This is a genomic window from Mesonia aestuariivivens (assembly GCF_019311235.1).
In the GTDB taxonomy this organism is placed as follows: domain Bacteria; phylum Bacteroidota; class Bacteroidia; order Flavobacteriales; family Flavobacteriaceae; genus Mesonia; species Mesonia aestuariivivens.
The window spans coordinates 230,685-288,355 of record NZ_JAHWDF010000002.1 but is presented as its reverse complement, the minus strand read 5'-3'; the positions used below and the strand labels follow the sequence as shown (position 1 = coordinate 288,355).

57 protein-coding genes (2 of these 57 cut by a window edge) are annotated in these 57,671 nt (G+C 31.6%); 24 read left to right on the top strand and 33 right to left on the bottom strand.

All coding sequences use genetic code 11. The features are described from left to right. A protein-coding gene (locus KW502_RS02990; protein ID WP_369412507.1) for an OmpA/MotB family protein crosses the window boundary here: on the bottom strand, nucleotides 1-436 show its 5' portion. The gene continues 395 nt to the left of window position 1, outside the view; 436 of the gene's 831 nt are visible here — the first part of the coding sequence; it begins with the start codon at nucleotides 434-436; its stop codon lies beyond the left edge, outside the window. A 200-nt stretch (nucleotides 437-636) separates the two neighbouring features. On the opposite strand from KW502_RS02990, the gene KW502_RS02985 reads away from it, so the two are divergent. Beyond that, a complete protein-coding gene (locus tag KW502_RS02985) occupies nucleotides 637-1,290 on the top strand; it encodes a hypothetical protein (RefSeq protein WP_219039047.1) in 654 nt (217 codons plus the stop codon). Here KW502_RS02985 and KW502_RS02980 read toward each other — a convergent pair. Further along, nucleotides 1,287-1,535 carry a hypothetical protein gene (locus KW502_RS02980; RefSeq protein ID WP_219039046.1) on the bottom strand — a complete coding sequence of 83 codons (249 nt, stop codon included), beginning with the start codon at nucleotides 1,533-1,535 and terminating at the stop codon, nucleotides 1,287-1,289. The two genes, KW502_RS02985 and KW502_RS02980, sit on opposite strands and share 4 nt — an antisense overlap. Before the next feature lie 233 nt (nucleotides 1,536-1,768). On the opposite strand from KW502_RS02980, the gene KW502_RS02975 reads away from it, so the two are divergent. After that, nucleotides 1,769-2,287 (top strand): DUF4251 domain-containing protein, encoded by a 519-nt coding sequence (locus KW502_RS02975; protein ID WP_219039045.1) that lies wholly within the window; start codon nucleotides 1,769-1,771, stop codon nucleotides 2,285-2,287. Between the two features lie 916 nt (nucleotides 2,288-3,203). Here the strand turns inward: KW502_RS02975 and KW502_RS02970 are convergent. Both KW502_RS02970 and KW502_RS02965 read right to left on the bottom strand, forming a co-directional pair. Continuing rightward, on the bottom strand, nucleotides 3,204-3,614 hold the full coding sequence (locus KW502_RS02970) for a hypothetical protein (protein WP_219039044.1): 411 nt from the start codon (nucleotides 3,612-3,614) through the stop codon (nucleotides 3,204-3,206). Then, nucleotides 3,611-3,817, bottom strand: a complete 207-nt coding sequence (locus KW502_RS02965; RefSeq protein WP_255553996.1) for a helix-turn-helix transcriptional regulator — start codon at nucleotides 3,815-3,817, stop codon at nucleotides 3,611-3,613. Before KW502_RS02965 ends, KW502_RS02970 begins: the two co-directional genes overlap by 4 nt. A 194-nt stretch (nucleotides 3,818-4,011) precedes the next feature. Here KW502_RS02965 and KW502_RS02960 point away from each other — a divergent pair, with 194 nt between their 5' ends. Beyond that, a complete protein-coding gene (locus KW502_RS02960; RefSeq protein ID WP_219039043.1) occupies nucleotides 4,012-4,209 on the top strand; it encodes a hypothetical protein in 198 nt (65 codons plus the stop codon). An 11-nt stretch (nucleotides 4,210-4,220) separates the two neighbouring features. On the opposite strand, the gene KW502_RS02955 is transcribed toward KW502_RS02960, so the two are convergent. From KW502_RS02955 to KW502_RS02945, 3 genes are read right to left on the bottom strand one after another with little or no spacing between them, the layout of a single operon-like run. Next, entirely contained in the window at nucleotides 4,221-4,994 is a 774-nt protein-coding gene (locus KW502_RS02955) for an ImmA/IrrE family metallo-endopeptidase (protein WP_219039042.1), read from the bottom strand. After that, nucleotides 4,984-5,385 carry a hypothetical protein gene (locus KW502_RS02950; protein ID WP_219039041.1) on the bottom strand — a complete coding sequence of 134 codons (402 nt, stop codon included), beginning with the start codon at nucleotides 5,383-5,385 and terminating at the stop codon, nucleotides 4,984-4,986. Before KW502_RS02950 ends, KW502_RS02955 begins: the two co-directional genes overlap by 11 nt. Continuing rightward, complete coding sequence (locus KW502_RS02945) at nucleotides 5,375-6,025, bottom strand: hypothetical protein (protein WP_219039040.1); 651 nt, start codon at nucleotides 6,023-6,025, stop codon at nucleotides 5,375-5,377. The genes KW502_RS02950 and KW502_RS02945 overlap by 11 nt, the downstream gene beginning before the upstream one ends. Nucleotides 6,026-6,157: 132 nt before the next feature. Between KW502_RS02945 and KW502_RS15350 the strand changes: the two genes are divergently transcribed. Both KW502_RS15350 and KW502_RS02940 read left to right on the top strand, forming a co-directional pair. Further along, nucleotides 6,158-6,283, top strand: coding sequence for a hypothetical protein (locus KW502_RS15350; protein WP_255553995.1), 126 nt, complete (start codon nucleotides 6,158-6,160; stop codon nucleotides 6,281-6,283). A 94-nt stretch (nucleotides 6,284-6,377) separates the two neighbouring features. Next, on the top strand, nucleotides 6,378-7,307 hold the full coding sequence (locus tag KW502_RS02940; protein ID WP_219039039.1) for a DUF8370 family protein: 930 nt from the start codon (nucleotides 6,378-6,380) through the stop codon (nucleotides 7,305-7,307). Nucleotides 7,308-7,364: 57 nt separating this feature from the next. Here KW502_RS02940 and KW502_RS02935 read toward each other — a convergent pair whose 3' ends face one another. Together KW502_RS02935 and KW502_RS02930 are read right to left on the bottom strand one after the other, a co-directional pair. Next, nucleotides 7,365-7,982: a hypothetical protein gene (locus KW502_RS02935; protein ID WP_219039038.1), complete on the bottom strand. Its 618-nt coding sequence runs from the start codon at nucleotides 7,980-7,982 to the stop codon at nucleotides 7,365-7,367. 23 nt (nucleotides 7,983-8,005) lie between these two features. After that, nucleotides 8,006-8,206, bottom strand: a complete 201-nt coding sequence (locus KW502_RS02930; protein ID WP_219039037.1) for a hypothetical protein — start codon at nucleotides 8,204-8,206, stop codon at nucleotides 8,006-8,008. Nucleotides 8,207-9,280: 1,074 nt separating this feature from the next. Here KW502_RS02930 and KW502_RS02925 point away from each other — a divergent pair. Then, complete coding sequence (locus KW502_RS02925) at nucleotides 9,281-9,895, top strand: DEAD/DEAH box helicase (RefSeq protein ID WP_219039036.1); 615 nt, start codon at nucleotides 9,281-9,283, stop codon at nucleotides 9,893-9,895. Nucleotides 9,896-9,935: 40 nt separating this feature from the next. Then, entirely contained in the window at nucleotides 9,936-10,574 is a 639-nt protein-coding gene (locus KW502_RS02920; protein WP_219039035.1) for a thiamine phosphate synthase, read from the top strand. Nucleotides 10,575-10,684: 110 nt separating this feature from the next. Here KW502_RS02920 and KW502_RS02915 read toward each other — a convergent pair whose 3' ends face one another. From KW502_RS02915 to KW502_RS02885, 7 genes are all read right to left on the bottom strand, one after another. After that, nucleotides 10,685-11,131: a KTSC domain-containing protein gene (locus tag KW502_RS02915; protein WP_219039034.1), complete on the bottom strand. Its 447-nt coding sequence runs from the start codon at nucleotides 11,129-11,131 to the stop codon at nucleotides 10,685-10,687. Between the two features lie 150 nt (nucleotides 11,132-11,281). Then, nucleotides 11,282-11,503 carry a VF530 family protein gene (locus KW502_RS02910; RefSeq protein WP_219039033.1) on the bottom strand — a complete coding sequence of 74 codons (222 nt, stop codon included), beginning with the start codon at nucleotides 11,501-11,503 and terminating at the stop codon, nucleotides 11,282-11,284. Nucleotides 11,504-11,506: 3 nt separating this feature from the next. Continuing rightward, complete coding sequence (locus KW502_RS02905; RefSeq protein ID WP_219039032.1) at nucleotides 11,507-13,054, bottom strand: SDR family NAD(P)-dependent oxidoreductase; 1,548 nt, start codon at nucleotides 13,052-13,054, stop codon at nucleotides 11,507-11,509. 272 nt (nucleotides 13,055-13,326) lie between these two features. Continuing rightward, on the bottom strand, nucleotides 13,327-14,640 hold the full coding sequence (locus KW502_RS02900) for a DEAD/DEAH box helicase (RefSeq protein WP_219039031.1): 1,314 nt from the start codon (nucleotides 14,638-14,640) through the stop codon (nucleotides 13,327-13,329). A gap of 5 nt (nucleotides 14,641-14,645) precedes the next feature. Continuing rightward, nucleotides 14,646-15,983 (bottom strand): DEAD/DEAH box helicase, encoded by a 1,338-nt coding sequence (locus KW502_RS02895; protein ID WP_219039030.1) that lies wholly within the window; start codon nucleotides 15,981-15,983, stop codon nucleotides 14,646-14,648. Between the two features lie 847 nt (nucleotides 15,984-16,830). Continuing rightward, nucleotides 16,831-17,259 (bottom strand): type II toxin-antitoxin system VapC family toxin, encoded by a 429-nt coding sequence (locus tag KW502_RS02890; protein WP_219039029.1) that lies wholly within the window; start codon nucleotides 17,257-17,259, stop codon nucleotides 16,831-16,833. After that, nucleotides 17,259-17,513, bottom strand: a complete 255-nt coding sequence (locus KW502_RS02885; RefSeq protein WP_219039028.1) for a DUF6364 family protein — start codon at nucleotides 17,511-17,513, stop codon at nucleotides 17,259-17,261. Before KW502_RS02885 ends, KW502_RS02890 begins: the two co-directional genes overlap by 1 nt. A gap of 1,492 nt (nucleotides 17,514-19,005) precedes the next feature. On the opposite strand from KW502_RS02885, the gene KW502_RS02880 reads away from it, so the two are divergent. Continuing rightward, the gene (locus tag KW502_RS02880) at nucleotides 19,006-19,671 is read left to right on the top strand and encodes a hypothetical protein (RefSeq protein WP_219039027.1); all 666 of its coding nucleotides are present in this window, start codon (nucleotides 19,006-19,008) and stop codon (nucleotides 19,669-19,671) included. A gap of 330 nt (nucleotides 19,672-20,001) precedes the next feature. Here the strand turns inward: KW502_RS02880 and KW502_RS02875 are convergent, their stop codons facing one another. Both KW502_RS02875 and KW502_RS02870 read right to left on the bottom strand, forming a co-directional pair. Then, the gene (locus tag KW502_RS02875) at nucleotides 20,002-20,193 is read right to left on the bottom strand and encodes a cold-shock protein (RefSeq protein WP_219039026.1); all 192 of its coding nucleotides are present in this window, start codon (nucleotides 20,191-20,193) and stop codon (nucleotides 20,002-20,004) included. A 231-nt stretch (nucleotides 20,194-20,424) separates the two neighbouring features. Further along, complete coding sequence (locus KW502_RS02870; RefSeq protein ID WP_219039025.1) at nucleotides 20,425-21,780, bottom strand: DEAD/DEAH box helicase; 1,356 nt, start codon at nucleotides 21,778-21,780, stop codon at nucleotides 20,425-20,427. A 183-nt stretch (nucleotides 21,781-21,963) separates the two neighbouring features. Here KW502_RS02870 and KW502_RS02865 point away from each other — a divergent pair, with 183 nt between their 5' ends. Continuing rightward, the gene (locus KW502_RS02865) at nucleotides 21,964-22,380 is read left to right on the top strand and encodes an SRPBCC domain-containing protein (RefSeq protein WP_219039024.1); all 417 of its coding nucleotides are present in this window, start codon (nucleotides 21,964-21,966) and stop codon (nucleotides 22,378-22,380) included. 727 nt (nucleotides 22,381-23,107) lie between these two features. Here the strand turns inward: KW502_RS02865 and KW502_RS02860 are convergent. The 3 genes from KW502_RS02860 to KW502_RS02850 all read right to left on the bottom strand — a co-directional run bounded on the left by KW502_RS02860 (nucleotide 23,108) and on the right by KW502_RS02850 (nucleotide 25,778). After that, nucleotides 23,108-24,217, bottom strand: coding sequence for an alkene reductase (locus KW502_RS02860; protein WP_219039023.1), 1,110 nt, complete (start codon nucleotides 24,215-24,217; stop codon nucleotides 23,108-23,110). 75 nt (nucleotides 24,218-24,292) lie between these two features. Next, nucleotides 24,293-24,865 carry a Crp/Fnr family transcriptional regulator gene (locus KW502_RS02855; RefSeq protein WP_219039022.1) on the bottom strand — a complete coding sequence of 191 codons (573 nt, stop codon included), beginning with the start codon at nucleotides 24,863-24,865 and terminating at the stop codon, nucleotides 24,293-24,295. A 4-nt stretch (nucleotides 24,866-24,869) separates the two neighbouring features. Further along, nucleotides 24,870-25,778: an alpha/beta hydrolase gene (locus KW502_RS02850; protein ID WP_219039021.1), complete on the bottom strand. Its 909-nt coding sequence runs from the start codon at nucleotides 25,776-25,778 to the stop codon at nucleotides 24,870-24,872. A gap of 153 nt (nucleotides 25,779-25,931) precedes the next feature. Here KW502_RS02850 and KW502_RS02845 point away from each other — a divergent pair, with 153 nt between their 5' ends. The 4 genes from KW502_RS02845 to KW502_RS02830 all read left to right on the top strand — a co-directional run bounded on the left by KW502_RS02845 (nucleotide 25,932) and on the right by KW502_RS02830 (nucleotide 30,194). After that, nucleotides 25,932-26,204 carry a hypothetical protein gene (locus KW502_RS02845; protein WP_219039020.1) on the top strand — a complete coding sequence of 91 codons (273 nt, stop codon included), beginning with the start codon at nucleotides 25,932-25,934 and terminating at the stop codon, nucleotides 26,202-26,204. Between the two features lie 180 nt (nucleotides 26,205-26,384). Further along, the gene (gene recQ / locus KW502_RS02840) at nucleotides 26,385-28,496 is read left to right on the top strand and encodes a DNA helicase RecQ (RefSeq protein ID WP_219039019.1); all 2,112 of its coding nucleotides are present in this window, start codon (nucleotides 26,385-26,387) and stop codon (nucleotides 28,494-28,496) included. 246 nt (nucleotides 28,497-28,742) lie between these two features. Next, nucleotides 28,743-29,171, top strand: coding sequence for an FKBP-type peptidyl-prolyl cis-trans isomerase (locus KW502_RS02835; protein ID WP_219039018.1), 429 nt, complete (start codon nucleotides 28,743-28,745; stop codon nucleotides 29,169-29,171). Between the two features lie 156 nt (nucleotides 29,172-29,327). Continuing rightward, nucleotides 29,328-30,194: a sigma-70 family RNA polymerase sigma factor gene (locus KW502_RS02830; RefSeq protein ID WP_219039017.1), complete on the top strand. Its 867-nt coding sequence runs from the start codon at nucleotides 29,328-29,330 to the stop codon at nucleotides 30,192-30,194. Between the two features lie 46 nt (nucleotides 30,195-30,240). Here KW502_RS02830 and KW502_RS02825 read toward each other — a convergent pair whose 3' ends face one another. Both KW502_RS02825 and KW502_RS02820 read right to left on the bottom strand, forming a co-directional pair. Continuing rightward, nucleotides 30,241-31,191, bottom strand: coding sequence for an aldo/keto reductase (locus KW502_RS02825; RefSeq protein WP_219039016.1), 951 nt, complete (start codon nucleotides 31,189-31,191; stop codon nucleotides 30,241-30,243). Nucleotides 31,192-31,193: 2 nt separating this feature from the next. Continuing rightward, the gene (locus KW502_RS02820; protein ID WP_219039015.1) at nucleotides 31,194-31,919 is read right to left on the bottom strand and encodes an SDR family oxidoreductase; all 726 of its coding nucleotides are present in this window, start codon (nucleotides 31,917-31,919) and stop codon (nucleotides 31,194-31,196) included. A 179-nt stretch (nucleotides 31,920-32,098) separates the two neighbouring features. Between KW502_RS02820 and KW502_RS02815 the strand changes: the two genes are divergently transcribed. Further along, a complete protein-coding gene (locus tag KW502_RS02815; protein WP_219039014.1) occupies nucleotides 32,099-32,869 on the top strand; it encodes a DUF1206 domain-containing protein in 771 nt (256 codons plus the stop codon). Nucleotides 32,870-32,911: 42 nt separating this feature from the next. Beyond that, the gene (locus tag KW502_RS02810) at nucleotides 32,912-35,185 is read left to right on the top strand and encodes a transglycosylase domain-containing protein (RefSeq protein WP_255553991.1); all 2,274 of its coding nucleotides are present in this window, start codon (nucleotides 32,912-32,914) and stop codon (nucleotides 35,183-35,185) included. A gap of 26 nt (nucleotides 35,186-35,211) precedes the next feature. Here the strand turns inward: KW502_RS02810 and KW502_RS02805 are convergent, their stop codons facing one another. Beyond that, nucleotides 35,212-36,114, bottom strand: a complete 903-nt coding sequence (locus tag KW502_RS02805) for a hypothetical protein (protein WP_219039012.1) — start codon at nucleotides 36,112-36,114, stop codon at nucleotides 35,212-35,214. Continuing rightward, a complete protein-coding gene (locus tag KW502_RS02800) occupies nucleotides 36,098-38,344 on the bottom strand; it encodes an FUSC family protein (protein WP_219039011.1) in 2,247 nt (748 codons plus the stop codon). Before KW502_RS02800 ends, KW502_RS02805 begins: the two co-directional genes overlap by 17 nt. A gap of 144 nt (nucleotides 38,345-38,488) precedes the next feature. On the opposite strand from KW502_RS02800, the gene KW502_RS02795 reads away from it, so the two are divergent. Next, entirely contained in the window at nucleotides 38,489-39,769 is a 1,281-nt protein-coding gene (locus tag KW502_RS02795) for a mechanosensitive ion channel family protein (RefSeq protein ID WP_219039010.1), read from the top strand. Between the two features lie 71 nt (nucleotides 39,770-39,840). Beyond that, complete coding sequence (locus tag KW502_RS02790) at nucleotides 39,841-40,461, top strand: YqaA family protein (RefSeq protein WP_219039009.1); 621 nt, start codon at nucleotides 39,841-39,843, stop codon at nucleotides 40,459-40,461. A 66-nt stretch (nucleotides 40,462-40,527) separates the two neighbouring features. Here KW502_RS02790 and KW502_RS02785 read toward each other — a convergent pair whose 3' ends face one another. Then, the gene (locus tag KW502_RS02785) at nucleotides 40,528-42,030 is read right to left on the bottom strand and encodes a DEAD/DEAH box helicase (protein WP_219039008.1); all 1,503 of its coding nucleotides are present in this window, start codon (nucleotides 42,028-42,030) and stop codon (nucleotides 40,528-40,530) included. Nucleotides 42,031-42,291: 261 nt separating this feature from the next. Between KW502_RS02785 and KW502_RS02780 the strand changes: the two genes are divergently transcribed. The 3 genes from KW502_RS02780 (at nucleotide 42,292) to KW502_RS02770 (ending at nucleotide 43,616) form a co-directional block, all read left to right on the top strand. Next, complete coding sequence (locus KW502_RS02780) at nucleotides 42,292-42,660, top strand: hypothetical protein (protein WP_219039007.1); 369 nt, start codon at nucleotides 42,292-42,294, stop codon at nucleotides 42,658-42,660. A 93-nt stretch (nucleotides 42,661-42,753) separates the two neighbouring features. Beyond that, nucleotides 42,754-43,371 carry a M15 family metallopeptidase gene (locus KW502_RS02775; RefSeq protein WP_219039006.1) on the top strand — a complete coding sequence of 206 codons (618 nt, stop codon included), beginning with the start codon at nucleotides 42,754-42,756 and terminating at the stop codon, nucleotides 43,369-43,371. 86 nt (nucleotides 43,372-43,457) lie between these two features. Then, complete coding sequence (locus tag KW502_RS02770) at nucleotides 43,458-43,616, top strand: YqaE/Pmp3 family membrane protein (protein WP_219039005.1); 159 nt, start codon at nucleotides 43,458-43,460, stop codon at nucleotides 43,614-43,616. A 2-nt stretch (nucleotides 43,617-43,618) separates the two neighbouring features. Here KW502_RS02770 and galE read toward each other — a convergent pair whose 3' ends face one another. Continuing rightward, entirely contained in the window at nucleotides 43,619-44,635 is a 1,017-nt protein-coding gene (galE, locus tag KW502_RS02765) for a UDP-glucose 4-epimerase GalE (protein WP_219039004.1), read from the bottom strand. 165 nt (nucleotides 44,636-44,800) lie between these two features. Between galE and KW502_RS02760 the strand changes: the two genes are divergently transcribed. Further along, nucleotides 44,801-45,085 (top strand): DUF3817 domain-containing protein, encoded by a 285-nt coding sequence (locus tag KW502_RS02760; protein ID WP_219039003.1) that lies wholly within the window; start codon nucleotides 44,801-44,803, stop codon nucleotides 45,083-45,085. Here the strand turns inward: KW502_RS02760 and KW502_RS02755 are convergent. The 4 genes from KW502_RS02755 to KW502_RS02740 all read right to left on the bottom strand — a co-directional run bounded on the left by KW502_RS02755 (nucleotide 45,082) and on the right by KW502_RS02740 (nucleotide 48,916). Next, nucleotides 45,082-45,477, bottom strand: coding sequence for an acyl-CoA thioesterase (locus KW502_RS02755; protein WP_219039002.1), 396 nt, complete (start codon nucleotides 45,475-45,477; stop codon nucleotides 45,082-45,084). The genes KW502_RS02760 and KW502_RS02755 overlap by 4 nt on opposite strands. A gap of 63 nt (nucleotides 45,478-45,540) precedes the next feature. Continuing rightward, nucleotides 45,541-45,963 (bottom strand): NUDIX domain-containing protein, encoded by a 423-nt coding sequence (locus tag KW502_RS02750; protein ID WP_219039001.1) that lies wholly within the window; start codon nucleotides 45,961-45,963, stop codon nucleotides 45,541-45,543. Continuing rightward, nucleotides 45,960-46,835, bottom strand: coding sequence for a DUF72 domain-containing protein (locus KW502_RS02745; RefSeq protein WP_219039000.1), 876 nt, complete (start codon nucleotides 46,833-46,835; stop codon nucleotides 45,960-45,962). Before KW502_RS02745 ends, KW502_RS02750 begins: the two co-directional genes overlap by 4 nt. Before the next feature lie 23 nt (nucleotides 46,836-46,858). Beyond that, the gene (locus tag KW502_RS02740; RefSeq protein WP_219038999.1) at nucleotides 46,859-48,916 is read right to left on the bottom strand and encodes an HD family phosphohydrolase; all 2,058 of its coding nucleotides are present in this window, start codon (nucleotides 48,914-48,916) and stop codon (nucleotides 46,859-46,861) included. A gap of 116 nt (nucleotides 48,917-49,032) precedes the next feature. On the opposite strand from KW502_RS02740, the gene KW502_RS02735 reads away from it, so the two are divergent. Together KW502_RS02735 and KW502_RS02730 are read left to right on the top strand one after the other, a co-directional pair. Continuing rightward, nucleotides 49,033-50,211 (top strand): acetyl-CoA C-acyltransferase, encoded by a 1,179-nt coding sequence (locus KW502_RS02735; RefSeq protein ID WP_219038998.1) that lies wholly within the window; start codon nucleotides 49,033-49,035, stop codon nucleotides 50,209-50,211. Between the two features lie 24 nt (nucleotides 50,212-50,235). Then, complete coding sequence (locus KW502_RS02730; protein WP_219038997.1) at nucleotides 50,236-50,988, top strand: C40 family peptidase; 753 nt, start codon at nucleotides 50,236-50,238, stop codon at nucleotides 50,986-50,988. Between the two features lie 62 nt (nucleotides 50,989-51,050). On the opposite strand, the gene KW502_RS02725 is transcribed toward KW502_RS02730, so the two are convergent. After that, a complete protein-coding gene (locus tag KW502_RS02725) occupies nucleotides 51,051-52,292 on the bottom strand; it encodes a tetratricopeptide repeat protein (protein ID WP_219038996.1) in 1,242 nt (413 codons plus the stop codon). 27 nt (nucleotides 52,293-52,319) lie between these two features. After that, on the bottom strand, nucleotides 52,320-54,872 hold the full coding sequence (gyrA, locus tag KW502_RS02720; RefSeq protein ID WP_219038995.1) for a DNA gyrase subunit A: 2,553 nt from the start codon (nucleotides 54,870-54,872) through the stop codon (nucleotides 52,320-52,322). 242 nt (nucleotides 54,873-55,114) lie between these two features. Here gyrA and KW502_RS02715 point away from each other — a divergent pair, with 242 nt between their 5' ends. Next, nucleotides 55,115-57,671: the 5' portion of an ATP-dependent Clp protease ATP-binding subunit gene (locus tag KW502_RS02715; RefSeq protein ID WP_219039095.1), read on the top strand. Its footprint extends 5 nt past the window's final position; only the first 2,557 of its 2,562 coding nucleotides appear in the window; the start codon lies at nucleotides 55,115-55,117; the stop codon falls past the right edge of the window.

The following is a 57,671-nucleotide window of genomic DNA, read 5'->3' as shown; positions in this document are numbered from 1 at the left end:
CAGTTTGGTCTACGTGAATATCAATTCCCTCATCTTCTCCTTCATTTAAAGATTGCGTCAAATTGTAAGAAATAGCTACATCAATCGAATCACTTAAAGTTTCAACTCCTTTTAATTTTTCAGGATCAACTTTTGCTAAGGTCTTGCGCATAGCTTCTTTAGACTTTACCGACATTGCGGCAATATTATCGACCATTTCTAATTTTTGATCACTTTCTTCTTGTAAAGAATTTATTTTAGCATAATAATTAGAGACTTGTTCTTGAACCTTGCCATATTTTTCTTCGCAATCTTCTTTAGCCACTCTGGTTTTCATTAATTCGCTACGCGTATTGTCCAATTCGTTTTCAATTTCTGTATATTTCTTTTTAGAAACACAAGAACCTAATACAAGACTTAGCGAAACTGCTGAAATCAACATTACTTTTTTCATCATTTAAATTTTATTGAGTTTTACTGAAAACAAACTAAGAGGTTTACATTCTTAAATTTTCTTTCAGAAAACTTATAGTTTTGTTAAAAGTGACTTGTAGAAATTTTACACAACCCTATTCAAAACATATCTTTGGTAAGATTATTGATTCTAAAACATTAATATTATCTTAAATTAGTACATTCAAATTTTACCCTTTACTTATGAAAAATATCATTTTATTCATTTTTTTATTTTTAAGCTATGTAGGCTTTGCTCAATTAGATAGTCCAAACACTATATCTAACGGAAATAGCTTAAGTACCCCCAGACAATTAAATTCAAGTAGTAGAACGGCGCCTAGCTTAAGTACTAAAAATAATAGTTTTTACAGAAGACCACAGTCCGCAAGGCTAGAGGAGAAGGAAGAAAAAATGGATATTACCGAAAATGAAGGATTTATTGATCCTGAAATAGATTTTGATCCTAAGTACTTAAAGCAAGAACCTGAAAAAGAAATGGCAGACAAGTATAAGAAAAATTTATATTTAGGTGATTTTAAAACGAAAAGTGGACAAATAAAAGTGATTTGTAGGGATCATCAAGCGATTGATGGTGATATGGTTAGGGTTTATAAAGATGGAGAAGTAGTGGTTGATAAAATTAACCTAGTAGCTAAGTATACAACCGTATATTTGGACTTAAAACAAGGATTTAACAAAATAGAAGTAGAAGCTTTAAATCAGGGGCAATCTGGACCTAATACTGCAGAATTTAAAGTAATTGATGAAAGTGGGAGAATTATAACTTCTAACATTTGGAATTTAGCTACTGGTTATAAAGCTTCTTTTATCGTAGTTAAAACCGATAAAGATTAGTGTACACGAGAATCTTTATGCCACTGAAAAGAAGAATAAATTTCTGTCTTTAATACATTAAATTTTTTATCCGCTTCATGATAAAGTAGAATACTATCGCCAACTTGATAGGGGATTGTAACTTTAGAAAATGAGGTTTTAAATTTTCGTATTAAAGTATCTTCTTTATACACGAAACTATAAGTATACTGCAGTTCTTGATTTGATAGTTTAGATTTGTTTATGATTAATGCTTTTCTCTTCACTATTGTATTTTCTTTTTGGCAAGCAACAACCAATATGAAACTTAAAAGGAAAACTAAGAGCTTTAATTCATTTTTACATACAATCATTTTTATTCAAAATTTAAGACCACTAAGCCTATAAGATTGCAATTTATCTAAATTATTTTTCTTCTGTAAATTCTTATGATGTTAAGGCTTTATCAAAAGATAACAAACTTTAAATAATAGTCGTATTTTAATTAAAAATCAAGAAGATGAAAACATTTCCATCAAAGTTTACTTCATTTTTAGGTGTTATAATCTTTGTATCTCTGTTGTTAAGCTGCGCCGGGCAACAAAAAATACAGCAAGAATCACTACAAAAAAAACAACTTAACAAGTGGATGCAAGATTCTACTTTTCAAATTGAACATCGTTGGATGAATCCTTTACGTGGACAACAAATTTCTTTAATAGGAAATCCTAATTTTATTAAAATATATGGAGACCAAGTAGAAGTTTTCTTACCATATTTTGGCGTTCGCCAATTTGGTGGCGATTATGGAACCGCTAGTGGTATCGAATTTGAAGGTGTTCCAGAAAACTTAGAAATAATCAAAAATAACGAAGAAGAATATACAATAAATTTTAAAACCAGCGCAAAAACGGAACACTATCAATTTAAGATTACTATTTATCCTAATCATAATGTTCATACGCATGTAACGACTAGTCAGCGAGACAATATTTCTTACGATGGAACTATCTCTGGAACAGATGAAAAAGAAGAGTAAGAATTAAATTATTTTATAGTATTCTACTACAAAAAATTCTATTTTACATAATATAAATTATAGTACAAATATAATATTCGAGTAAAATGACGAATACAGTGTATTTAACATAATTGTAGATATAACTAACACGTCAGTGTTTTATATCGTCAACAATTATGTTACAGCCATTTTACGACCTGAATTTCTTTTATATTCGTAAGCTATAATTCCATATTATGTAAAATATCCCAGAAAGTCTTGAATACACAATAAACTGTAGTACTGGGGTCATTAAACATTAGGCTCTTGGGTTTAGTACTGAATAAGAAACATTCTGCTGTTTGTACTATAATTAGACGCTATGTAAAATTGCCGCGCCCAACCGCTTTATTGTTTTTAAAAAATTAAATGCTTTATGGCATTTATTTTTAAACTCAATTTGCCACCGCTTGGCCACACCAAAAAAAGCTAAACCTTTTGCTATTAATTATAATTCTCGTATTCAAGGAAAATCCCGTAAAATTTTTTTCTACGCCATTCTCGCAAGCTAGCCACAAGAGTATAAAATTTTTCCTGGCTCTAATCCACGCTCTAAAATTTCTATACACTTGTTCTAATTGTGCTTTTATTTAAATTTTTAAGTGTTTGCATATCTTTTTGTCTTGATACAAAAAGAAACAAAAAAATCAAGGCTGCACAAACCTTTGGAAACAATGTACGGCTCAGTCGCTATATTTTAGAAAACATCGTAACTCATTAAGATTGCTTAGAACTTGCTTTAAAATTCTTAGATTATTAAGAGTATCTATTGCTAGCCCTCTAAAATATGTACGCTCATTCACCTATTGTTTTAAACAAAGTTTTCTGAGGCCGTTTTGCCAACGCTTCATCTGGGTAAAAACGCACTGCTACTATTTTACATAATAATATATAACTAAACTTTTAGTTTATTAATCATATTGTTTAAAGCATATTTTTCAAGCTCTTCAATGGATTTGCTTGATATTTTAATCTCCCAATTAGATAAACTAGGCATTAAACTCACTTCGTTATTTATAAAGTAATTGTTAGTAGAATCTCGTAATTGCTTAGATGAAATTAAATACACAACTCTGGGTTGTTTTTCTATGATTAAAACTAAAGCGATAAATAAGTTATCGTTTAGTTCTCCTAAATCTTGCTTTGGAATTTTAACACTCTGTTTTATAGTATCTAAGTCTAGCGGTTGTAAGTATATTTGGTGTTTTCCTATTAAAAAATCAACCCCTTCCCTCCCATCGGGTTTGGCGGTTAATTCTATACTATGTTTCTTTAATTCTGATTTTAGGAACTCTAAGGCAATCATTTTGTAGGAACTAATAACTCTCTAATATCTACATCAAGTATTTCTGCAATCCTTTTTAAATCTTTTAAATGAGGTTGTGATTTATTATTGCAAATAGCGGTTACAGAAGTCGTGCTTTTTCCAAGTTCTTCCGCAAGCCATACCTGCGATTTTCCTTGAATCACCAGAACTTCTTTTATTCTATTTATCCTTTCTATTGTCATAATTATTTGATGTATTCCACCTTAAATATATAATACATACTTATCAAAACATAAGTTTAAGTTGAATTTTAGTAATCTAAACTTGTGTTTTTAAAATTTAATTTATAAGTTTGAATTAACTTTATATAAGTTAAAATTATATAAATGTAATTTTTAATTAAATTTTTGTTGTTAATAACTTTATTTCAAATTTTATGCCATATCCTAAATACACCAAAGCCGACCTTGAAAAAATCGTATATACTCAACTAGATAATTTAAACGCCATTCACGACTTGTTACGTATTATGAAACTTCAAAATGAACTTATTGAAAATGCTAATAAGAAATTAAAGGATGAAGTGATTGACTTTAAGAAGCGTGTTAATTATGGAACAGGGAAACTTGAATAATTTTAATAAAATTATTGCATCCATAAACAGCATAATAATCCGTTTGAACCTATTCTAAAATTATGTTCATACAATTCAGTTGTTAAATGATTCTCTATTTCAAAATCTTCAGGGAACCATTCAATCGCTTCTACTAATACTGGCTCTTCTTCTAAGTCTCTACCTTTAAAGAAGTCTCCTGCAACAGAACCTTCTGGAGCATTACTCCCTTTTTGCAAAAATTTTAAAGGAAAATCGTTAGATTCAGTTTTCCATTGTACAATACCATCTTCCATATAGATTATAGAAACTGAAAAATCACCTAAATCCTTATATTTTAATAAAGTAGCAGTTTGAGAAGTTCCAAAAAAATCTGCAGTTTCTCTAATTAAATCTAAAGTTAATGTTTTGCCATTAACTTTTGGCTTAAATAAATGGCTAGGCATTAATAATTCAGAAGCAAATTGATTTGCTTCAATTTCGTGTTTTCCCTTTGCATACCATTCGCTTAGTGTTTTATTAGTATCTGAAAAAAGAGGCGTTATTTTTTTATGCAAAATCAAATGGCCAATTTCGTGAGCAAGAATAAAATTTCGTTTAGACTCTAATTTGACTTTTGAATCTATTGTTATTATAGCTGAGTCTCCATTCATTAAAATCCGACCTCTTGAACCACCTAAGTCTGACTCTTTCACATCTGCATTAGAGGCATAAGCAATTTCTGTTAATGTTAAATCTCCTGGTTTTGCCCATCCTAATGAATCTAATAATTTATTTGCTTCTTTTTGAGGCTTATTAAGATTCATCATCGTCAATTTTATCTTTAATCTTAGAAATGAAGATTAAAAAATCTTGGTCTTCATTGATATCTATTTCATCTTTTTCTTCTAACTCTTTAAATTTATTAAATAGAGGTTGCAATTCTATTTTTTCTTTTGGGGTCAATAGTTCTTGTAATTTTTCAAAACCATACTCTTTAAGACGTAAAAATTCTTCTCTTAATTTTTTGTACTTATTTTGTACTAAGAGTGCTTTAGTTTTAGAACGCCTTAGCATAACATTTCTTAAATGTTTAGAAACAAAAACATCATCTTCCTCTATTTCACTTAAAAAATCTATTGGTTCTTTATGGTAATTCATTTCTAATAGTAAACCATAAAGATTATCTAACGCTTTTAATGCTTTATTAGTTTCCATTTTTCTCGATTTGTTTTCTTGTTTGCCTTAAAAATTTCTCTTTAATCTTATCTAGTTGTTTTGGTGTTACTTCCATAATTTCAGCTATTTCAGCTCTTTTATATCCTTCTTTTGTGCATTCCCAAAACGTTTTAATATCATCGTCCTTACTCTCATTTACAAATAGCTCTATTTTATTATAGTCATCTTCTATTGCAAGTAGCTCGGTTTCATCAACTTCGTCCTCAGACCGCAAGTTATAAAATGTATTTTCGATATCCTGACTTCTTATTACTGTCTTTAATGGATATTTACCTTCTTCTTCTCTTTTTTCATCATTTTCTTTAGCATTTTTATACGATTTAACTACTGTAGAAATTCTACTATCTATAATTCTTATTAACTGTTCAGTAAGGTCAAAGCTGTCTTTCCATTCCCAAAAACCATCAATTATACTAGAATAAGCATATTCTAAATAATAATCCTTAGCTGGTATTCCCAAATTTTCAACTGTATGTGCTCCATACTTTGTTTTATTCATTAGCTTGAAGAACAAATGTTTCTCACACTTTTTGATTGCAATCTTCCATTCAACATTACTGATTTTATCAAGTTTTTTTGAGTTGGATTCAAAGAATTTGCCAATATCTTCTATAATCATATTAATCGCAAATATTTTTTTTACCCCATTTTGGGGAACTTTTATTTTCTACAGTTAATAGTATTATGTAGAAGGTTAATGGTTAACAATTTACATAAATAATTAAAAAAAATTAGAAAGGAGGTGTAAAATATGGCAAAAGATTCAGAAGGTAGAAAATACAACAGAATTCCTGGTTATACTAAAAAAGTTGGAGGTAAAACAATAAAAGTTAAGCCACACGTGAGAAGTAACAGAAGTGATAGTAAAGGTAAATAATAGTAACCTTAAATATTAAAAATTAAAATCTGTCTATAGATTAATTTTTATGGACAGATTTAAAATAAGAATATAAATTTTAAAAAATTAAAAAATGATACATTTAAAAACATTTAACGAACATTTCGGTATTAAAAGTAATACCACGGAACATCTAAACATTTTAATGGAAAATGATTTAGAAGCATTTATTGACCCTTATCATATTGCTAATAATTTAGATAATATGATTGCAAAAAAGATGTATGTAAGAAGTAAATCTTTTTTAGAAACTTTGAATAGAACATTTATTATTCCTAATGATAGAAATAACGGATTGAATTTCTTATCTCATTTAGGAGAAGCTAATGAATACCATTTAGGTTACTCTTATAATATTAAAGGTAAAGGAATTGGACCAACAAAAGCTGAAATAATTTTTGATTCATTAAGAGCTAATAAATTAGTTAAAGCAGGAATTACAGTAACTAATGAAGCTCATAATGTACTACTTTTAGTAAAAGGCATTGGTCAAGATAATATGTCGGACACTTTAGCAAATGTTTGTAGAGATATTTTGGCTGAATTTACATTTCAGCAATGTTTAAAATATAGTATAGATGTCGAAGAAACCAAAATTGAATATTATGAACATTCTTCAAAAAAATGGGTTACTAAAAAAGTTATGTTACCTCATTACAAAGGAAAATGCATTATTCTAGTACCTCAGTTTTTGACAAGTGGCCAAAGAATTTATACTAATCATTATAATTGGTTTATTTCTAGCAACTATTTGTCTAAAGATATTATAGAAGGAAATATAAATACAGATGGAAATGATAGTTTTATCAACGAATTAAAAGACGGTACTAAAAAAGCTATAATAAAAAACATTAATAGCCATTACAGAAAACCAAAACATAAATTAATTGAATATGTTAAAAGTTATAGTGGTTCTTTAATTAATTTTCAGGATTATGTAAAATCTCATTATCCATCTATAGACATAGAAAAATTAATACAGCTTTACGGTAAAGCATCATAAGAAGTTCTTTCCTTGGGAAAGGGCTTCTTGTCTTTTCCAATTTAAATACCAAAAGAATTATTCAATTTTTAGTTTTTTAATTATGTTCTCAAGAGCTTTAGATTGGTTTTCAGTCAATTTTCCTCTTCTTTCGCAATTCTGCTTCAAAGAATGAACAAAGCTTGTGTCAAACCAAGTATTCTCTTCTGCCCATTTTAATACTAAATTGATTCTTGAAAAATTAGAGTTAGATTCATAACTCGTGAAATCAATTAACTTTTGATTTATTTTTTTACGTATTTCAAGTTGTTTGTAAGAAAATTTACGTTTCCTAATTGTATCTAAGTAAAATTTATATTCAAAGTTGGTTAATGCCTTTTTATTAAATAGGTACTCCAAAACTTCTGGACTCATACTTTTTGTTGGGTCTTCTTTTAATCGTTTAATTGATGTGAAAATTTTGTTTCCTTCATCTATTCCTAAAAATTTATTCACACAACAATTCCCAACCTCAGTATGTCTATTATTTATGGTGTTTTTAATGACACAGACATTTTTAATTGGATAATGTCCACAAAGACATCTCTGTAATTCATCGCTATAATATGCATATTCAAAATTCCATTCATTTTTAGCACTATGCCAATAATCTGACTCACTCAGTTTTATTATTTCCTGTGTTAATTTATAGTGCATTCAATTTATAATCGATTAGGAATTTACTCAACTAAAGTTAATGGTCTTTGTACAACAATACCCTCATAATATTCAGTATAATTACTATTATCTTGGTATGTAGTAAAAATGTTGTCAGCCATTGTATTAGCAATAGTTTCATTTTCAGCATATAAAAATGCTTGTAATAAAACAACACGTTCGTCATCAATAATTGAGACAATTTTTAGTTCATATTTATTCATTTCTTAAAAGTGTTTTTATACTTTTTAAATATACAAAATTGTAATAATTAACTTATTATGGGATTCCGTAATTAATTGGAAATTAGAGAGAATAAACCATTCCATACACATTCCCACTTCGCTCCTACCGTCGCTTCGGGCAAAGAGTATTCCATTACATTTTTTAAAGAAACTTTTAGAAAGAAAAAAATCCAAGAAAATTGGGGGTAAAGAATTTCGCTTTTTCCCAAAGCAAAGTTACATAACGCAGAACATTATAAAACAAATGTATTCTTTGTAAAAAGTAGAGAAAAACATCTTTTAATGCTGTTTTCACAAAAACAATGATTACAACTTAAGCTGCTTAGTATTATTGTTTACGACTAATCTTTAGCAAATGTCATTAGCTCATAGATCATTTATTTAAAAAAATCTTTAAATCCTTTATGACTAAGAAATTTTTTCCACTAAAATCATTTCTTATTAAAACTGATTCAGCAAGTTTTGAGTAACTAATTTCTCGAAAATTTCAAAAATGAAGCTTAAAAAGAGCTATTTTAAAACACTGTTATTTAACCGTTTAGAGGCATTTCTAAGGGTTTAAAACAGCACGTTTAAGCTGTCTCATAGTGTAAAGTCTAACTTGCGATTGAATCGCTTAAAACACTTATATTGAGATATTTACTTGTAGTAATTTTTTAAATTTATGAAGATTTTATTTTAACAAACCAAAATAAAGTGGATGATTTTAATTAAGCTATAAGCGTTTGTAATAAAATATATTCAGAGAATTTAAATTCGGGACGATACATGGCCATTCACTATATTTTAGAAAACATCGGAAAATCCATGGTATAATAGTAACTTTTAAGAATACTTATTGCTTAAGCGGTAAAATTTTGTTTTTTGATTTATAATGATATTTTTATGTCAACTTGTTATTAAAGTTCTTTAAAATCATTCCACAAGCATTACGCTTTCCTATTAATCAATTAAAACCCTTAAATAATTTCCAACATCTTTTTTAGGTATTTCTTCGTGTAATTCACCAATTCAAACAATACAAAAGATTTCAGAAATGATTACCTTTGCCAAATGCCTTTTAAAAAGTTACATCCCGAAATTAAAGAGAAACTAGCTAAGCTAGAAATTGAAACACCTACTCCACTGCAACGCAAAAGTATTCCCGTAATTAAAAGCGGAATGAATTTGTATTGCACCGCTCCTAAAGGTGCAGGAAAAACTACCACGCTTATTTTAACCACTTTACAAAAGTTAAAATGTGAAGCCGTAGGTGATGCGCCGCGAGCTATTATCTTAGTAGAAAATAAAGAGAAAGCCCTAGAGATACTAGATCAATTTTTGGTCTATACGCGTCATACTTCTTTAAGGCCTTATGTAGCCCATGAAAAAATGCATATAGATTTACAGAAATCAGAAATTTTAGAAGGAATAGATATTCTCATTTCAACACCTAAGAATCTAAATAAATTGTTTTTATTAAATGGTGTACATACCTCACAACTAAAGATATTTAGTATTGATGATGCCGATTTTTTAATTCAGCAAACAGCTTATGCCGCATTATTATCGATAACCCAAAGTGTTATCAAATGCCAGTACGTAATTTATGCTGAAGAAATGACAGCAAAGTTAGCTCGTTATGATAGTTACTTTATGGAGTATTCAAAAAAAATAAGTCTTTCTTAAGCACATTCAATTCTTGGTCACTTTTTAATTTCATTCATTTATGATCGCTAAATTACATTACTTAACTCAAGGTAACACCCCTCAAGAACATCTAGAAAACGTGCAAAAAGCGTGTACTTCTGGAGCAGAACTGGTGCTATTAAGATTAAACCATTTAAGTGAAAAAAAAGTACTAAAATATGCAGAAAAAGCTCGCGAAATTACGGCTCATTTTCAAACGCGATTAATTGTTCAAGATCACTATAAAGTTGCAAAGCAAATTAAAGCAGATGGTGTTCATTTAGAGAAAAGTATCGCTAGTACCAGTTCTGTAAGAAAACATTTACACACCTGGCAATTAATAGGCGCTACGGCTTATCACTTAGAAGATGCCGAAAGATTAATATCACAAGAATTAGACTATCTATATTTAGGACCGTTTCAAAATACAAATCCAGAAAATAACGCAGCAAGTTTAGGAATTACTGGTTTTTCATTCATACAAGAAGCGCTAACTACTGAAACACCTCTGTTGGCTTTTGGCGAAATTAGTCTTGAAGGTGTAAAAGCTATTTTAGGAACTGGAGTTTCAGGATTGGCCATTGATGATGCAATTACTGAAAACTTTAATTTAATTAGCGCTTTTCACGATTTACTACAAGCTTCTTCAACGCAAGAAAAGCGTCATACTTTTGATTAAATCTAACTAAACATTTTCAACTAAAAAACCCCTGAAAAAACTTCAAGGGTTATTATTTTTTTATTGAGTATGTTTAACTCTATGTTTAGATGAATTATCTATCTAAAAACCTATTCTTCTTCTTGAGTACGCTTAGATTTTCTATATAAATAATTTGGATAAATTGCACGTTTTGCATAACGATTTAATTTATTACTCTGCATCATTTTCACAAATACAGGTTTAGTAACCCCAAAATATTCGTAGGTAGAACCATCAAGATAACTGATCTCTAACAATAAGCCTTTATGCTGATAATCTGCAATTCCAGAATTAATCGCTGCCGTATATTCGGGTAAATTTGCTTCTTTAGTTTCTGGAGCAATACTTACTAAAAAATGATAGCCGTCAATAATTTTACGACTTTGCATTTCTGCCTCTACTTGTTTAGGGTCACCATTTTGAAATTTATCGGGATGCCATTCTTTTACCAGGTTACGGTAACTCTTTTTTAAAGCTTTGAGTTCAATTTCTTTTTCTACTTCAAACAGCTTTTTATATTCGTTAATTCGCTTCATATCTTTATTTTAAATCAAGGCGCGAAAGTAAGTGTTATTTCTATAGTAATGACAAAACTTCGGCTACAATTACATATTTATATTCAGTGTCGCTATTTAATTTTAAATCTCAATTCAAAAAATATAAACATTTCAATAATAGAAAATTAACTATCTTTTAATCGTTTTTAAATAGAGTATTTCTACTTTTGTTCTTGCCCAATCGGTTTTGCGTAAAAATTTAAGACTTGATTTTATGGTAGGATTCGACTTAAAGCAATTAATATTTACACGTTCGGCCAAACCATCCCAGCCATAATAATCTTGCAAATAGTTAAGCATATCTGCAAGTTTTACTCCATGTAGCGGGTTATTAGGTTGTGTTTCGCTCATCATTTACCAATCTATAGGTCTGTAATCTTTTAAAAATTTACCGCACCAATGTTTTCCGGTGTTAATGCCATCAAACAACGGATCCATTACTCGAGCGGCGCCATCTACAATATCTAGTGGAGGCTGAAAATCGTGCAATTCTTGCTTTCTTTTAGCCAGTTCTGCGGGATCTTCATCGGTTACCCAACCCGTATCTACGGCATTCATATAAATTCCATCTTTTGCCAAATCTCCAGCGGCAGTATGGGTTAACATATTTAACGCTGCCTTGGCCATATTGGTGTGCGGATGGCGAGATTCTTTAAAAAAACGATGAAACTTCCCTTCCATCGCGGTCACATTAATAATGTGTTTTTGACCCGTGTTTTCTTTCTTCATCAACTCCGCTAAACGATTACACAGCACAAAAGGAGCAACCGAATTTACCAGTTGAACTTCAATCATTTCAGTAGTTTCTATGGCACCCAACTTTAAACGCCAAGAGTTGGTTTTTCTTAAGTCTACTTGTTGTAAATCGGCATCTAATTCTCCTACTGGAAAAACTTCTTGTGCCACTAATGAATTATCGAAACTATAAGGGATTTGAGAAAGCTTAGCGGAAGCCCTGAGTCCAATTCCTGGTTCTGGTCCGTGCCAAGTTACTGGCATATTTTTATTAGGAGAAGCTCCTGTTGAAAAAGATTTCAATTCAGTTAAACAATCGGAGTGATCTGCTAATAAATCTTGGACGCTTTTAGGTAAATTTTCTAACGGCTGTTCTTCGTTATGCATTAAATGCGCATAAAATCCAGCAGGTCTTCTTACGGTTTGTGCCGCATTATTGATTAAGATATCTAAGCGATCATATTTTTGTTCGATATAATTACAGAAAATTTCCACGCTTGGGATATGCCTTAAATCCAATCCGTGAATATGTAACCTGTCTTTCCATTGATGGAAATCTTCTTCTTTAGAAAACCGAAGTGCAGAATCTACTGGAAAACGAGTAGTTGCTATGACTGTTGCCCCACCTCGTAATAACATTAAAGTAATGTGGTAACCAATTTTTAAACGAGAACCAGTAATCACGGCAACTTGACCATCGACATCCGCGGTCTGGAAACGTTTAGCATAGTTAAAATCACCACATTCTGTACACATCGTATCATAGAAATGATGCAATTTGGTGAATAAGGTTTTACAGACATAACAATTTCGAGGCGTTTGTAATTCAAGACTTTCCTTACTTTCTAGATCTGCAGCAGCCAATAATTTTGGAGCTATAAATACGTGCGCTTCTCTTGCGCTTCTAATCCCCGTTTCTTTACGAGCACTTTTATCGCGAGCAGCTTGTTTGCGTTTAGCAGCTTTTTTAGCATCTTTTTTTCTACGTGAAAATTCTTCTCGGCTAGGTCTAGATAATTGTCCAGCGGCTTTAATCAAAGCTGTCCTTTTTGACTTCGGAATTTCAAAAATTTGATTGGTATGAGTGTTTAGGTTTTCCAGTATCATTATGCACTGATCAATTTCTTCTTGGCTCACCACTCCTTCCACTTCCTTGTTCACTTGCATAAGTTATTTTTTGGCTGCGAATATAGTTTTATTTCTTTTCTAAATTATAAAATTTTATAGGGATAAGTTGATTCAATTTAATTCGGCTTATGAAACTATATACGACTACCTGAGTTTACAACATTGACCGGCAAATTCTTAGAATATTTAAGAATAGCCTATTCTTGTGATGACTAACGCCATAAAAACAGGCTTAATAAAATGTATATTAAGCCTGTTTTCTGTATAAATTGAATTTGAAAAAAAATAGAATTCAACCTCACATTAACTCTTTACAATACTGAAATTCTAACTTTCTTCTTCTTTAACCTAGAATTATTCAGTTTTTCTACTAAACTATCTGCAATACTTAAGGGTACAGCTACAAAAGTGCAGTCTTGTTTCAACTCGATAACCCCTAATTGGTCTTTATCAAGTCCGCCTTGTTTAAAGAATAAACCAGCAATATCACCTTTAGAAATTTTATCTTTTCTTCCGCCAGAAATGAATAAGGTTTCCCAGTATTGAGGTTTGCTCACTGCTTTTTTCGCTATGGAGATGGTTTTAGTACCTTTTATAAATTCAGGTAGCAATTCATCTTTTCCCTGTAATATGTAAGCAGTACCTTTGGCATTAACCCTAGCTGTTCTTCCATTTCGGTGAATAAATTCTTCTTCATGTCGTGGCAATTCATAATGAATAATGTACTTCATTTCTGGAATATCTATTCCTCTCGCCGCTAAATCTGTAGCTAATAATAATTGGCAAGTTCCATTTCTAAATTTAATTAAAGCACGTTCTCGATCTTTTTGTTCCATTCCGCCAGAAAAGCAAGCGTGACTTACGTTATTCCGTTCCAAAAATGAACTCACCTGAGCAATGCTGTCTTTTAGGTTACAGAAAACAATTCCAGGTTCAGCACCAATGTATTCTAATAAATTTAATAAGGTATTTAATTTACTTTTATCTGGAGAAACCACCGTTTGAAGCACCAACTTAGAAACTGTTTTTTCTTTTAGATAGTTAATGATATGAGGCTTATCTAACTGTACAAATTTAGGAATGCTTACGCCTTGAGTAGCAGAAGTTAAAATACGTTTATTTAAACTAGGTAATTGGTTGATGATTCCTTTCATTTCTTCTTCAAAACCATTTTCCAATGACTTATCGAACTCATCTAATACAAGTGTTTTAATGCTTGTTTTTGAGAAACGTTCTTTATTGAAATGATCTAAAATTCTTCCAGGCGTTCCAATTAGAATAGCAGGCTTGTGTTTTAATTCAATCTTATCTTTGCTCATAGGTCTGCCGCCATAGACCGCATTCACTTTATAACCCGATCCCATAGCGCGTAGTACTTGCTCGATTTGAATAGCCAACTCTCTAGAGGGTACAATGATTAAAGCTTGAATTTCTTCATTAGCATGAGCTAACATTTCTAAAAGCGGTAATAAAAATGCCAGCGTTTTTCCGGTTCCTGTAGGAGATAGTAAAACAATATTTTTTTTATGCTTAATAACAGAAATTGCTTCTTCCTGCATAGGATTTAAAACATGAATATTTAATTTCGCTAAAATATCTTCCTGATTTTTAATAGTAGTTGCCATAAAATTTATTGTTTTTTATCCTTGGTAGAATTATCGTTAGCAGAAATAGAAGTTTTTTGATTTAAATAATGCGCCAATGCTTTTTCGATCAACTCTTCTTTAGTCAAGTGATGAAAAATGGTTTTTACCTTCGTTTTTAATTCTTCTGAAACTTCTCGATTAGGTTTCGTTTTAAATACTTTTTTAGCCCACAAAAGCGTATTGTTATCTTCTATGCTTTGCGCATCGGCTTTTTGATATTCTTTAAATTGAATTCCTAATTCTTCTTCAAAATCGGCAATCTCGTGTACTTCTTCTTCCTGCAAAACAGTTAACGAAAACCCCTTCGCTCCTGCTCTGGCGGTTCTTCCGCTTCGGTGTACATAAGCATCAAAGGTATCGGGTAAATGGTAATTTACTACGTAAGAAATATCTTTAACATCGATCCCACGTGCTGCTAAATCTGTAGCGACTAAAATTTGGATATGCCCTTCTCTAAATTGTCCCATGATTCGATCACGAATCCCTTGGGTTAAACTTCCGTGAATAGCGCCCGAAGAAAATTTATTGATGGCTAATTTCTTCGCCAGTTTATTTACGGCCGCTTTGGTTTTACAAAAAATAATACCACGTTCTCCCTCTCTTGTATTTAAAAAGTGAAGTAAAACTTCTAGCTTCTCAATAGGTTCGACCACCACGTATTGATGATCGATACCTTGATGGCCAGTAGTTTGCATATCTGCTTCAATATGGAAAACCTTTTTACCCATATAATTTTGAACCAACTGCTTAATAGTTCCAGGCATAGTTGCTGTAAACAAAAAGGTTCTTCGTTGCTTGGGGGCAGTTTTCAAAATAAGCTCAACTTCTTCTTTCAATGCACTTAGCATTTCATCAACTTCATCTAATACTAAATATTCAAGTTTTTCTAAACTTAAAGCCCCTTTTTCGATTAAATCTAATAACCTACCTGGAGTAGCTACCAAGATTTGAGGTAAATTTTTTAATTCTTCAATTTGCGGTTTAATTGGATTTCCTCCAAATACTCCATTGATTTTAAGTTCAGGAAGTTGAGTTGCAAATGATTTTAAATTCTCATAGATTTGATTTCCTAATTCACGTGTAGGTGCCAAAACAAGCGCTTGAATATGATGTTGTTCTGGATGAACTAATTGCAATATTGGCAAACCAAAAGCAGCAGTTTTTCCGGTTCCTGTTTTTGACAAAACTACCAAGTCTTCCTTTTCTTGAAGAATAAGTGGAATTGCTTTTTGCTGAATAACGGTGGGTTGAGAAATATTTAAATTGGCTAAAGCCTGTTGAAGTTCCTCTTGAATTCCTAACGCTGAAAATGGTATTGACATGAAATATTTTTTAGCAAAGATAACCACCCCTTGCTGGAGAATACCATGCAGTGACAGGTATTTTTAGTTAAAAGTCTTCATCTGGCAATATTTATCGACTTCAACTTCAACTTCACAATCCCTCTTCTTTTCCATTGCTGAAAAGAACTTCCTGCGGTCAAACAGCTTTTGAGCTCTAACCCAACGCTGCCACCTTGATTTTTAAAGTTTTTCTCGTAGGCCGGGTTTCATGTTATTCAGCAACTCACTACTCTCCAAGTCTAGAATCTATACTCTATCGTCTAAGTTCTCTAGGCTAACTTTCAACTTCAACTTCACATCCTCTCTTCTTTTCCATTGCCGAAAAGAAGCAAAAGTCTAGGCGTGATTTTTAGATCCTTGAATGAGTACAGAAATTTTGACGCCTGCGGATGGCAAACGCTACCGCTCGTCCCATCCTCCTCTGCCCAAGCTCTAAAATTTCTTCTCATTACTACAGATCTAAAAAAAAAGCCATTTTAAGGATTCTTGATGTTCTATTTCAATCTTTCTCTATACTCATCACTCACGAACTCAAAATCTCCTCACTCCCAAAGTCTAGGGTCTATATTCTATCATCTAAGTTCTCTAGGCTAACTTCCAACTTCATTCTGTCTCTTCGAATGGTTTTAGGATAGCGAGCGCCTAGAGAGGATAAAATTGTATCGAGAAGTTTTTTAGTGAACAGTAATCAGTTTTTTCAATTTCATTCTTTATCTACACTCAACTCACAAACTCAAAAGCTCACTACTTTCCAAATGTCTAGAATCTATATTCTATCATCTAAGCTCTCTTCAAACTCCCAGCTTCCAACTACCTTCGCAGTATCTTATCGCTCACTTCCGAAATTTCCTTTTAAATAAGTTTCTGGTGTTAGCACCGCTAATTTACTTTTTTTATAGTCTTTTACGTTTCTAGTGAGGATCAGCTTTATTTGTCCATTTTCTATAGCTGAAAAGTTTTGTAATGCATCTTCAAAATCTTTAAAACCGGAATTCAGTGCCCTATAGACAACTTCTTTATCCATAGCGATGATCTCGATGATCGTTAAAAGCTGTTTGATTTTTTCAATGATTATTTCGTGCTTGGCGCTTTTTCTGAGTAAATAATAAACATTACAGATGATTACCGGTGTGGTATATGCTTTTATTTTATCAGCTTCACAGAGGTTTAAAAGTTGAGTGGCAAACTCTGCAAAAGGTTCACGATCGTAAAAGAAATCTAAAATTACGTCGGTATCAATCAGTACCTTATCCATTAAGAATATTTTTCTTCTAACCTGTTTTTAAGTTCCTTTTTGTAATCCATATCCGGTGTTGGTATTTTAAAAGAACCTTTTAAGGACTTAACCATAGGTTGAAGCTTTTTTGTTTTTTCTTTTTGCTCAGCTCCAGTTAAGATTTTTAAGTAATTTTCAACAATATCTGATAAGCTACGATTTTTATCTTTAGCATATTCTTTTGCCTTTTTGATGATTTCTTGTTCAATCGTCAATGTTAATTTAGTATTCATATCAGCATAGTTTTGAGCTTACTCAATTACAAATATAAAAAGATTTTTTTACACGTATTTATTATTTATCAAAGATACGTGAATAATCACGAACTACCCGCTCTCCAAGTCTAGGTTCTATATGCTATGATCTAAGTTCTCTAAGCTAACTCTCCACTTCCTACAATATACTCCCAACTATCTATTTCCTACAACCTACTACCTAAACTCCACACTGTCATTTCGACGCTAGGAGAAATCTTGATCAATTTCGAATTCAACTTCAGTTTTAATCCTTGTCTATAATCACTACTCATCAACTCAAAAACTCACCATTACTCCAGTCACTTCGAGGGATTTTAGCCGAGCGATAGCGAGGATAAAATTGTATCGAGAAGGAGTTGAGTTTGTGAATGGTTAGTGATGAGAGTTGAGTCTTCATTTGGCAGGAGGAAGTAAGTAGTATTTTTCGATTTCAAGTTCAGCTTCTCGTTCAACAAAAATCACTACTTAGTTATTAATCTAAATTATTGCAAATCAATATTTTAAAAATAATCATACCATAAGCTTATGGTACAAAAACCCATTTTTGGCTATCATTAAACATAAGTTTATAGTTAAATATACTTATTCCTCATTTATAATCGATCTATAAAAAGATTCCGGTGACCAATTAAGCTCAATCTCTTTAAAGTCACTTAAAATTCCTCTGTTCCATACACCTCCAAAATCACCATTTTAACCTCGGATTTCCCCTAGCAAATTCCTAGGTAGCTCGAAGCTTCTTCGAGTTTTATTCGTGTTTTCTAGGAAATACGGTACTTTACTCAAGGAAATCTCGAAGGAGTATCGAAGAAGCTATGGCTTAGCTTAAGCTTTGCATGGGTGGAAATAAGGGACTTTGTACCAGAAAAAAAGTCAGTTTCAACTGCTTGGGGAGTAAAAGGTGTGAGCAGTAGGCAGTAGTTTTCATTTTCAGCAATGTCACCCCTGAGCCTGTCGAAGGGTTATTTTCATCTCATCTCCCATCTCTCAAAACTCACCAACTGTTTGCCCAACAGACGGTATGGATGTTTTTCAATTTCAACTTTATCTAGGGCTCTTCCCTTATTTTTCATAGATGAAAAAGACGCAAAAAATCTAGGCTGACGAGAAAAGTATAAGAAAATACTACGGTACCCTCCTCCACAGATAAAAAGAACCCCCTACGGTCAAACAGCTTTTTATCTTTTTCCCTGCGCCGCTATCTTGATTTTCAATACTTTACTCGATATGTCGTTTCAATTCTATATTTTTTCAATTTCAGTTTCAACTTCAACTTCGTATTCAGCAATGTCTCACTGAGCTTGTCGAAGGGTCAATCTTACTTTGCACTCAATACTCACCTCCACCCTCTAGCTATTATCCCGTGGTTAAAAAACCATTTAAAGAGAAAATTAGAATTATTTTATCAGTTCCTCTTAAGCTTATTGGTTAACTTTGGTAGAAAAATTAACATTTCAATTTTATAACGATGCGTATTCCTCGACAACTATCTTTTCTTAACCTAACTGTATTAGTTTTGATCATAATCTCTTGTTCCAGTACTAAACAAGTAAGTAATTGGCGAAAACCAGCATCTGAAGATGTAAAATTACACAAAGTTTTAGTATTAGGAATGACAAATAATGTAACGATACGAGAACATTTTGAGCAACAACTTACTGCGACATTGCTGAAAAATGGAATTAATGCTGAAGGAAGTTTGTCTTTTTTTAAAGACGATATGAAAACTATTCCCCAAACGATGGAAGCTTGGCTCCCCTATATTAATCAATTAGAGGAACAAAAATTTGATTCGGTTTTAATTACTAAGGTTATCGGAGAAACTGGTAAAGATTCAAAATCAGCAATTATTAGGTATTACAATGAATTTTTTGGTAGTTTTAAAGAAGATGTAACTAAAAATAAAGAATTATATTCTGCAGAAGAAGGTTTTAAAGATTATACCGTACACCGAGTAGCTTCTAATTTATATTGTATTTGCGAAAAAAATGAAGAAGAAGATTTAATTTGGAAAATTAATATTGATATTAAGCAAGCTTTTGACTCTGATTACCTGGTCAGCGAAGGTTTAAAACTTTTTACTAAAGAATTTATTGAAGACTTAAAAGAAGAAGAAATTTTTGTGACTGAATAATAGTAAGCTAAACTTTTAGGTAACTATTTAAAAACACAAAAAATTCTATCACTAGCTGGTAATTTGCTTTTTATTTAGATTTTCATGTAGCGTAATAATCACGATAGTTTTATTTTCACTAATAAATATTTTAGATAAAATAATCTTCTTTTCTATATCAAACTGAACCAATATGCAGTAACTATTCTTCTTTATCTAATAATTCTTCAAAAAATAGAAAGTAATCTTTTTTTAGCCAGATAAAATTACCCATAACTCTATAAATTATAATACAAAAAGCCCACCTTAAAAAAGATGGGCTTTACTAATAAACCTTTTAACGTGTATATGTTAGATAACTTTTACGTTTACTGCGTTTAATCCTCTGTTTCCTTCTTGTAAATCAAACTCTACTTCGTCACCTTCACGAACTTCATCAATTAATCCAGAGATGTGCACAAAATGATCTTTGTCTGCACCTTCTTCAGTGATAAATCCAAAACCTTTAGTGTCATTGAAGAATTTTACTGTTCCTTTATTCATTGTAATGTAATTAAAATTGTTATTTATAATATTGTAAATATGAGACTAATTATTGGTTCTCAAGGCATTTAATTCATTTATTTTCAAATAATTACAATTCACTGATTGCTAGTTATTTATATAGATACAAATGCATTTAAAGCTGATTTTAGTAGAATTTTTTGTTTTTTTTCAACTTTAATTTGCTATAAAAAAGCAGATTAGCCTTTCTTGTACGGAAAAAGTGATCTATTATTTGTTTTTATTTCGCTTATTATAATTTTTATCTCCTCTTGTTTTTGGCTTTTTATATTTCTCTTGTATTTTTCTACGGTAAGAGCCTCCCAAATTTTCTTTTTGGTTCTTCTCTTTCTTTTCATGAAAGGCAGCGCCACCAATTTCTTCATCTTTCTTTTGCTTGGTAAAATCTTTCTCGCGATGTTGTGGTCTTTCTTCTGGAGTAAGTTCTTTAGAAATTTCAACTTCAGTTGGAAGCTCTAATTTCGTAATTTCATAATCCATCAACTCCTCAATCGCTTCTTTTGCGGGTTCTTCTTTTTCGGTATATAATAAGACAGAACTTCCTTGCTCTTCTGCACGACCAGTTCTTCCGATACGATGCATATAATTTTCAGGAAATAAAGGCGTATCAAAATTAATTACATGGGTAATTTTATATAAATCTAACCCGCGAGACATCACGTCACTGGTCACTAATATGCGAACTTCTTCTTTATTAAAGCTTTCTATAGAACGTATACGGTAATTTTGTGTTTTATTAGAGTGTATAACCGCAACTTCATTAGTGTATTTTTCTTCTAATAAGGTAAAGACTAAATCTGCACTCTTTTTATTAGGTACAAATATCAATACTTTTTGAAATAGACTTTTATCTTTTAATAGATATTGAAGCAGGTTAACCTTGGTGTAAAAATTAGGAACCGAATAACATGTTTGGTCTATATTATCTAAAGGAGTACCGCTTACCGCAACCGAAATATTCTCTGGAGTCTTAAAAAAATCATCAATAAAAAGTTTTACATCATCGGTCATGGTTGCCGAAAACATAATATTTTGTTTTTTAGGCGGAAGCACTTCTAAAATATTGGTAAGCTGAAATCTAAATCCTAAATCTAGCATCACATCTACTTCATCTATCACTAATTGTTTAATCTGTTTTAGTTGAAGCGCTCTACTTAAGGTTAAATCATATAATCTACCTGGCGTTGCTACCACTATATCACAACCTTGGGCTACTAATTGATGATGTGTATTCATATTCACTCCTCCATAAACCGCTGCCACTCTAAGGTTTAAGTACTTAGCAAATTTTGAGATCTCCTGCTCTACCTGAATTACCAATTCTCTTGTAGGCACCATTATAAGAACACGCGGATGCTTTTGTTTTGAAAATTTTAAATTTTGCAAAATAGGCAGCATATAGGCAAAAGTTTTACCTGTACCTGTTTGCGCAATACCTACCACATCTCTCCCGCTCATAATAACAGGAAAAGATTTAGACTGAATAGGTGTTGGTTTTTTAAACCCTAAATCTTCAATGGCGTATTGTAATTGTCTATTTATTTTAAAATCTTCAAATAATTCCATGTTCATTCATTTGTTGCAAAAATAGACTAATATTTTTACCAATAACAAAATCTGAAAGCTTCCTTAATAGAAAAAAAAAACGAATTTTAAATTTTTAAAGTATAGTTCTTCCAAAAATTTTAGGTAATTCATTTTTATAATTTATATTTGAAAATCAAAGCATAAAACTTTTATAAAACAATCATGGATACGATTACGGTTGAAACTTCTTTATTAACACCGGTACATCAGGTTTGGGAATCCTGGACAAACCCAAAACACATTAAACAATGGAATTTTACCTCTCCTAATTGGAAATGTTCTAAAGTTATACAACAATTAGAACCTAGTGGCGAGTTCTCATTTAAGAGGGAAGCCAAAGATGGAAGTAAAAGTTATGAATTTTCTGGAGTTTATGAAATTGTAATTCCTAAAGAGGAAATTGTTTACCTTTTAGACGACGGACGTAAAGTAAATATTCTTTTTGACGTGGAAGGTGATGAAACATACATTACTCAAACTTTTGAAGCTGACGAAGAGGCTCCATTAGAAGATCAAGAAAAAGATTGGCAAACTATTTTAGATAATTTTAAAAAACACACTGAAGCTTATTTTAAATAGTAAAATAAGTAATTAGTAATATTAACATATTCCAAGTGTTTCTTTCTAGAACATTTGATGTTTCTGCATATAAGTGCTTTATCTTTAAAGGGGTTGAGCACTTTTTTATTTTAAAAATGAGACCTGATGCTTAAATTTTAAATCATCACTTCTATCTATTGGTAAAAAATCAAAAACAGCACCTCTAAATTAATACCCAACTTATCATAGTGTTTTTTTCTGAAAATATCTGTTAGATTTTTCTTTGAGTTTATCATTAAAATTTAATCTCTAATCTCTAATAATTAATTATTGATAAATAACATAAGTTCCTTATGATTTCTGAAGGATTTTATTCCATTAAAACTTTTTTCATTTGAGACGCACAGCTATTTTTTACGCATTTAATCTAGTGTTAAATCAAAATTAACCGATTAAATGTGTTTATCAAGGATTAAATAACATAATTTTATTAATCGAATGGTTTTTTTACTTATTTTTGTTTTATAGTTATTACGAACTACTATCAAGATTAAAAATTATGAAAAGTAAATTAACCCTACAGAAACAAATCATAAACTACCTACAGTTAATTCCCGCATTAATAATTGTAGTATTATTTTTTATGCAATTATTTTTTAGATTGTTTTAAATTAATTTATAGTCTATTTTTATAACAATTTCAGTTTAACACAAAAAAAAACGAGTTATAAAACTCGCTTTTTATTCTTTCAAATTGAATTTTTAATTAAGAATCTGTTTTCTTTTTGTAATCTAGATAACCTTTTTTGCCAGGTACATAAAAAGTGTCTTGATCCCACTCACTAAGTTCAACCCCTTGAGCGAAACGCTCTACTAAATCTGGATTTGAGATATAAGGCTTTCCAAAAGCTACTAAATCTGCTAACTCATCTTCTATTACTTTATTCCCTTTTTCTTGATCAAAATTCGTATTAATCATTAAATTACCCTTATATAAAGGACGGTAATGCTTTGCGATTTCACTCACCGCATAGGGAACATCGGACACATCATTAAAAGGCTCTGATAAATGTAAGTAAGACAAGTTGTAATCATTAAGCTTTTCAACAATATAATCGAATGTAGGGATGGTTTCTTCATCCATCGTCATTCCAAAAATTCCGTGTAAAGAAGGATTTAAACGAACTCCTATTTTATTTGTGGGCACTACTTTTTTTATTTCATCTAAAACCTCAAATAAAATTTTCGCTCTATTTTCCATGCTTCCGCCATATTCATCTTCCCTTACATTTGAAGTTTTATTAAAAAACTGATGAAGAAGATAACCGTTAGAAGAATGTATTTCTACACCATCAAAACCAGCATTGATTGCATTTTTTGCTGCAATTTTATAATCTTGAATGGTACGTTTAATATCTTCTAAAGTCATCGCTTTAGGTGTCACCGTATCTTTAAAACCTTCATAAGTAAAAGATTTAGCTTCAGGATTAATAGCTGAAGGAGCTAAGGGCTTCTTTCCTTGATGAAAATCTGGGTGTGACATTCTTCCTACATGCCAAAGTTGAAGAAAAATTCTTCCATCAGCTTCGTGCACCATTTTCGTCACTTCTTTCCATCCTTCTACTTGAGCCTCGGTGTGTATTCCTGGGGTGTTGATGTAACCAACTGCTTCTTCTGAAATTTGAGAACCTTCTGCAATAATCAAACCTGCAGAAGCTCGTTGTCTGTAATATTCTCCTTGCAAATCTGCAGTAGCTACATTTCCTTCATTGTCTGCTCTACTTCTAGTCATAGGAGCCATAACAACTCTGTTAGGTAATCTTAATCCGTTTAAATCTATAGCTTTTAGTAAAGCTTGTTCTGAATTTGCACTCATTCTTTTTTCTACAAAATTAGAATAAATAGCAAAATTCGCGAATGATATACGTTAATTTAAGTCGTTAAACTATAGTTAAACTAATTCTTTTCTAATTCTGCTCAAACTCTCAGGTTGTACTCCAAGATAATTTGCTATCTGATAATTAGCCAAACGCTTTTCTATAGCAGGATAAGTTTTACAAAAATCGAGGTAGCGTTCTTTGGCAGATTTTTGTAAAGTAGAAAGTATTCTACTTCTTAAAGCCACAAAAGCTTTAGTGGTTTTTATTCTAAAAAAGCGTTCAAATTCTGGAATACGTTTGTAAAGTTCTTCCAAAACTTCTTTATTAATTGCTAATAAAGAGCAGTCTTCTAGCGCTTCTATATACAACTTAGCAGGTTCATCATTAAAGAAAGATTCAAAATCACTAATCCACCAATCTTCTACCGCAAATTGTATGATATGCTTATTGCCTAACTCATCTAAATAATAGGCCACCAAACAACCTTTAAGCACATAAAATTCTTCATTAACCAACTCTCCCGGTTTAATTAACATAGACTTTTTTGAAACTTTTTTTTCTTTTAATACACTTAAAAATTCATCTTGCTCTTTGGGTGATAAATCGATAATTTCTAATACATGTTGAAGTATAGCAGACATCATTTTTTTATTTTTGAATGTAATGATTTACTTTTAACCAATTATGTAAAGCTTTAGGCCAATTGGTATTGGTACCTTCTTTACCAAGTCCAAATCCATGACCTCCGTCTTCATAAAGATGCATTTCTGCACTAACTCCATATTTCTTTAATTGCAAATAGTAATTAATACTATTTTCTACGGGAACCGAAGTATCATTCGTAGCATGAACTAAAAATGATATAGGTGTATTTTCATCAACTTGTTTTTCATTTGAATAATAATCTACTGTATTTTGTGGAGCATTCACTCCTAATAAATTGGTTTTAGACCCTTGGTGCGTAATACCTTTTTCCATTGAAATTACCGGATAGATCAGAACTGAAAAATCTGGTTTTGCTGAATAGTTACTTTTTTCTTTATAAATCTGCTGATTGTAATGTGTCGCCAAGGTAGAAGCTAAATGTCCGCCTGCAGAAAAACCCATAACACCTACCTGATCTATTTCTACATCAAAATTTTTAGATTTAATTAGACGCAAAGCTTTTTGAGCATCTTGTAAAGGCCCCACTGCAGGGTTTTCCATACTTGCTGAAGATGGCATTCTATACTTTAGAACAAAGGCATGAATCCCCAAGGTATTTAACCACTCTGCAACTTTAAAACCTTCTTTTTCCATCGCTAAATGAGTATAACCACCCCCAGGACAGATTAATATTGCGGTTTTTGAGCTATTTCCTTTTGCGATAAAGGCAGTGAGTGTAGGGGCAGTTACTTTACTTGTGCTCCACACTTTACCATTTTCGTAGGTTACCTCTTCATCATAATTAACTTTTATAGCATTAGGCACGTTTTCCCAAATTTTGAAAGTTGAATCTTGACCGTACATATTGAATGATAGTAAGGTTAAAAGTATACCAATTGTTTTTAAATTCATCGTCAATAATTTGTAGCAAAATAAGCTTTCATTCTTTAAAATGAAATAAAATCGGCTTCAATTTAGCTAATTATAAATTCATTTAAAAAAGGTGTTAATTCACGTTAAAAATTTCGGCTATAAAAGTCAATTCATTTAACTTGAAAATAAAAAATGAAAAAGCAAGAAAATAAATATAATTCAGAAATTACCAACCAAGAAAAAGAAATGCTTAATCAAGAAAATATACATCGAACAGGTGGTGATGATGAAGACTTAACAAATAGAGAAAAAGAGTTAGACTTCACTGCGAGTGATTTAGATGTACCCGAGAGCAATCCCGCAAAAAAGAATCGTGGCTCTATTGGACTAAAAGACGAAGAAAATGATTTTTATAGCCAAGGAGGAAATAATAATGATCTGGAAGAAGATCATAGCGCAAAGTGATTTTTTCTTATGTTATGAAAAAAAATACTGAACATACTTCAGTATTTTTTTTGCTATAAATATAATAGCATTCAAAATTAAACTTATAGCTAGCATAATATATTTTTATGTAAAATGATGATTAAGTTTTTTAACTATTTTCATTTTAACTAATTTTGTTAGTTCTAATTTTTCTTGTCTATGACTAAAATAATTCAAAACGAATACCTCTTCCCTACTTTAAAAAAATATTTTGGTTACGATAAATTTAGACCCCAACAAGAAGAAATTATCACCAATGTTTTAGAGGGTAACGACACCTTAGTTATTATGCCTACTGGCGGCGGAAAATCTATCTGCTACCAACTACCTGCCTTATTACTAGATGGAATTACCTTGGTAATTTCGCCACTAATTGCTTTAATGAAAGATCAAGTAGATGGTTTAAATGCAAACGGAATTGAAGCCGATTATTTCAATAGTAGTCAAGATCAGCTTCAACAACAAGAAATTATAGATAAAGTAGTCCACAAAAAACTAAAATTACTCTATGTAGCTCCAGAAAGTCTTGCTTCATTAAATGATATTTTAAAAGAAAAATACATCAGCTGCGTAGCTATTGATGAAGCACATTGTATATCTTCTTGGGGACATGATTTTAGGCCCAGTTATCAGCAATTGGGTTTTTTAAAGCGCTCGTTACCAGAAATTCCAATTATTGCTTTAACCGCTACGGCAGATAAAGCCACACGACAAGATATTTTAAACCAGTTAAATGTTTCGCACGCTAAGCAATACCTAAGTTCTTTTGATAGAAAAAACATTCATTTAGAAGTAAGGCCAGCAGAAAATAGAGTCACTCAAATTCTAGATTTTGTAGGGAAAAGAACTGATGAATCTGGAATTATTTATTGTTTAAGTAGAAAAGGAACTGAAACTATAGCCGCAAAACTTAAGGCTAAAGGAATTAAAGCAACCGCTTATCACGCAGGATTAAGTTTTGATGAACGGTCTCAAGTTCAAGAAGATTTTATTTTCGATAAAACAAAAGTAGTTTGCGCTACAGTTGCCTTTGGAATGGGAATCGATAAATCTAATGTAAGGTATGTTATTCACTATAATATGCCTAAAAACATTGAAGGTTATTACCAAGAAATTGGTCGAGCTGGGCGAGATGGTTTAACGTCAAACGCTTTGCTATTTCATACCTATGCAGATGTGATTCAGCTCCGAAGGTTTACCGAGGGGGCCACTAACGAAGATTTGCAAAATGCAAAGCTAGACCGCATGAAAGAATTTGCGGAAGCAACAGATTGTCGTAGAAAAATTTTGCTAGGTTATTTTGGAGAATATTTAGAGGAAAATTGCGGAAACTGTGATGTTTGTGAGAATCCACCTCGATTTTTTGATGGAACCATTTTTGCTCAAAAATTACTTTCTTGCATCGCCAGGCTTAAAAACAGTGAACCCTCTGGAATTGTCATTGATGTTTTACGGGGCGCTCAAAATGCCAGTATACTAGCTAAAAATTATCAGCAAATTAAAACTTATGGCGCTGGAAAAGAAACCACTTGGAGAGATTGGCAACATTATTTAACACAGCTTATTAATCAAGGTTATTGTGAGATTGCTTTTCATAAACAAAACGCACTTCAGCTAACAGAGGTTGCTAAAAAGGTGTTGTTTGAAAAAAATAAAGTACTACTCACCAAACCTACCAACATCAAAGATCAGACTAAAAAATCTGGTAAAACTTCGGTTAAAGAAAGGAAAAACAAAAAAGAAACTTTGTTTGATAAACTAAAGCAATTACGTTATCAAATTTCTCAAAAAGAAAATATTCCTGCTTATTTAGTATTTAATGATGCAACGCTTAAAGAGATTGAACGCGAAAGACCATTAACAGATGAAGATTTCTTGAAAATTAGCGGTGTTGGAGAGCGAAAACTAGAAGTTTATGGTGACCAATTTATGGAAGAAATTAAAAATTTTAACCAAACAAAAAAGAAAAAAGCGAATACACATAAAGTAACCTTAGACCTATATAAGCAAGGGCTAAATATTGAAGAAATTGCTGAAAAAAGAAACCTATCTCCAACCACCATTTACTCGCATATTGCGAAATTATATACCGAAAATAAAGGTATTAACGTTTATGATTTTATTGAAAAAAAAACCATAAAAAAAATAGAGAAAGCCCAAAAGTACTTAGACTACCCAGAAGGCCTAAAACCTTATTTTGAACATTTTGAAGAAAAAATTTCTTATCACGAAATAAGACTAGCTTTAAGCGCTATTGAAAAAGACAACTAATAATTTTACTACAATACATAAATTTAACTATAATAGTATTAAACCATTATTAATCATATCTTAATTTATTTCTTCTAACTAGGTTACATTGAGTTTTAAAATTTAGCATTATTGTTAAGTTTTTCTTAATGCGGTGTATTTCATTCAATTCTCTATGGCTGTCCAAATACATATTTGTAATTTTGCAACTTAAGAAAACTTTCTATATAGTTAGTTTTCAGTTTATTAAAATTGAAAAGCAAATTTATGAGTCTAGTAAAAGAGAATGACACAGTAAAAATTCACTATACCGGTAAACTTGAAGACGGTCAAGTTTTTGATAGTTCTTTAGAAAGAGAGCCTATTGAATTCACGATTGGAGGCGGTCAAATTATCCCAGGACTTGAAAAAGGACTTATTGATATGAAAGTAAACGATAAGAAAACTATTGAAATTCCTCAGACTGAAGCTTACGGAGAAGTTCAAGAAGAACTTTTTCAAGAAGTTCCTAAAGATCAACTTCCACAAGAAATTACTCCAGAAGTAGGAATGGGATTAGTAGCTAAAAACCCTGATGGTTCTGAGCGTCAACTTAGGGTAGCTGAAGTTAAAGATGAGTCTATAGTTATTGATGCTAATCACCCACTTGCAGGAAAAGATTTAATTTTTGATGTTGAAGTAGTAGAAATTAAATAATTTCATCTAAAAATTTTCACATATAATCACAGATGGGTAACTCATCTGTGATTTTTTTGTTTATAACACTATAAGTTTTATCTATATGAAATATTTGGTATTAAGCCTAAATTTACTTATAATGTTAAAGTATATCAATTATAAATTCGTATAAGCATGAGACAACTTAAAATTACCAAGCAGGTTACCAATAGAGAATCTAAATCTTTAGACAAATATTTACAAGATATTAGTAAAGTAGATTTAATAACTGCAGATGAAGAAGTAGAGTTGGCTCAGCGAATTAGAGAGGGCGATCAACGTGCTCTTGAAAAATTAACAAATGCAAATCTTAGATTTGTGGTTTCTGTTGCTAAACAATATCAAAATCAAGGGTTAAAATTACCTGATTTAATTAACGAAGGTAACGTTGGATTGGTAAAAGCTGCGAAACGTTTTGACGAAACTCGTGGTTTTAAGTTTATTTCTTATGCGGTTTGGTGGATTAGACAATCTATTTTACAAGCTTTAGCAGAACAATCTAGAGTAGTAAGGTTACCGCTTAATAAAATTGGGGTCATTAATAAAATAAATAAAGCTTATTCTCACTTAGAACAATCTTTAGAACGACCACCTTCTGCTCCAGAAGTAGCAAAAGAATTAGATATGTCTATCTCTCAGGTAAAAACAGCCATGAAAAATTCTGGTAGACATTTATCGATGGATGCTCCATTTAAAGAAGGAGAAAATGATTCTAACCTGTATGATGTATTAAGTTCTGGTGAATCACCAAATCCTGACGATATGCTAATGAGAGATTCATTAAGCATCGAGATTAACAGAGCTCTGGATACACTTTCTACACGAGAGGCAGATGTTATTCGTTTAAATTATGGAATTGGCAATCAGCCTGCGATGACACTTCAAGAAATTGGAGATACTTTTGATCTAAGTAGAGAGCGCGTAAGACAAATTAGAGAAAAAGGAATTAGACGCTTAAAGCATCAGTCTAAAAATAAAATGCTTAAAAAATATTTAGGATAATAATTTATAAAAAAAGCGTGATTTAAAAATCACGCTTTTTTTATGTTTACTTTTTACTCACTTCGTTAAGTTTACTCATTTCTTCATCAGAAAGATTTAAATTTAAAGCTTCATCAAAAGCTTGTAATTGAGATGATTTTGTAGCACTCGCGATAGGCGCAGTGACTCCAGGTCTATGCATCAGCCAAGCTAAAGCTACCGCAGCGTTACTTACTTGGTGAGTTTCTGAAATTTTATCTAGAGTATCTAAAATTTCTAAGCCTTGCCTGTTTAAATATTTTTCAACAAAACCCTTTCGTTCTTTGCCTTGAAAATCTTCTTCTTTTCTATATTTCCCAGTAAGAAAACCACTTGCTAATGAAAAATAGGTTGAAACCCCTACTCCATTTTCTACACAAATATCATGTATAGCTCCTTCAAAATCATTTCTTTCTACTAAATTATATTGCTGCTGAAAAACTTCATACTTAGGTAAAGATTGCTCTTCTGCAGCTTTTAAAGATTCTTTTAAACGTTTAGGAGATAAATTAGAAGCTCCAATATGGTTTACTTTACCGTCGTTTATAAGTTTTTGATATGCTGCTAATGTTTCTTCTACTGGAGTTTTATTGTCATCCCAGTGGGTGTAATACAAATCTATGTAATCTGTCTGTAATCTGTTTAAAGAATCTTCTGCTGCTTTTAAAATATAAGATTTAGAGATATCGTTATGCCCTTGTCCCATATCTGCGCCTACTTTGGTATGTAAACTTATCTGATCACGAACACCACGTTCTTTCATCCATTTACCTAAAATAGCTTCTGACTCTCCCCCTTGGTTTCCTTCTGCCCAACGAGAATAAACATCAGCAGTATCGATAGTTCGATAGCCTTTTTCAAATAATTCGTCTAATAGTTTAAATGACTCTTTTTCATCTAAAGTCCACCCAAAAACGTTACCTCCAAAAATAATAGGATTTGTTTCTAAGTTAGAGTTTCCAAATTTTTTAGTTTTCATTTTTATTTTTTTGAAGGTTGTGAAGGTCGGATCTCTATCTTACTAGGAAGCGTTCTTTTATTCATTTTAAAAAGGTCTACCACCAACTCTCCTATGTCTTCAATCTGAATTTTCCAAGCTTCATCTTCTTTCTTTTCTTCTGGGTTGTTACCGTTAAAATGTGTAGAAACAGAACCTGGCATGATGGTAGAAACGCTTATCCCATCATTTCTTAGATCCAACATCACCGATTGTGTAAACCCAGTTAAACCAAATTTACTTGCATTATAAGCAGAACCTCCTGCAAAGAAATTAGTACCCGCTAAACTAGAAATGGTAATAAAATAACCTTCAGATTTTTTTAATTCACTTAAAGACGATTTAATAGTGTAAAAAACACCAGATAAATTAGTGTCAATAGTCTCTCTCCATTGCTTATCGGTAAGCTCTTCTATACTACCAAAATGACCTAAACCTGCATTAGCAATTACATAGTCTAATTGTCCAAATTCAGCTACCGCTTTTTTAACCGCTTCTTGTTGATCTATTAAATTTCTTACATCAGCTTTTAATCCTATGGCTTTAGCTTGATTAGTAGATAGTTTTTCTGCAGCATCTTGAGCAGTTTTTAACGATCTACTGGTAATGGCTACATCTATACCTTCATTAATTAATGCCTGAGCTATACCAAAACCTATTCCTTTGCTGCCGCCGGTAATAAAAGCTGCTTTATTTTTTAATTTATTCATATGCTTAATATTTATTTTTCTTGTATAAAGATATTATAGATAAAATAGAATTTAGAACAAGTAGAGGGGTTTTGGAAGATTTTAACGTTTGAAAAATCATTGTTAAACTTCTATCAATTCAATTCATTCTTCACTAGATGTCTTGTAAATTGTCAAATTCAACAACTAATCATTTGAAAATGAAAAGCTCTACTAAAAAAATTGCCAAATTTGGTTTGGCAGCCAAAGGTCTTATTTATTTAATTTCAGGAATACTCACATTACTCGCTGCTTTGAACATGGGAGGCGCGATGTCTGGAAAATTTAGAGTATTAGATTTTTTACAGAAACAACCTTTAGGTAACGTTCTCTTAGTAATTTTAGCTTTAGGGCTTATTTCCTATTCCATTTGGAGGTTTATTCAGAGTTTTAACGACCCAGAAGATAACGGCAATGATGCTAAAGGAGTAATTAAGCGTATTGGTTTTGCAGTAAGTGCAATAATTTATTTAGTAATAGCAGGAATTGCTATTAAAAAAGTATTTTTTAGCTCTGGAGGATCAGGTAGCCAAAATTATGTAGATAAGTTTGGACCCACTACTATAACTATTGCTTTTATCATTATTGGACTCGCTATGGCTGGAAAAGCTATTTTTCACTTTAAAAAAGCAGTAGATAAAAAATTTTTAAAAGAATTCTCTATTGACGATCTTAAGTTTCATAAGCTAGCTAAATATGCTGGGTACTTAGGTTACTATGCTAGGGCTATAGTTATTGGTATTGTTGCCTTTTTCTTTTTAAAAGCAGGACTGTATTCTGGTAACAATGAAATTAAAGGAACGAAAGAAGCATTTTCTTTTTTACAAGAATCGAGTTATGGCACAATTTTAATGGGTTTAGTAGCTGCCGGATTAGCAAGTTATGGTATTTTTGTGCTTCTTTTGTCGAAGTATAAAAGATTTGATGATTAACTATTAGAATTTATGTTGAAAAAGATTTTTAAGAATAAATGGATGAAAGCAATTATCTATTTATTCTTTTTTTTAGTCATAGCTTTTGCTGGTTTTTATGCCAGTATTTATTTTGGATTTTGGGGTAAACTTCCTACCAAAAAAGAGTTGAGTGAATTAAAGCAAAGTCAAGCTACTCAAATCTTAGATAATGAAAATCGTCTTATTGGTAAATTTTACGTATTTGACAGACAAAGTGTTCATTACAATGATTTACCTCAATCTTTAATTGACGCATTAATTGCTACAGAAGATGCACGTTTTTATGAACATGATGGCGTAGATAATAAAAGTTTATTACGAGTTTTTTTTAAAACCATTTTACTCTCTGATGATTCTTCTGGAGGAGGAAGTACCATTACACTACAGTTAGCTAAAAACCTATTCGGAAGAAATAATTACGGTCAACTTGGGATCGTAGTGAATAAAATTCGAGAAAGTATTGTGGCCAAACGCATGGAAGAACTTTATTCTAAAAAAGAGATTATAACCATGTATTTTAACACTGTTCCTTTTAGTGACAATACTTATGGTATAGAGAGTGCCTCACTAAAGTTTTTCAATAAGCACACTTCAGAGCTAAGTTTACCAGAAGCAGCTACGCTTGTCGGTTCTTTAAAAGCTAATCATAGCTATAATCCTAGATTATTTCCTGAACGCAGCCAATTGCGTCGTGATGTGGTGATACAACAAATGGTACGTTATAATTATATTAACCAAACCCAAGCTGCAAATGCTACGCATTCTAAAATTAAATTAGATTATCAATATTATGCGCCTAATCAAGGGGTAGCTCCTTACTTTAGAGAAGTCGTTAAAAAGAAAACAGAAAAACTTTTAAAAGCTAATAAATATCAAAAACCTGACGGTTCTGATTATAATATTTATAGAGATGGCTTAAAAGTTTACACGACACTAGACTTAACCATGCAGAAATATGCAGAAAAAGCCATGCAAAAACACATGGCTAACCTTCAGCAAACCTACGAGAAGGCTTATGGAAAAAATGCTCCTTGGCTTACCCAAAAAAATATATTAGAAAGTAATTTAAAAAAATTAAAACGCTACCAGCAACTTAAAGAATCAGGACTTACCGAAGACCAAATTCATGATAGTTTAAGCTTAAAAAAAGAAATAGAGTTATTTGAATGGAAAGAAAATAAAGTCGTTCAAGCTTCAACTATAGATAGTTTACAACACTATTTGAAATTTTTAAACAGTGGAATGTTAGCCTTAGACCCTAAAAATGGAGCGGTAAAAGCTTATATTGGCGGAATTGATTATCGCTACTTTAAGTACGATCACGTGAGTCAAAGTAAGCGCCAAGTTGGCTCTACATTCAAGCCTTTTGTCTATACCGCTGCCATAGAGAACGGGATGGACCCATGTACTTACTTTCCTGTTAAAGAAGTTACTTATACAGATATGAATAATTGGACCCCTAAAAACGCGGGAGGTCTTAACGATCCTGATTTAAATTACAGCCTAAAGAAAGCATTAAGCAATTCTGTAAACACAATTGCCGTTAAAGTGATTAACGAAGTAGGAATTAAAAAAGTAATTGATATGGCTCACCAAATGGGTATCAAAAGCGAAATTGAAGAAGTGCCATCTATTGCTTTAGGAACAGAAAATTTAGGCTTGTTAGAATTAACTAAAGCCTACACAACTTTTGTTAATGACAGCCAACCCTCTACTCCATTTTTTATTACTAAAATTGAAGATAAACATGGAAAATTAATTTACGAAAATAAAGCTTCTTCAGAAAAGAAAGAGAAAGTTTTTAGTGATTACACAAGACAAGTGATGTTAGAATTTATGAAAGCTACCATCGATGAAGGGACAGCAACTAGACTTAGAAATATATATCATTTACCAAATAACATTGCAGGCAAAACCGGAACCACGCAAGATAATAAAGATGGGTGGTTTGTAGGGATTACTCCAAAACTTGTCACTGTTACTTGGGTAGGCAATGATGACCAACGCATTGGTTTTAGTAACACAAGAATTGGCCAAGGAGCAAATTCTGCTTTACCTATCTTTGGTGAGTTTATGCAAGCGTTAAATAAAGATGAAAAATTTAATGCTATTACTCGTGCTAAATTTGAAAAAACCAACCCCAGAATTATTAAAGATCTTGACTGTGAGCTTACCAAAGAAAATGGTTTCTTTAAAAAATTATTTGGAAGCGATAAAAACGAAAAGCAATTTAAAAAAGCTAAAAAGAAAAAGGGAGGAATTTTCTCTTTCTTGAAACGAAAACAAGAAAAATAAAAAAAGGAATAATCCATTTTTTAGATTTAATTTATGGGCTCTTGTTTTTGCGCTGTTTTAGTTTTTAATAACTCAACTTCTAAAATATTAGCAGGATTCCATTCTCCTTCATTAGAAATAAACATTTTACCCTGAGGTGAGAATGTTAAGCCTTCTGGTTGAGGGAAATCTGAAGGATTAAAAATATAAAGTTTTTTAGCTTTCCAACCTTTTCCTAAAATAAGTAATTTACCAATCACCCCATCTAACAAGTAGATTTCACCAGTAATGGGATGAATACCAATCTCTGAAGTTCTAAATACTCTAGACGTTCCTGCCGTTTCTAAATCTCTAAAAATAGGATTATCATAGGATAATTCATAAATAGGATTAGGGTTTAATTTTTTACTAACTAAATTAAACTCAAAAATTGGTTTAAAGCGATCTGCTTTATTGGGCCCATAACTTTTAGCTGCCATGAGTAGTCTATTGTGCTTTTTATCTAAACATAATCCTTCAAAGTCGTACTTAAAAGAAAGAGAAGTTTGGTGTTTAATGACTTCTGGGTTTTCTACATTAATATTTTTAACTTCGAAAATAGTACCATCACTTCTAAGTGCAAAAGCTTTTTCGCCATCTATAGCTAAACCTTCAAAATCATCATTATCTGCAAAATTAATACGCTTTTCAATTCTTTCACTTATCAAATTATAAATAAAAATATCACCTACTTCATCTTGCACACAAGCCACTCTTTGCTTATCTAAATAACAAATAGCAGATACTTCTTCTAATACGCGAGGAAGCTGCCAATTATTGACAATATTAATTTCGCTGGTGTCTGTATATTCTATGTAATATTTATCTTTTGCTAGGTAATAAATAATACCTACCATAACTAAAATACCAACGGTTATAAAAAAGGGAGGACTTTTAAAATAGTCTTTCATAACTTACTTTATTCTTAATATTGCGCAAATTTAAAGAAACTTGGTGAAGCCATTTTAATTGTTCTGAAATTAATTGTACTTCTTGCATTTTCACTCTTAAGTCTGAACTAATTTCACGATAACCATCTTTAATTTCTTGATCTCTTATCGTGTGTAGTTTTTTATTTTCTGTATGTAAAAACTTCTCTGCATCATCTAGACTCAATTTTTCATCATAATCTAATTTTACATTTTTATTAAGCTTTTCCATTGCTACTTCTAGATTTTTTAAAATATGATTGACATAGGTCTCAAAATAAATAGATGCTTCTGTAGTTTTATGAGTTCTAATAAAAGTACCCAAGCTAGCCAGAGATGATAAAAAGGTATAATTTAAAACCGTATACCTATAAATTGAAGGATATTGTTTTTGGTTAGATTTTGGCTCTTGAGAAGTACGCTGAAATGCTGCACTTAAATTACCTATAGCCAAGAAAGCTTCTTTTCTTGCAAGCTTGTAAGAATTAGATAGTTTTTCTTTGTTATGGTAATAACTATCGATTTCTTTTAAGTAAGCAATATTTTTTTCAATGGCATTAACTATGGTATTTTCAATAGCTAAATGCTCCCAAGCAGGTAGAATAAATTTATTACCTATAATAACCAATACCGCTCCAATTACAGTATCAATAATTCGATACTGAATTACATTAACAGCGTTGGGCTGAATTAACGTATAAAGAAATACAACCATTAACGTAATAAAGGTAGCTGCACCAACATAGTTTTTTTGCAGCATAGAAATAGCTAAAATTAAACTTAGTACTCCAAAGCAAACATATATCCAAGGGTTTTCTATAATTAAAACCATGCCTAATGCAATAGCACCACCAATTAATGTACCTATAATTCTGTGTTTTGAACGCTCTTTGGTTAATCCGTAATTTGGACGCATTATAACCACGATGGTTAACAAAATCCAATAAGAATTTTGTAAATGAAAGAAGTTACCCACCAAAATGCCAATAATCATAACAATTGCTAAGCGTAAACTATGCCTAAAAATTGTTGATGATAAACTAAAATTCTCTTTTAAAATACTAAATGAGTAATCTGTTGGGGTTATAAATTGTTCTATTTTTTTATGACCTAAGCTAACCTTATTTCTATCATTTATAGCTCCTAAAATTCTTTCTATAGATTGAATTTTTTCGTGTCTATTATATTCATAACTCAATAAATTTCGCATTAAAAGCACCATAGATCTTGATGCTGGATAAGGTGCTGTTTCTTTATACGTTTCAATTAAATGATCTAAATGATTTAGTTTATTTACAATTTCAGAATTAGTTTTTAAGGTTTTACCATCTATAAAAAATTCTGAGATTTCGGTTAGCCTTTTACTCATAAGATGAAGCAAGTTTTCTATTGCCTCAATCATTTCAGGATATTCTTTATTTAATTCATCTACTTTTTCAAAATTTACTGGGTGTGCAATACTTATTTCTAGAATATCTACCAGTTCTATAAATACTAAGATTTTTCTTCTAGATGAATTAGATTTTCCTGAACTTTTTCTATTTCCTATTAAATTTTCCCTTAAACTTTCATGAAGTTCATTAATTTTTATTTGAAGATTAAATTGTTCTTTTAACCAATTCTCCCTATTTTCTTTATCACCTAATTTAGACCGTATTGACAGAAATTCACTTGTTAGCTGAGCTGTTTCTCCTAATAAAAGTTCTTGGTGTTTTTCTGGTCGTAGTAACCAATAAATACTAGATATTAAAATAAACCATAATCCTCCCAATGTGATTAATGTTACGTGTAATAAAATATCATCTCCTCCCAATTTCGCAAAAGCCAAAACAAACGCGATAAGCCCCGTAAAGGTTACTAATGAAGCCCTAAATCCATAGGTAGATATATAAGCAATACCGAAAATAATAACAAAATATATGGGTAAAGAAAGCCAAATATTAAAATTAAGAAACGCTAATAGTAGCGTTATGCTCACGCCTAAAAACAAAGCGCTAAACATCCCTAAAAGCCGGTGTTTTAAATTTCCAACTACATCACTAGGTGCCACCAAAAAAGAACCTAATGCTAAACTAATACCAATAGGTACGGCATCAAAATAGTAAGCTACAGAAACTTTCAGAACCATATCAAACGCCAAAATTACCGCCTTAGAGAAATCTGTACCAGAAACGTATCTTAGAAAGTGTATTTTAAGGCTTTGAAAATCCATTAATAAAGTTTAGAATTATTTGGCAAAGGTATTCAAACTAGTCAATTTTTAAGTTTCTTTAAGAATAGTTTATAAAGGTAAACACCATAGTTCTTGCTGATGCAAAATATCGAACGTACTTTTGCGAAAAATTTGAAATAATAAATGGAATTACATAAAGTTACGCATTATTTTTATGATTTCTTGGTTGATCTTGGTTGGGGAAAAGACTTAGCTAATTTAACAAACGTAGTTGTAAACACGACCATATTACTTACTGCCACCTACTTTTTTAATAGAATTTTACGTAACATTTTTAAGCGAGTACTCGGGATGGTTATACGTAAAACCATAACTGAGTTTGATGATCATCTTTTTCACAATAAAGTATTTTTAAATTTTTGTCATTTACTTTCCGTTTTCATAATAAAGATGATTATTCCTTCAGTTTTATGGGGGTATCCTGGTATAAAAAATGAAGTCGATACATTTCTAGATATTGTAACCGTTTTTTTAGTGATCTGGTTAATTAGAAGTGTGCTGTTAACGGTGAAAGACTTTTTAAATAATTTAGCTAATTTTAAAGATAAACCTATTGAAAGTTACCTTCAAGTTTTTTTAATATTTTCTTGGAGTATCGGCTTTATTGTAGTCTTTACTATTTTAACTGGAAAATCTATCGTAGAATTTCTAACCGCATTGGGAGCGGTTTCAGCTATTATTTTATTAATCTTCAAAGACACTATATTAGGTTTTGTAGCGAGTATTCAGGTTACTGTAAATGACACTGTAAGAATTGGAGACTGGATTACGATGGAGAAATATGGTGCTGATGGTGATGTGATCGAAATTAATCTTGCTTCTGTAAAGGTTAGAAATTTTGATAATACCATCACTACAATACCTACCTATTATTTAATATCAGATTCTTTTAAAAACTGGCGAGGTATGAGTGTTTCTGGCGGAAGAAGAATTAAAAGAGCGCTACTTATTCAAGCTACTAGTATTCATTATATTAGCGATGAAGAATTTGAAGAGTTTAAAAAAATACAACTTATCACCGATTATTTAGAAAATCGCCAAACTGATATTAATAACTATAATAAAGACCACAAGGTTAATAAAGATATTCTCTTAAATGGAAGAAATATGACAAATTTTGGGATTTTTCGAAAATACGTAGATGCTTATCTTAATCAACATTCTGCAATTAATAAAGATATGTTGATTATGACGCGACAATTAGATCCCACCCCTCAAGGAATACCACTAGAGATCTACGCATTTAGCAAAGATAAAGTGTGGCAAAATTACGAACATATTATTGCAGATATTTTTGATCATTTATTAGCAGCTACCCCTTATTTTAATTTAGATCTATATGAATTACCAACCGGATTTGATATAAGAGAATTCAATAAAAACAACCCAATGTTTAAAGCCTAATTATATTAACTTATTCTTACCATTTAAATATTGTATGCTGTTAAATTACCTATTATTTTTACGCCATTACTATGAAGAACAACCGCCCAACCAATAGAAAACCTAGATGGAAATTACTACACCAATATTACTCATATACTGGGTTTTATAGTTTTGTAGGAAAAAGTTTACTTAAAGCTGCAATCCCTATTTTAATATTTATTGCTGCTTTAGTATGTGTACATTTTTTTGTCATCGATATTAATGATATTTTAATTTACATTACAGATAATTTTCCGCCTATTGGTGTTTTATCTGTATTTTTTGCTTCAGAATCTATTTTAGGACTAATTCCTCCTGAAATTTTTATTGCTTGGGCAGGAAAATCTGCACATCCAGAATGGTATTTAGCAGCTATTGCTACGTTATCTTATATGGGAGGAATTCTTTCTTATTTTATGGGAAGAGGTATTGCCAGTATCCCTTCTGTGTTTGTATATTTAGAAGTTAAAATGGCTAAGCATATTAAAAATATGCGCAAATGGGGCGGTTTTTTAATTGTAGTTGGCGCCTTATTACCAGTTCCTTTTTCAATATCTAGTATGGCTGCCGGTATTATAAAATTTCCTTTCGGAAGTTATCTATTATTCGGTTTGTTACGTTTCTTAAGATTTTTCTTATACGGTGTGGCAATTTTTGAAGCCCTCAGTTAAAATAATTTATACCAAAAAAAGCCCGATTTTATGTAAAATCGGGCTTTTCTATTCAATAATATATAATTAATCTTGAAACATTTCGTTGAGTTTAGATCTTAGTTTACGGTTATAATCTTCAAACAACCAGTCTCTATAGTTTTTAGTGTTATTAATAATACAGCGTGAATAACGTTTTACGCGGTCACGAATATCACCTGCAAGTTCACGAGCAAGAATTCTAGCATCAAAGATATCTTCACTATTTTCTGCACACATTTGCGCATGTTGAGCTATAGATTCTTCAAGTACTTTTTTAGATTTCTCGCCATTATTTACTGCAGACTCATAGGCTTCTTTGATATCAAATTCAATTTGATCAGAATTTTTAAACATCTCTCGCACTTCTTCTGGCATGGTATATTTAAACTCGCGTTCAATATCTTCATCTGAGGTGATATTCTCTAAGAAATAATCTGGATTTTTAAAAATTTGCTGCCAATCTACAGGAGCATCCCAAAGTCCAAATCTAGCTGCATTATTCCCCAAATCTATAACGCTAAATACATCTTTACCTGGTAATTTACGAGAACCACGGCCAATCATTTGGTAATACAGTGTAAGTGATTTTGTAGCTCTATTAAGAATAATATTTTCTACGGTAGGTTCATCAAAACCGGTCGTTAAAATACTTACAGATGTTAGTATTGCATCTGGCTTTTCTTTAAACCACCTTAAAATATCTTTACGTTCTTTTTTGCTATGGGTATTATCTAAATGTCTAACCTCATAACCAGCATCTTTAAAAGTTTGGTATACATACCAAGAAGTATTAATACCATTATTAAAGATTAGTGTTTTTTTTCCTTTGCAGCGTTCTTCATAAGCCTGTACTAACTTTTCTTGCATAGAAAAATTAGTATATAAATCTTCAGAAGATTTTACGGTATAATCACCATTAATTCCTACTTGTAGAGAGGTTAAACCAACATCATAACTATAGGTGTTTGCACGCGCCAAAAACCCCTTTTCTATTAAAGAAGGAATAGAATTACCAACAATTAGTTCTTGGTAATTATCTTTCATAGGTAGTTTTATATTTGAACTTAGCGGTGTCGCTGTAACTCCTAATATAAATGAATTTTCAAAATATTTAAAAAGTTTAGTGAACGAGTTATAGTGAGCTTCATCTATAATCACCAAACCAACATCAGAGACTTCTAATTTTTCATCGCTCAATCTATTGTTCAAGGTTTCTACCATCGCAACAAAGCATTGATATTCATCTTGATCTGGTAATTCTTTCACCTTACTATTAATAATTTTATTATTAACATTAAAACCTTTCAGCATTTTTGAGGTCTGCTTACAAAGTTCTATACGGTGAGTAAGAATAACTACTTTTTTATTGGTTTGTTTAATATACCTTCTAACTATTTCAGAAAAAACTACTGTTTTTCCTCCTCCTGTAGGAAGTTGGTACAGTAAATTGAAATTATCTGGTGCATCGTCATTGATATAAGAAAATATCTTTTGCAAATCTGCTTCCTGATAGTCGTATAATTTCTTTTCTGCCACTTTTTCAGCCATAAATCGAATCTCCTAAACTTAAAATTATTAAAATAAACCCTGCAAAATTAATCAGTTTTAAAGGTTTATTGAAATATTTAGAGGTAAAATCTTAATTTAATTTTAGTTCCCTTACTGTCAAACGCTTATGCGATTGAATTTTAAAGTAAAAACGCTAGCGATAAGCGTAAGAAAAAAAATATCTATATTTTTCAGATTTTATAAAGAAAGGAAGTTTTAAAAATTTATTTTTGTAGCCCGTTAACCTTAAAACAATCTATTTTGAATAATCCTAAAGCTCAAAAACTAATCAAGAAAATCTTAGAAGATTTAGATCACGCTGGTATTATTACTAATACATTACTTGAAGATTTAAAGCAACTTCGCCCTTATGCCGTAGAAGAAAAACTTCCGGTTGTTGCTAAGGCTTTACGTTTAACACACGAACATTTAGAAGAAACTTATACTTTTGATATTCCTATTCCTGAAGATGACCCTATTGAAGGCGAAGAAGAAGAATTTAAAAAACAAGAGTTTAGTGCTGATGAAAGCTTAATGTATCTTATTAATCTTATTAAAAATTCTGAAAATGAAATGAATATTGAAGAGATACGTGAATACAATGAAGCACTTCAAAACTACGAATATTAAAACCTATTTTATTTAACGATTATACACAAAAGCCTTCTTTCGCAGAGAAGGCTTTTTATATTTTAAGTAATACGCACTAATTAATTTAACGTGATGAGGAACATTATTCTTTTTATAATATTAATTCCACTTTTAAGTACATCTCAAGCTAACAAGAAACTACCGCAATTTGTTAATTTAAAAACTTACGATGATAGCTTTAGTTACGATATTAGATACGCCACCTCAAATAATTTTCTCAACCAACCTATTTATGATTGTGCAAAATGCTTGTTATTGCCTGAGGCTGCAGAAGCTCTAGCTAAAGCTAATAATTATTTTTGCGATTTAGGATACCAAATTAAAATTTTTGACTGTTACAGGCCATTGAGTGCCCAAAAAAAGATGTGGGAGATCTACCCCAATCCTCGTTACGTAGCAAACCCCTATACTAAAAAGTCGGTGCACAATCGAGGTGCCGCCGTAGACCTAACCTTAGTCAATTTAGAAACTGAAAAAGAAATAAACATGGGTACATCGTATGATTTTTTTGGTAAAGAAGCCCATCAAGATAATTACAAATTACCTAAAGATGTTTTAACCAACAGAAAGTTATTAAGGGAAGTTTTAGAGAAATTTGGTTTTCATATTATTAGAACAGAATGGTGGCACTATGATTTTGGAAAGGCTTATAGTTACCCTGTCTATGATATCGAATTTTCTTGTCCTTAACACTATTAGTTAAATACTTGTTATACTTTTCTATATAATTATTATTAAAAGCTTGACACAGTTTAGATTTGAAAAAAACTTAAACTATGTCGTTACTTACAATAATTTTCAATATTATTTTACCACCTGTAGGAGTTTTCTTAAACAAAGGGATTGGTAAAGATTTTATAATCAACTTAATTTTAACTTTAATATTCTGGTTACCAGGGGTAATTCATGCCTTCTATGTAACAAGTAAGAAATAAAATTATTTTGGCTGTTTTTGCTGCCATTTCCAGGCACTTCTCAAAGCATCTTCAAGATTAAATCTGGCTTTCCAGCCTAAATCTGAATTTGCTTTGGTAGTTTCTGCATAAGCTTCAACGATGTCGCCTTCCCTTCTATCTACTAATTTATAAGGTAATTTTTGTTGAGTAACTTTTTCGAATGTTGTGATAACATCCAAAACAGAGTTTCCTTTACCTGTACCTAAATTAAAAACTTCGTAATTAGATTTGTTCTTATTATTCACAAGTCGTTCCAAAGCGACCACGTGTGCCTCTGCCAAATCCATCACATGAATGTAATCTCTAATACAAGTACCATCTTCTGTAGGATAATCACTACCATAAACTGACAATTCTTTTCTTATACCAGTGCCAGTTTGTGTAATATATGGAATTAAATTTTGTGGAGTCCCTATTGGTAATTCTCCAATTTCTGCCGTAGGGTGCGCTCCTATAGGGTTAAAATACCTTAATGCTATGGCTTTAAAACTAGCATTAGTCTTAGCAAAATCATTAATAATGTCTTCCCCGATTTTTTTAGTATTTCCGTAAGGAGATTCTGCTTTTTTTACTGGTGCATCTTCACTAATTGGTAATTCATCAGCTTGACCGTAAACCGTACAAGAAGAGCTAAAAATAAAATTAGATAATTCTCTTCTACGCATTTCTTGTAATAATAAAACTAAGGTATTAATATTATTTTCATAATAAAGTAAAGGTTTTTCTACACTTTCTCCTACAGCTTTAGAGGCTGCAAAATGAATAACCCCTTCGATATCTTGACATTCATCGAAAAAGTCACTAACACGATTTTTATCTTTTAAATCAAATTTTAGAAATTCTGGAGATTTATTGGTGATTTTTGTAATTCCCTCTAAAACAGAAATATTAGAGTTAGAAAGATTATCTATAATAATAACTTCATAACCTTTGTTTAGCAAAGCTACTACGGTATGAGAGCCTATAAAGCCTAATCCGCCAGTCACTAATATTTTCATTGTTTTCATTTTTTTATAATAAATTAAACGCTTGGTGAAAGGTAATTAAATCCTTTTTTAAAATATAACTTTTAGAAATAAATAAAGTAGACTTAACTACTTAAAATAATTCTAAATAATAAAGCAATTCTAATTGAATATTTTATTTTTGTAAAAAAAACTCTAATGGATTATCAAATAAAAGCCTTTAAAATAATAAGTATTTTAGAAGCAATTTCATTTTTGCTTTTATTATTGGTGGCTATGCCTTTAAAATATATTTGGGGTTACCCGCAAATGGTCGAAACTGTTGGCATGGCGCACGGTGTTCTTTTTATTTTATATTTGATAGCTTCATATTATATGTATGAAAAATTAAATTGGTCTTTAAAAACTTTAGCTATTGTTATGGTATGTTCAGTATTGCCTTTAGGACCTTTTTATGCTGAAAGAAAATATTTACCGTCTTAATTTTCTTCTCCTAATCGATCTTTTACAAACTCTACTTTAGTTTTACCGTGGGGTTTGGCTTTTCCTTCTTCATCTAAACTTACCATCACAATTTTTTCAACTTTAATGATGGGTTTACGTGTCATTTTATTTCTTACTTCACATTTTAAGGTTAATGAAGCTGTACCAAACTTTAATACCTCTATTCCTATTTCTACAATATCTCCTTGTTTTGCAGAACTTTGAAAATCAATTTCACTCATATATTTAGTGACAGTTTTTTGATTTTCAAGTTGAATAATAGAATACAAGGCTGCTTCTTCATCAATCCATTCTAAAAGTCTTCCTCCAAATAATGTTCCGTTGGGGTTTAAGTCTTCTGGTTTTACCCATTTTCTAGTGTGAAATCTCATAGTATTTTTTGACAAAATTAGTGGTTATTAATGTAATTCTACGCTATTACAAATTTATAAAAACTATAAGGCTATTTGTAATTTCTTTATTGCATCTTGAATAATTTGATGATGATCAAAAGCCATTTCTTCAATATCTTTTAATAATATCCATTTAGCCTCATCGGCATCATCATTTGCACATATTTGTTTACGTTCTTGTAGTTTTGCAGTAAATGCAACCGATAATGTTCTGCCTCTTGGATCACGATTAATGGCATCATATATACCCACTTTTTCTAATTGCTGAAGTTGTAAACCTGTTTCTTCTTCTAATTCACGTAGGCAACCCGTTTGTAATAATTCATCTTCTTCTAAAAATCCTCCAGGTAAAGCCCAATGTCCTTGAAAAGGTTGATTTTTTCTTTTGATGACTAATAAGTATAACGCATTGTTTTCTTCTAAAAATATTACAGCATCAACGGTAACTGCAAGGTCTTGTCTCATTTGTTTAGGGTTTGTGGTATTGTAATAGATAAATTAAAGCGATGGTTTAGTTGCTCTATAAAATGAGCTGATAGCAATGGAGAGGCTTCTTCTAAATTTTGATGTACAAAGAAATAGAGATTTTTTAATCCTAATTGATGCCACTGCTCGATTCTATCTACCCAATCATCTAAACGAGTATAATCAGATTCATGATTAGCGCCATTATAACGTATAAAAGCGGTATCGCTAGTTAAACGCATATGCAACAAATCTCTTCTACCTGCACTATCTGTAATTACATTGGTAATATTATATTGTTTTAAGATTGCATTTAATTCATCACTTACCGCGCTATCATGATGCCAATCTTGATGACGAACTTCAAAAGCTAATGGAATTTCTTTTGGCCACATTTTAAAAAATTCGGGCAAACGATCTATCCATTTTGGATGAAAATTTTCTGGCATTTGTAAAAATACCATTCCTAGCTTTTGTTCTAACCCTAGTAAATTAGCAGTATAATCTGTCACTAAATCTTCTGCGTTTGCCAAACGTTTAATGTGACTAATTAACCTTGGAACTTTAGGAAAAAATTTAAAATCTGCCCCAGTCTTTTCTTTCCAATTTTGAAATTGCTCAATAGTCCACATTCTATAAAACGTAGCATTTAATTCAATACTATTAAATTGGGTGGCGTAATATGTTAATTCTTCTTTTGTTCCTCTTGGATAAAAGTTTTTTAAATCTTTTTTATTCCATTTAGCACAACCTACACTAACTTGGCTAAAAGATTCTGAATCGAATTTTCGCAACACTTCTTTGGTTTGCGGGTGATCTTCTGGTAGGGTGAAATCTATGTTTTCTGGATGGTCTACTTTTCCAAATTTCATAAGTACAAGTTTTAACTGAAGATTTATTCTGGGTATTCTATTCGAAGGTGATAAATATTTTTCAGTTTTCGTTTTAAAACTTTCTTAATGGTTTGAATTTCTTTAAATGTAATATCTGCATTTAAAAACTGACCATCTTCCATTTGTTTATCGATAATCTTCTCTACAAAATTATCGATTAATGTTGCCGTTGGTTCTTTTAAACTTTTACTTGCCGCCTCTACACTATCACTCATCATTAAGATAGCAGTTTCTTTACTAAAAGGCTCTGGTCCTGGATATTTAAAGTCTTCTAAATTTACTTTTTCATCTGTACCTTCTAGACGTGTTTTTTCTTTTTTATAGAAATAAAACACCAAACTTGTCCCGTGGTGGGTTCTAATAAAATCTATTAAGCGATCGGGTAAGTTGTGCTTTTTAGCAATTTCTATTCCGTAAACAACGTGATTAATGATAATTCTAGCACTTTCTTTAGGCTCTAACTCATCATGAGGGTTAACAGATGTGGTCTGGTTTTCGGTAAAGAATGTAGGATTAGACATTTTACCTACATCGTGATATAAAGCACCTACACGAACTAACATAGAGTTAGCTCCAATTTCATTAGCAGCTGCTTCGGCTAAATTAGCTACATTTAAACTATGGTGAAACGTACCTGGTGCTTTATTAGAGAGTTCTTTTAGTAACTTCGAGTTAGTATCAGACAACTCTAATAGTGACATATCTGAAACTAAAGAAAATAGTTTTTCATAAGCGTAAATTAAAGGCTGTACAAAAAGTGTTGCAAAACCTGCTATTAAGAATATTATAAAATTTTCATAGTTAATTTCACTCAAATCACCTTCTTGAATAATGGTAAATGAGAAATAGGCGAAAATATAAACTCCTGTAATTTGACCTACACTTACAAATAAATTTGCTCTCTTATAAAGTTCTGATACCGTTAAAATAGTAACAATCCCGCCAATTATTTGCAAAAACATGTACTCATAACTATTGGGCACGATAAAACCTAAAATAAGTACGGTAATAACGTGTGCAAATAACCCTAAACGCGCGTCAAAGAAAGCTTTAAGCGTTAGGGGTAAAATACATAGTGGAACTACATAAATGTATTTTACATTAAATTTCATGACGCCAACCGTCATTAATACAGCAAAAAGTATATTGAAAAATATAAATGTAACTTTGGTATTATTATCAAAAATTGCTGATCTATACTTTTTAATAAATAAGAATAACATGAGTAATGCTAAAGAAACCAATAGTACATATCCAAACACCACTACGTAATAACTGGAACTTGACCAAACTTTAGATTCATATTCTTTTTTTAGAGAGTTTAGTATACCTAATTTATTTCCGTCAATCACTTCTCCTCTAGCAATAATTCGAGAACCTTGGTTTACAATTCCTCGAGTATAAGAAATAGAACTGAGCTGAGATTGCAAATCTTTTTGGGTAAGCTCTTCATTCAGGTTTACATTGGGTTGAACAATATCAAAGAAAAGCTCTGTTAATTGATTTTCATAATTTTGTAATCCTGCAATTTCTATTTTACTATGTATATAAGAGCCTAAACCTTCTTGTTTGATAATACTACTGTAAACTACTTCTTCCGCTTCATTCCCTTTCTTTAGGTAAACAATTCTACTAGATTTAAGCGGTTTTATCTCTTGCAATAAACCATCTTTATATAAATCATCTAAAGTTTTACGTGTAAATTTAACTAGCTTTACTCCGTCACGATCAATTATACTATCAGAAAAAACTGAATTAATTTCAGCATCTAATGAATTGGTGACTTGTTTAGGGATATTTTCATTAAAATTATAATAAGGAGTATGCTTATTTTTAATTTCTTCTTTCTCTTTATAAACTTCATCTTCAGATTTTAAAATAGCAAAATCAAAAGGCGCATATAAATTTTCGTATTGCCAAGGTTGCCCCTTAGAGTATTCATATTTAAATTTACTCCCCTTCGGAAATAAATACACAATGATGGCGGTAGTTAATAAATAAAGAAAAACCTTATAAATTAAAGCCTGATTCTTATAAATGCTATTAACGAAGTTGCTCATAAATTTTTATTCAAAATCAAATGTAGTAAAAAGTTAAAAGCTAAGCCCTAAAGCAGTCGGTTGTTCTTCTTAAAATTATTAAATTCGTAACAAATAAAAACAAAAAATAAGAAATTATGAATAAAGAAGTAGTTATTGTAAGTGCAGCAAGAACACCTATAGGAAGTTTCTTAGGAAGTTTATCTTCTATATCGGCTACAAAATTAGGATCTGTAGCCATCAAAGGAGCTTTAGATAAAATAAATTTAAAACCAGAATTAGTACAAGAAGTATTGATGGGTAATGTAGTTCAGGCTGGAGTTGGACAAGCTCCTGCAAGACAAGCCGCATTAGGCGCTGGTATACCCGATACAGTTCCTTGCACTACCATTAATAAAGTTTGCTCTTCAGGTTTAAAAGCGGTTATGCAGGCTGCGCAGACTATCGCACTAGGTGATGCTGATATTATGGTTGCTGGCGGTATGGAAAATATGAGTTTAATACCACATTACGTTCATATGAGAAATGGGCAAAAATTTGGTGCGGCAACGATGGAAGATGGCATGCAAAAAGATGGTTTAGTAGATGCTTACGATCATAATGCTATGGGAGTCTCTGCAGACTTATGTGCAAAAGAGCATGGATTTTCAAGAGAAGAACAAGATAATTTTGCCTTAAAATCTTACGAGCGTTCTAAAAAAGCTTGGGAGGCAGGAAAATTTAACAACGAAGTAGTTCCTGTTGAAGTACCCCAACGTCGCGGAGAACCAATAATTGTAGACCAAGACGAAGAATTTAAAAATATTAAAACTGAAAAAATTCCTTCATTAAGAGCTGCATTTTCTAAAGACGGTACAGTTACAGCGGCCAACGCTTCTACCATTAACGATGGTGCAGGTGCCGTAATTCTTATGTGTAAAGAAAAAGCATTAGAATTAAATTTAACTCCATTAGCGACGATAAAAAGTTATGCAGATGCGGCACAAGAACCCAAATGGTTTACAACTGCACCTTCAAAAGCACTACCAAAAGCAATTGCAAAAGCAGGAATTACAATAGATGATATTGATTATTTCGAATTTAATGAAGCTTTTTCTGTTGTAGGCTTAGCAAATATGAAAATTTTAGGATTATCTGACACTAATGTAAATGTTAATGGCGGTGCTGTTTCTTTAGGCCACCCACTTGGTTGTTCGGGAGTTAGAATCTTAATTACATTACTTAATGTACTCCAACAAAACAACGCGAAACTAGGTGCAGCTGCAATTTGTAACGGAGGTGGTGGCGCTTCTGCGATGATAATTGAAAGAAATTGATATTTTTGCATAAAAATTAAATTAATGCATTACGGAATTTGTCAGCTTAATATTGTACCAGTACGGTTAGAACCTACCGATACCAGTGAAATGGTTTCTCAATTATTATTTGGAGAACATTTTAAAGTTTTAGAAAAAAGAAAAAAATGGAGCAAAATCCGTATTGCATTTGATGCTTATGAAGGTTGGATTGATAACAAGCAATACCTAGATCTACAAAAAAAAGATTATCTTATATTAGAATCTTCTGCTGAAGAACTTTCTATAGATTTAATAGATTTTGCTATTAACACGAAAACAAAGTCTCTTATCCCAATTTCTTTAGGATCGAAATTGAATTTTTTAAATAATTTAAACTTAGAATTTGAAGGTCAAAAAATAGTTGGCTTACAGCCAAAATCACACTTACTAGAGACGGCTTACCTATATCTAAACACTCCTTACCTATGGGGGGGCAAAAGTCCTTTTGGGATAGATTGTAGTGGCTTTACACAAATGGTTTATCGCTTAAACGGCTATCGATTATTTAGAGACGCATCTCAACAAGCAAAACAGGGTGAAGCCTTAAGTTTTATTGAAGAAAGTGAACCTGGAGATTTAGCATTTTTTGATAATGAAGAAGGAAACATTATTCATGTAGGAATTATCATGAAAGATAATTATATTATTCACGCTCATGGCGAAGTAAGAATAGATAGAATAGATCATAGTGGAATATTCAATGTGGATACCAATCAATATTCACATAACTTGAGAGTGATTAAAAAAGTAATTTAGAATTAAAAAAAGCTCCGAATTGATCGGAGCTTTTTTTTTATATTTTATGAAAATTCTAAAACTTAATTTTTCATAGCTTTATAGGTAGCTACCTTATCATCATTTCCTAATTGAGAATGAATATTAATTAAAGTTTGAATTGCATCTTGATTATTTTCATCTAACTCAACTGCTTTTTCTAAATAAGGTACCGCTTTTTCGTATAATGAAGAACGTTCTTTTTGTAATTCATCATAACGTTTAGTATCGGCCTTACTCATTCCTAAGCTATTCATTTCATCAATCATACCTTGCTCTTGCATAAGTATAGATGAGGCTAAATTAACATAAGCGCTAGTCATTTTTGGATCTACTTCAATAGCTTTCTTATAGTAAGCTACGGCTTTTTCAGGAGCTTCCATTTGTGTTGCTGTAACTCCTAAGTTATAATATAAAGAGGCATTATTAGGATCTTTTTCAAGAACTTTTTCTACAATCTCTGCATATTTATCTTTTTGATCAGCTTTATAGTAAATATCAGCTTGAGCTAACATTAAAGAAGTATCATCAGGATTTTCTTTTATCGCCGCTTCAATAGCTTTTAAACCTTTTTCAGTTTCACCTTCTTGAATATAAATTAATGCTATATTCTTTGTTATTTCTGCTTTTTTTGAAGGAATTTTCTCTTGAGATGGATCATCATAATTACCTGATTTTAAATAAAGATCTCTTTGCTTTTCATTAGCAAATCTTTCTTTTTCGCCAGTTTCTTTATTTATTGCATAATATTCAATACCAGCTCCAGAATAATTCATTTTTGCTAAAGACTCATAATACTTTAATGCAGTTTTAAAGTCTTTTCCATTAGTAGCACTAGCGGCAGCATAATACAAATGAATAGTATCTTGAGTATTTAACTCATAAGAAGTGTACAATTTTTTTGCAGACTCTTTATACTTTTCAGCATTTTGATCTGCTATAGCAGAATTTACCAAGGCATTCTTTACATCTGCTAATTTTGCAGCTGCATCTTCATTACCAAATTCTTTAGCCATTTTAAAAGCTTCACCTGCCATTTTTAAATCTGCTGCAGATTGCTTTTCTGGTTGATTACTCATATAAGCTTTTCCTTTAGCCATATAATAATCTTCTTTTATTCTATCTTTTTCACCTGCTACCTGAGTTTCCACAGAAGTTAAAATGCTTTTAGCTTCTGTGAAGTTACCTTTATCGATAGCTTTTTCTGCATTTCTAATTTCTTTTTTTTGCGCAAAAACTGTAGAACCTGCTAATAGGAAGCCTAATGCTAAAATTTTTGAATTCATTTTTTTTTGGATTTGGTTTTTAATATTTTATTCTTCTTCACCACTATTATCAAGAGCTATGCCATTTTCATTGGTTGAAGTGTCTTCATCTATGTTCACAATTACATCTTCCTCCTCATCTTCATTCATAACCTTAGCAACAGCAGCGATAGAATCATTACCTTTTAGATTGATTAGTCGAACTCCCTGCGTAGCTCTTCCCATTACCCGAAGATCTTGAACTGCGATACGAATTGCAATTCCTGATTTATTAATAATCATTAAATCATCTTGATCAGTCACAGATTTAATGGTTACTAACTCTCCTGTTTTTTCAGTTACAGAAATTGTTTTTACCCCCTTTCCTCCTCTATTGGTAATTCTATAAATTTCATCTCCAGTTTCAGGATCGTTGATATATGTACGTTTACCATAACCGTTTTCAGAAACCACAAGTACGGTTTCTTCATCTGGTTTTTCTACAGCGATCATACCTACTACTTCATCTTTATCATGGGCTAGAGTTATACCTCTTACTCCACTCGCATTTCTACCCATAGGTCTAGTTTTAGCTTCTTCAAAACGAATAGCTTTACCAGATTTTAAGGCTAGCATTACTTGGCTTTCTCCTGTAGTTAGTTTAGCAGAAATTAACTCATCACCATCTTTAATAGTAATTGCATTAATACCATTTGTTCTTGGTCGAGAATATTGCTCTAAAGAAGTTTTCTTAACCTGACCTTTTCGAGTAGCCATAATAACGTAGTGACTATTGATGTATTCTTCATCTTTTAAGTCTTGTGTACAGATAAAAGCTTTTACTTTATCTTGTGGCTCGATATTAACTAAATTTTGAATAGCTCTACCTTTAGAGGTTTTACTTCCTTCAGGAATTTCATAAACTCTCATCCAGAAACATTTACCTTCTTGGGTAAAGAAAATCATGTATTGGTGATTGGTCCCTACAAAAAGGTATTCTAAGAAATCTTCATTTCTAGTTGTTGAGGCTTTAGAACCAACTCCTCCTCTATTTTGTTTTTTATATTCTGAAAGTGATGTTCGTTTAATATAACCTGCGTGAGAAATAGAAATTACTACCTGTTCGTCAGGAATCATATCTTCAATACTTAGATCTCCACCAGCAAAATTAATAGTAGATCTACGTTCATCTCCATATTTTTCTTTTACCTCTAGCAATTCATCTTTAATGATTTGCATTCTACGTTCTTCACTGGCAAGAATTTCTTTTAGATCTTTAATGGTCTCCATCAACTCATCATATTCTACACGTAATTTATCTTGCTCAAGACCGGTAAGTTGTCTTAATCGCATTTCTACGATTGCTTTAGCTTGCAGTTCACTAAGCTCAAAACGATCGATTAATTTTTGCCTTGCTTCTTCGGTATTGCTTGATGCTCGAATTAATGCAATCACTTCATCTATATGATCTGAAGCAATAATTAATCCTTCTAAAATATGAGCGCGATCTTCTGCTTTCTTTAATTCAAACTTCGTACGTCTTACCACTACATCGTGACGATGTTCTACAAAATATTGAATCATATCTTTTAGATTCAACATTTCTGGACGCCCTTTTACTAAGGCTATATTATTTACACTGAAAGATGATTGTAAAGCGGTATGCTTATAAAGTGTATTTAAAACGATATTAGGTATTGCATCTCTTTTTAAGACATAAACGATACGCATACCGTTTCTATCTGATTCGTCTCGGATTAACGAAATACCTTCAATTTTTTTATCGTTTACCAAATCTGCAGTTTTCTTAATCATATCTGCTTTATTGACTTGGTAAGGAATTTCAGTAACAACAATACATTCTTTACCTCTTACTTCTTCCACACTCGCTTTTGCACGCATAACCACACGTCCACGACCTGTTTTAAAAGCTTCTCTAACACCATCATAACCATAAATAATACCTCCTGTCGGAAAATCGGGTGCTTTTATATGTTGTATTAACTCATCAATTTCTATATCGTTATTTTCAATGTAAGCAACAGTACCATCTATTACTTCAGATAAATTGTGCGGAGGCATATTAGTAGCCATACCTACTGCAATACCACTGGCTCCATTAACTAATAAACCAGGAATTCTAGTGGGTAATACTGAAGGTTCTTTTAAGGTATCATCAAAATTTAAGGTATGGTCTACCGTATCTTTATCAATATCGGCAAGCATATCTTCACTTATCTTTCTCATTCTCGCCTCGGTATAACGCATGGCTGCAGGGCTATCGCCATCTACAGACCCAAAGTTACCTTGACCATCTACTAACATATAACGCAAGCTCCATTCTTGAGCCATACGCACCATAGCATCATACACAGAGGTATCACCGTGTGGGTGATATTTACCTAAAACCTCACCAACAATTCTTGCTGATTTTTTATATGCTCGGTTGGAAAGTACACCTAATTCGTACATTCCAAATAATACTCTTCTATGAACTGGTTTTAAACCATCACGTACATCTGGCAGCGCACGTGACACAATGACCGACATCGAATAATCGATATAGGCCGACTTCATTTCATCTTCAATATTGATAGGAATTAACTTCTCTCCTTCAGCCATAAAACTAATTTTGGTTAAATTATATTTCTAACGGGCAATTTACGGAAATTATCAGTAATTTAAACCCCTAATGAATAACTTTACGTATATTTTATTAACAAAATTTTATTAACGCACCGTTAATAAGAAAGTTTATAAAAACTTTGATTTTAACAGATATTTTTGTCTATTAGCTTAGTGCTTGCAAACAGGCATAGTTTTTGGAAACATTACAATGTTTAATAATAAGAGGAGATTTAGAGATGGATGATAATTTTTCACCAAGAGTAAAAGATGTAATTACCTATAGTAAGGAAGAAGCTTTACGCTTAGGCCATGACTTCATTGGTACAGAACATCTTGTTCTTGGTTTACTAAGAGACGGTAGCGGAAAAGCTATAGATATACTAGATACACTAAACATAGACTTAAATCATTTAAGACGTAAAGTAGAAATACTAAGTCCTGCTAACCCCGAAAATGCAGTTATATCTAATGAAAAGAAAAATCTTCATTTAACTAGGCAAGCAGAACGTGCGTTAAAAACAACTTTTTTAGAAGCGAAACTTTTTCAGAGCTCATCAATCAATACAGCTCATTTGCTTTTATGCATTCTTAGAAATGAGAATGACCCAACCACAAAACTTTTAAATAAGTTAAAAGTAGATTATGATAACGTGAAAGATGAATTTAAATCTATGATAACACAAGATAACGATTATACAGAAAGTCCTACCGCAGAATCTTTTCCTGATGATGATACAGCATCTGGAGACACACGTAACAATCCATTTGGAGGAAGCGGGAATAGCGGTAGTACAAAAACTAACAAAAAATCTAAAACTCCAGTTTTAGATAATTTTGGTAGAGACCTTACCGCCATGGCAGACGACGGTAAATTAGACCCTGTAGTGGGGCGTGAAAAAGAAATAGAACGAGTTTCTCAAATTTTAAGTAGAAGAAAGAAAAATAACCCACTACTTATTGGTGAACCTGGTGTTGGTAAAAGTGCCATCGCCGAAGGTTTAGCTTTAAGAATTGTAAAAAGAAAAGTTAGCAGAATACTTTTTGACAAACGCGTAGTGACCTTAGATCTTGCCAGCTTAGTAGCAGGAACCAAATATCGAGGCCAGTTCGAAGAACGCATGAAAGCGGTGATGAATGAACTTGAAAAGAATGATGATATTATTCTTTTTATAGACGAAATTCATACAATCGTTGGCGCTGGCGGTGCAACCGGTAGCTTAGATGCTAGTAACATGTTTAAACCAGCACTAGCACGAGGCGAATTACAATGTATTGGAGCCACTACTCTAGACGAATACAGACAACATATAGAAAAAGATGGCGCCTTAGAAAGAAGATTTCAAAAAGTTATTATTGAGCCCACCACAGTAGATGAAACCATCGAAATTCTAAACAATATTAAAGGCAAGTACGAAAGTCACCATAATGTAAGTTACACTCCTCAGGCTATCGAAGCTTGTGTAAAATTAACTAACCGTTATATGACAGATCGTTTTTTACCAGATAAAGCTATTGATGCTTTAGATGAAGCTGGTTCTCGAGTACATATTACGAATATAGAAGTCCCTAAACGAATTTTAGATTTAGAAAAAAAACTAGAAGAAGTTAGAGAAACTAAAAACTCTGTAGTTAAGAAACAAAAATATGAAGAAGCCGCTAAACTTCGTGATGACGAAAAGAATCTTGAAAAAGAATTAGAAATCGCTCAAGAAAGATGGGAAGAAGATTCTAAACAACACAAAGAAACCGTTTCTGAAGACAGCGTTGCCGATGTAGTTTCTATGATGACAGGAATACCCGTTAACAGAATTGCACAAACAGAAAGCAATAAATTAGCCATATTACCAGAGCTTATTAAAGGTAAAGTGATTGGTCAAGACGATGCGGTAAATAAAGTTGTTAAAGCTATACAAAGAAATCGAGCTGGGCTTAAAGATCCCAACAAACCCATTGGTTCATTTATATTTTTAGGGCAAACAGGAGTCGGTAAAACTCAATTAGCTAAAATTTTAGCAAAAGAGCTGTTTGACAATGAAGATACACTCATAAGAATAGATATGAGTGAATACATGGAGAAATTTGCGATCTCAAGATTAGTAGGAGCACCTCCAGGATACGTTGGTTACGAAGAAGGCGGACAGTTAACTGAAAAAGTGAGACGTAAGCCTTATGCCGTTATTTTATTAGATGAAGTTGAAAAAGCACACCCAGATGTATTTAATATGCTTCTTCAAGTACTTGACGATGGTTATTTAACCGATAGTTTAGGTAGAAAAATAGATTTTAGAAATACCATCATTATTATGACTTCTAATATCGGAGCTCGAAAATTGAAAGATTTTGGGCAAGGAGTTGGTTTTGGAACTCAAGCTCAAAAAAGTCAGGCAGACTCTAATACGAGAGGTGTAATTGAAAATGCATTAAAAAAAGCTTTTGCTCCTGAATTTTTAAATAGAATCGACGATGTAGTCATATTTAATTCTTTAGAAAGAAAACATATTCATAAGATCATTGATATTGAATTAGAAAAACTATTTAATAGAATAAAAGATTTAGGCTACGATTTAGAATTAACAGACGAAGCTAAAGATTTTATTTCAGACAAAGGTTTTGATCAACAATATGGTGCAAGACCGCTAAAAAGAGCTATTCAGAAATATGTTGAAGATGCCTTAGCTGAAAAAATTATTACCTCTAAAATTGAAGAAGGTGATCAAGTATTAATGGATTTAGACAAAGAAAAATCAGAATTAACGATTGAAGTAAAAAAATCTAAAACTAAAACTGAAGAAT

Excerpts from the sequence above, each read along its gene's own strand:
- KW502_RS02985 (WP_219039047.1), top strand. The coding sequence starts at position 637 with ATGAAAAATATCATTTTATTCATTTTTTTATTTTTAAGCTATGTAGGC.
- KW502_RS02975 (WP_219039045.1), top strand. The coding sequence starts at position 1,769 with ATGAAAACATTTCCATCAAAGTTTACTTCATTTTTAGGTGTTATAATC.
- KW502_RS02970 (WP_219039044.1), bottom strand. The coding sequence starts at position 3,614 with ATGATTGCCTTAGAGTTCCTAAAATCAGAATTAAAGAAACATAGTATA.
- KW502_RS02965 (WP_255553996.1), bottom strand. The coding sequence starts at position 3,817 with ATGACAATAGAAAGGATAAATAGAATAAAAGAAGTTCTGGTGATTCAA.
- KW502_RS02960 (WP_219039043.1), top strand. The coding sequence starts at position 4,012 with ATGCCATATCCTAAATACACCAAAGCCGACCTTGAAAAAATCGTATAT.
- KW502_RS02955 (WP_219039042.1), bottom strand. The coding sequence starts at position 4,994 with ATGAATCTTAATAAGCCTCAAAAAGAAGCAAATAAATTATTAGATTCA.
- KW502_RS02950 (WP_219039041.1), bottom strand. The coding sequence starts at position 5,385 with ATGGAAACTAATAAAGCATTAAAAGCGTTAGATAATCTTTATGGTTTA.
- KW502_RS02945 (WP_219039040.1), bottom strand. The coding sequence starts at position 6,025 with ATGATTATAGAAGATATTGGCAAATTCTTTGAATCCAACTCAAAAAAA.
- KW502_RS15350 (WP_255553995.1), top strand. The coding sequence starts at position 6,158 with ATGGCAAAAGATTCAGAAGGTAGAAAATACAACAGAATTCCTGGTTAT.
- KW502_RS02940 (WP_219039039.1), top strand. The coding sequence starts at position 6,378 with ATGATACATTTAAAAACATTTAACGAACATTTCGGTATTAAAAGTAAT.
- KW502_RS02935 (WP_219039038.1), bottom strand. The coding sequence starts at position 7,982 with ATGCACTATAAATTAACACAGGAAATAATAAAACTGAGTGAGTCAGAT.
- KW502_RS02930 (WP_219039037.1), bottom strand. The coding sequence starts at position 8,206 with ATGAATAAATATGAACTAAAAATTGTCTCAATTATTGATGACGAACGT.
- KW502_RS02925 (WP_219039036.1), top strand. The coding sequence starts at position 9,281 with ATGCCTTTTAAAAAGTTACATCCCGAAATTAAAGAGAAACTAGCTAAG.
- KW502_RS02920 (WP_219039035.1), top strand. The coding sequence starts at position 9,936 with ATGATCGCTAAATTACATTACTTAACTCAAGGTAACACCCCTCAAGAA.
- KW502_RS02915 (WP_219039034.1), bottom strand. The coding sequence starts at position 11,131 with ATGAAGCGAATTAACGAATATAAAAAGCTGTTTGAAGTAGAAAAAGAA.
- KW502_RS02910 (WP_219039033.1), bottom strand. The coding sequence starts at position 11,503 with ATGAGCGAAACACAACCTAATAACCCGCTACATGGAGTAAAACTTGCA.
- KW502_RS02905 (WP_219039032.1), bottom strand. The coding sequence starts at position 13,054 with ATGCAAGTGAACAAGGAAGTGGAAGGAGTGGTGAGCCAAGAAGAAATT.
- KW502_RS02900 (WP_219039031.1), bottom strand. The coding sequence starts at position 14,640 with ATGGCAACTACTATTAAAAATCAGGAAGATATTTTAGCGAAATTAAAT.
- KW502_RS02895 (WP_219039030.1), bottom strand. The coding sequence starts at position 15,983 with ATGTCAATACCATTTTCAGCGTTAGGAATTCAAGAGGAACTTCAACAG.
- KW502_RS02890 (WP_219039029.1), bottom strand. The coding sequence starts at position 17,259 with ATGGATAAGGTACTGATTGATACCGACGTAATTTTAGATTTCTTTTAC.
- KW502_RS02885 (WP_219039028.1), bottom strand. The coding sequence starts at position 17,513 with ATGAATACTAAATTAACATTGACGATTGAACAAGAAATCATCAAAAAG.
- KW502_RS02880 (WP_219039027.1), top strand. The coding sequence starts at position 19,006 with ATGCGTATTCCTCGACAACTATCTTTTCTTAACCTAACTGTATTAGTT.
- KW502_RS02875 (WP_219039026.1), bottom strand. The coding sequence starts at position 20,193 with ATGAATAAAGGAACAGTAAAATTCTTCAATGACACTAAAGGTTTTGGA.
- KW502_RS02870 (WP_219039025.1), bottom strand. The coding sequence starts at position 21,780 with ATGGAATTATTTGAAGATTTTAAAATAAATAGACAATTACAATACGCC.
- KW502_RS02865 (WP_219039024.1), top strand. The coding sequence starts at position 21,964 with ATGGATACGATTACGGTTGAAACTTCTTTATTAACACCGGTACATCAG.
- KW502_RS02860 (WP_219039023.1), bottom strand. The coding sequence starts at position 24,217 with ATGAGTGCAAATTCAGAACAAGCTTTACTAAAAGCTATAGATTTAAAC.
- KW502_RS02855 (WP_219039022.1), bottom strand. The coding sequence starts at position 24,865 with ATGATGTCTGCTATACTTCAACATGTATTAGAAATTATCGATTTATCA.
- KW502_RS02850 (WP_219039021.1), bottom strand. The coding sequence starts at position 25,778 with ATGAATTTAAAAACAATTGGTATACTTTTAACCTTACTATCATTCAAT.
- KW502_RS02845 (WP_219039020.1), top strand. The coding sequence starts at position 25,932 with ATGAAAAAGCAAGAAAATAAATATAATTCAGAAATTACCAACCAAGAA.
- recQ (WP_219039019.1), top strand. The coding sequence starts at position 26,385 with ATGACTAAAATAATTCAAAACGAATACCTCTTCCCTACTTTAAAAAAA.
- KW502_RS02835 (WP_219039018.1), top strand. The coding sequence starts at position 28,743 with ATGAGTCTAGTAAAAGAGAATGACACAGTAAAAATTCACTATACCGGT.
- KW502_RS02830 (WP_219039017.1), top strand. The coding sequence starts at position 29,328 with ATGAGACAACTTAAAATTACCAAGCAGGTTACCAATAGAGAATCTAAA.
- KW502_RS02825 (WP_219039016.1), bottom strand. The coding sequence starts at position 31,191 with ATGAAAACTAAAAAATTTGGAAACTCTAACTTAGAAACAAATCCTATT.
- KW502_RS02820 (WP_219039015.1), bottom strand. The coding sequence starts at position 31,919 with ATGAATAAATTAAAAAATAAAGCAGCTTTTATTACCGGCGGCAGCAAA.
- KW502_RS02815 (WP_219039014.1), top strand. The coding sequence starts at position 32,099 with ATGAAAAGCTCTACTAAAAAAATTGCCAAATTTGGTTTGGCAGCCAAA.
- KW502_RS02810 (WP_255553991.1), top strand. The coding sequence starts at position 32,912 with ATGAAAGCAATTATCTATTTATTCTTTTTTTTAGTCATAGCTTTTGCT.
- KW502_RS02805 (WP_219039012.1), bottom strand. The coding sequence starts at position 36,114 with ATGAAAGACTATTTTAAAAGTCCTCCCTTTTTTATAACCGTTGGTATT.
- KW502_RS02800 (WP_219039011.1), bottom strand. The coding sequence starts at position 38,344 with ATGGATTTTCAAAGCCTTAAAATACACTTTCTAAGATACGTTTCTGGT.
- KW502_RS02795 (WP_219039010.1), top strand. The coding sequence starts at position 38,489 with ATGGAATTACATAAAGTTACGCATTATTTTTATGATTTCTTGGTTGAT.
- KW502_RS02790 (WP_219039009.1), top strand. The coding sequence starts at position 39,841 with ATGAAGAACAACCGCCCAACCAATAGAAAACCTAGATGGAAATTACTA.
- KW502_RS02785 (WP_219039008.1), bottom strand. The coding sequence starts at position 42,030 with ATGGCTGAAAAAGTGGCAGAAAAGAAATTATACGACTATCAGGAAGCA.
- KW502_RS02775 (WP_219039006.1), top strand. The coding sequence starts at position 42,754 with ATGAGGAACATTATTCTTTTTATAATATTAATTCCACTTTTAAGTACA.
- KW502_RS02770 (WP_219039005.1), top strand. The coding sequence starts at position 43,458 with ATGTCGTTACTTACAATAATTTTCAATATTATTTTACCACCTGTAGGA.
- galE (WP_219039004.1), bottom strand. The coding sequence starts at position 44,635 with ATGAAAATATTAGTGACTGGCGGATTAGGCTTTATAGGCTCTCATACC.
- KW502_RS02760 (WP_219039003.1), top strand. The coding sequence starts at position 44,801 with ATGGATTATCAAATAAAAGCCTTTAAAATAATAAGTATTTTAGAAGCA.
- KW502_RS02755 (WP_219039002.1), bottom strand. The coding sequence starts at position 45,477 with ATGAGATTTCACACTAGAAAATGGGTAAAACCAGAAGACTTAAACCCC.
- KW502_RS02750 (WP_219039001.1), bottom strand. The coding sequence starts at position 45,963 with ATGAGACAAGACCTTGCAGTTACCGTTGATGCTGTAATATTTTTAGAA.
- KW502_RS02745 (WP_219039000.1), bottom strand. The coding sequence starts at position 46,835 with ATGAAATTTGGAAAAGTAGACCATCCAGAAAACATAGATTTCACCCTA.
- KW502_RS02740 (WP_219038999.1), bottom strand. The coding sequence starts at position 48,916 with ATGAGCAACTTCGTTAATAGCATTTATAAGAATCAGGCTTTAATTTAT.
- KW502_RS02735 (WP_219038998.1), top strand. The coding sequence starts at position 49,033 with ATGAATAAAGAAGTAGTTATTGTAAGTGCAGCAAGAACACCTATAGGA.
- KW502_RS02730 (WP_219038997.1), top strand. The coding sequence starts at position 50,236 with ATGCATTACGGAATTTGTCAGCTTAATATTGTACCAGTACGGTTAGAA.
- KW502_RS02725 (WP_219038996.1), bottom strand. The coding sequence starts at position 52,292 with ATGAATTCAAAAATTTTAGCATTAGGCTTCCTATTAGCAGGTTCTACA.
- gyrA (WP_219038995.1), bottom strand. The coding sequence starts at position 54,872 with ATGGCTGAAGGAGAGAAGTTAATTCCTATCAATATTGAAGATGAAATG.